Origin of the sequence: Nocardia crassostreae (assembly GCF_001613405.1) — a bacterium.
GTDB lineage: Bacteria > Actinomycetota > Actinomycetes > Mycobacteriales > Mycobacteriaceae > Nocardia > Nocardia crassostreae.
Genome location: NZ_BDCH01000037.1, coordinates 1 through 57,465 on the forward strand (window position 1 = coordinate 1; position 57,465 = coordinate 57,465).

Here is a 57,465-nt window from a genome sequence, read left to right on the forward strand (position 1 = left end):
CCCGACGAGCAGCAGGAAGAGCGCGCCGGAGAGCAGCTTGATCAGCGCGAAGATCGACACCATGATCGCGCTCTCGGGCAGCAGCTTGGCGACCTGCTCGGTGAAGAAGTCGGACCAGGTGGCGGAGTGGTGATAGGTCGCGATCTTCCCGGCCTTCACGAAGATCATGCCCAGGCCCTCGACCAGGACGATGCTCTCGATCAGATAGGCGGGGCCGAACTTCGAACCGCTGAAGCGGGAAAGGCGTTCCGGCACACGGGGATGGTTCAGCTGGCGGATCGCGATCAGCGTCACGATGCCGACCACCGTTCCGATGCCGAGGATCTCGTCCATGAGGTGGTAGATGCCCCAGGAACCGATGATGGGCCAGCGGAATTCGGGGTCGAAGACCTGGCCGTACGCCTCGAACCAGAGGATGAATCCGGCGAGGAAGCCGATCATGACGAGCCAGTGCGCCCAGCCCACGGTGCGGAATTTGTTCATCCGCGTGTGCGCCAGGAATTCGATGAGCATCGTCTTCAGGCGGGGGAAGAACGGCCGCCAGCGGTCGGGGGCGGACTGACCGACCATGATGGTGCGCACGATCGTTCGTACGCCACCGATGAGCGATGCCCAGCAAAAGATTGTGAGCACTGCTCCAATCGTGCCCAGCGTCACTGTCAGGGCATTCATGTCGCGACCTTTCCTACGAGTTTCCGAGGACGTCCTGGTACGCCCGGTTGGCTCGTATCCTAACTAACAGTAAGTTACCTGCCGGTAACTTGTCTGTCCAGGGTGTACCGACACCGTAAATCCCGGCAATTCCGGATCCCAACAAAGGTCAGGCTTACTTTGAAAGTCACTGGGTTACCGACAAGTTCAGGGTGGAAGGAATGTCGCATCTAGCGGAGTGTTCGACTAAGCTCACGCTGTCCGATTGCTGTGCGCATCTTCACATGCCCGGGGAGGTTTCGTTTCGCGCGCGACTAGTCCTGAGGGACGCCTGGGTCTCGCGTGTCGGAGATGCGGACTGCGACTCTACCTGATGACGGATTGGAAAAAACCGAATGAAGTTTCGCAGCACCACCGCGGCGGCTGCTTTGGTCATCGGCGCAATGACCATGGGTACCACCATTTCCCACGCCGATGCCGAGCCTGCGCAGCCCGCGCAGCCGGGGGATATCTCCTACTCGACCAAGCTCGTCGATCAGAAGGTCGGCGACAAGGACGTCAAGACCGTCGTCTCCACGCTGAAGGACGGGACGTTCGAGCTTTCCGAGCAGGAGGGTGCGACTCCTGAGGACCCGAAGACGACGCTGGTCAACGTGAAGGACAAGGATGGCGCCACCGTCATCACCTTCCCGCTGCAGTTCGTCAACGCGGGCGTCGAGATCCCGACCACCGCGGAGATCAAGGAAGACGGCAAGGTGCTCGAGGTCGTCCCGGAGAAGCCGGCCGACTTCAAGCCGAGCGCCGAGCCGGTCGCCGCGCGGCCGATCATCGCCACCGAGATTGCCTCGCCGGTGGAGAACCAGCGCGCCATGAGCCAGTTCTCCAGCCAGCTCGGCATCGCCACCGCCATCGGCGGCTTCGTCGGCACCGTCGTCGGCGCCATCATCGGCTGCATCGTGACGCTCCCCGTGGGCTGCATTCCGGGTCTGGTCGCGGGCGCTGACATCGGCGGCATCCTCGGCACCATCGCCGTGGGCGGCCCGACGCTGATCGCCGCGGGCCTGGAGCTGATCCAGGTGTTCCAGGCGCCGGACGGCACCACCAAGTGGGCCAACTGATCCAGTTGCGAAACCGGCTCGTCCCCCTCGTTGGGGCGGGCCGGTTTTGTGTTTGCGGGGGGCTAGGCGGGGAGGTCGAGATGTCCGGTCAGGGTGACCGTGCCCCTGCGGCGGCCGAAGCGGGCGAAGGTGCGCTCGGTCATCTCGAAGGTTCCGTCCTCGCGCACCAGTAGGACCGTGCTGCAACGGGTGCCGTAGACGGGGTGGCTGATGAACCGCGCCGACGAGGCGCGCTCGGCGTAGCGGCCGATGCCGGTATCGGGGAGTTCAGCGTCGGCGGCGCGCGTGCGATCGGCCAGAACCTCCAGGTAGGACGCCACATTCGCCGGATCGTTCGCAATCACGGAGCGCAGGGCGCGCACCCCGTCGCGGACCTTGGGCCAGGCCGGGATGTCGGTTCCGGTGGTCACGGCGCCGTCGGGATCCAGGGTTCCGACCAGGTAGCCATTGGATACGCCGTGGAATCCGGGGGGCAGCTCGCGCGGGGCGAGTGCGCTCCGATTGCTGTGCCACCACAGCGTTTCCAGATCCGAGACCAATAGGTTGAATCCGTTGTATTCGTCGTCGGCCGCCGCGATACCGCGCACGAATTTCTCCGGACCGGTGTCCCCGCGCAGGTAATCGAGCAGCAATGCGCCACGGGAGCGGGCATCCGTGCGCTCCGCGCCGCGGCCACGCACATTGGTGACCGTCGCCAGTCGACGCGGTTCCGGTGACAGACCCAGCCACGTGCCCGGGATTTCGCCGCCCGCGCCCAGATCGCGCCCGGCTAGCAGGCCGGGGACATCCGGCCACCGGCGCAGCGATTCGGTTGGCCGCCCGAAGGATTTATCGCGATTCGCGGCAATGATGAGCCGATACTCCGGATGCGCCCGCCACCCGGCCAACACCAAACACATCCCTCAAGCATGCCGGATCGCCCGCCGCTCTGGACAGGCCCGGCAATGCCCGCCCAATGCCCCTGTGTCGCCCGAACACCGCCGTTGCGAGGGTTGCCCTCCTATCGCTGCCCGTGGACGGCAAAAGGCCGGTAGCCCCTCGTGCGGGACTACCGGCCTTTGCGGCTCTTGCCGTTTCGTACTAGGTGCGCACCCGCAGGCCCGGGTTGTCGGAGAGCACCACGCTCACCGGCTGGGCGAACAGCTGCGGCGCGTTGCCGGTCAGCAGGCCGATCAGGTTGGGGATCTCGCAGATCGGGTAGTCGGCCACCGAGGAGGCGCTGGAGATGCCCAGGGCCAGGGTGCCGGTCACGATCGGGCCGCCGGAGTCGCCGGGCAGGGCGCAGATATTGGCGGAGAAGGACTGGGTCAGCAGGCGGTCGCCGACCTGGACGGTCTGGTCGATGGCATTCACCACGCCGCAGCTGAAGCCGGTGCGGGAGCCCGACTTGCAGACCGGGGCGCCGACCACCGGGATGGCCACGCCGGTGACGGCGATCGGACCGGCGTTCGGGACGCGAACCAGGTTGTTGGAGAACGCATCCCGGTAATTGTCATTGACCGACACGATGGAGTAGTCCTGGTTGCCCAGCACCGACTTCTGGAAGCTGCCGATCTGCGGGCCGACCTTGTCACCGGCCAGGATCTCGTGCACCGACGGCGAATTCGCGCCACCGGTGGCCGGGATGTTCGGATTGCAGTGTCCGGCAGTGATGTTCACGACATTTCCGGCGCCGTCGGTGCCGTTGAAGCCGAGCGAGCAGCGCAGCGACATGCGGCCCGCCACCGAGGCGTAGCCGTCGCCCGCGGCCTTGACGCCGGGGGCCTCACCGGCGATCGCGGCGGCCTGCTGGATGTCGAGCTCCTCGCTGCCGGTCGGCGGGACCGGCATGACGATGACGCGGGCCGGATCGACGAAACCGGGCAGTGGCAGGCCGGGCTCGGCCGCGCGCACCGCGATGGTGTTGTTCATGGTGTCGATGGCGACGCCGAGGACGGCCTTCGACACATCGGCGGGCTGATCCTCCAGCCACTTCTGGAAGGCGTTCTTCTCGCTGCGCAGGACCGATTCGCTCTTGCTCACGTCCTTGACGGAGAAGCCCGCGTCCTGCGCGGCCTTGCGCGCGTCGTCCAGGCCGGTGCCGGGGGCCAGGCCGATGACGGCCTTACCGGTCTCGTCGAGCCAGGCGCCCGCGAACACCTGCGGGTACTGCCGCTGCGCGGTGGCGGCGAAGGCGGCCTCCTGCTGGGCGAGATCGGCGCGCTGCAGGTAGTCCTGCGGCGAGATCTTCAGATCGCGGGTGATGGCGGTGATCAGTTCCGCGGGCAGATCGGGGGTCGTGGGCTCCGCGTGTGCGCTCGCCGCCAATGTTCCGGTGATCAGCAATGCGGAGGCCGCGATGGTTGTTCTACGGACAAGGGAGCGTGGGCCGGTGCCCACGGCAGGCGAGGAAAAGCGCATACGTGGCAGGAGCATGAGCCGACTATATGGTGTCGGGCCCGTTATGCCTACTTATTGCCCGGTGACGATTCGGTATTCGCAGGGCAAACGAACGGCGTGTCGGAAACAAGATCGAGGCGTGTCGCCCGTCCGCCGGACTCGGCCCGGATCGGGCCGAGTCGCTCGACCCGCGGTGGGCCGTCGCCTAGCCCGCGTGGGGCTTGGTCCGCACCTGAATTCCATTGCCGAGTCCACCACCGGAATTGGCCTCGATATCGGCCAGGATGGCGCGGATCGGAATACCCAGGGTCGCGGTACCACCGTACTGCGCCATGGCCGCATTGGCCTCGTTGCAGTTCGGCGCGTCGGCCGCATTCGATCCGCTGGTAATGCCGAGCGCGAGGGTTCCGGACACGATGGCGCCGCCGCTGTCACCGCCCAGGGTGCATGCGCTGGAGGCGAAACCGCGAACCGTCTTGGACTGGCCCTCGGCGGTGTAGAGCTGCGTCTCCACCCGGTCGGCAATGACGAAACCGCAAGTGAACGTGGAGTACTGGCCCGACTTGCAGACCGGCGCGCCGGTGATCGGATCGGCAATGCCGGTAATGGAGAGCGTGGTGCCGTTGGCGCCGCGCACATTCGGCTGATCCATACCGGCGGCCACCGCATCGGAATTCAGTTCGATGACCGAGTAGTCCAGGGCCGCGCCGCCGCCCACCTGCGAGTGCACGAAGGTGCCCAGCTGCGGGCTGGCGGTCAGATTCCGGACATTGGGCAGATAGACGGCGGCCCGGTCATTGGCCTTGCCCAGATTCGGATTGCAATGCCCGGCGCTGATATTCAAGGCATTGCCCGCGGCATCGGTGGCATTGAAGCCGAAGGAGCACACGTCCACGCTCTGCAGCGAGGAATCGCCGAGTGCGGTGGGCGCGCTGATGTAGGTGTCGCCGCCCATGGGCCGGCGTTCGATCGGGCCGCCCGCGTCGGGGGACAGGATCACCTTGATATTCGCGATCAGGGTGGGCAGGTTCAGCAGATGCCCGGCCGGGGTGTTCGCGACATTGACGATCAGCTGGCTGTTGAGGAAATCGACGGCGACCGAATTGATGGCGCCGGAGATTTCGCGCGGCAGGCTGCTGACCCACTGATTGAACTGATCGAGGGAACCCTCGAGGCCGTCGGCATTGATGGGGGCCAGGCGGGTCTGGTAACCGTCCTCGGCCACCACGCGCGCGGCGTCGAGCGAGGTCACGGCGAGCACCGGCTTACCGTCGACGCCGATCCAGGCGCCCGCGAACTCCTCGGGGCGCTCGGTGCGGAATTCCTTTGCGTAGTCCCGCAATTGCTGGGCCTTGGCGGCGCGGTCCAGGTACTCCGCGGGCGTCATGCGCAGATCGCGCTCGATCGCCTGCACCAGTTCGGGCGGAAGCTTGTCGGCCGCAAGCTGATTCGGTGACTCCGCGGTCACCGGGGCCGCGAATAAGGGACCGGCGAGGACGGCCGCAGCGAACCCGATGACCGTGGCGCGGCGCGCCATGAACTTGCGCATGGAGTCCCTTCGTAGTGCACCCAGCAGACCGACGATCCGGTTACTTCGCGGAACATCGGTCAGAGCATCACTTTAGGGCACAAACCACCGAAGGTCGCAGCGAACTATTGCGGATTCTGCGCCCAGGGATCCTCCCACCCGGGCGGCATCGGCAAGTCGAAGGTGGGTACCGGCGGGTAACGGTAGATGGGCGGCACCGGACGCGTCGTGGTGGTCGAACTCGGTGGCGGCGTCGTGGAGGGCGGGGTGGTGACGGTGGTGGTCTCGCTCGTGGTGGCCGGCGGTTCCGTGGTCGGCTCCACCTCCAGCTGTTCGGCGATCGGCGGGACCGGCGCGGGCTCCTCGGAACTCGTCGGCGGCGGTAGCAGCGGCGGCACCGCACCGGCGGTCGCCGGATCGGACACGACCTCGCCGCGCGGCGGACCGGGCTTCTCCTCGTCGCCGCGCAACACCGTCGCCACTCCGAGGCCACCCAGGAGCAAACCGATCACCGCGGCGGCCGCGGCGATCATGTAGGCGCCGCGGCCCGAGCGCGGTTTCACGATTTCGGACTCGGCGGTGTCGGTCTGCACGACGGGTTCGGCGGTGGTGGAGACCGGCAGCGCGGCGGAGTACGCGTGGGCCACCGGCTCCGGGAACTTCAGCGCGGGCAGCACCTCGGTGACCTCGGCGGCATTCTCGGCGCCCGCGGTGGGATCGGGCGGGGTGAGACCCGCCGGGGTGGAGAGCACCGCGGCCAGCGCCGCGCGGGCGGCGTTGTAGGCGAGCGACTTTCCGGTCTCGCCCTCGGGCTGGGGTAGGTCGCGTTCGCTGACCAGCACCACCGATTTCAGGCCCAGATAGTCCAGCGCCTCGCGCAGGGCCTGGACGTGCGCCTCGGTCCAGCCGGTCGGATGGGTGGCGTAGAACTCGGCGGGGCCGTTCAGATGATCGGCCGCCAGCTGGATGAGGCAGAAGGCGGCGGTGGCCATCAGATCCTCGGCGCGGTACGCCTCGCCGTCGTCGACGGGTATGCCCGCCGGATCGCCGACGGCCTTGACGAAACCGCTGATGGAATGCGTATGCCCGTCCGGTCGCGGTCCGCCCAGCGCGGCGTCGCCGTCATCGGACATGTGCAGGACCGATTCGCGTGCGATGTAGTGGACCGGGAGTGTGGCGTCGTCACCGATGACGACGGCCACGACGCATTCGTCGTCCGCGATCCGCAGGCCCACCCCTGTGGCCATCCTCGTTACCTCACTCGGTGCGTCCGGGTCCTCCCCGCGCCGTGATCATACGAGGAGTGATCCGTGACCCATGGCGCGGAGCATCGACAATAACTCCGATCGGCTGCTCGCACCGATCCGACGCCGGATCCGGGCCACGTGATGCTCCACCGTTTTCGCGGAGATATAGAGGCGAGCGCCTATCTCACGATAGGTCAAGCCCAGTAGCACCAGTTCGGCGACCTCCCGCTCGCGATCGCTGAGCACCGTGTCGGAGACCGGTTGCGGGCGCGGCGCGAGCGCCGCCGGGGCCCCGGCCTGCACCGGAGCCTCGGGCGGATGGGATTGGGCGCGGATGGTGCGGGCCAGCTTGAGCAGTGCGGTCGCGGTGGTCGCGTCCTCGGCGGCCAGCGCCGCCTCACTGGCCAGCCGGGCCGCATCCCAGCTCGCGCCCAGTCCGGCGAGTCGCCGTACCGCCGCCTCCACGGCCTCGCGCTCCACCCGGCCGCGCAGCACCAGCACCCAGGTGCGTCCGGCGTCCGCCAGCGCGGCCGCCTGCGGATCGCCCGCCGCGGCCGCCGCCTTCAGCCGATGCGCGTGCGGCAGCAGATCGGCCGGGCTCTCGTGCGCGATGGCGGCCTGGATCGCGTACCAGTGGAAGGCGTTCGCCCACGCGGGCGGATCGCCCAGGCGCCGCAGCAGTTCCAGCGCCGTATCCACCAGCGGCAGCACCCGCCTCTCGTCACGCAGCCGGACACCCGCCAGCCACAGCTCGCCGATCGGCAAGAGCGCCAGCAGATCCGCGCTCACCTCGTCGAACAGCGGATACGCGGCCCGCCACGCCACGGTCAGCGCGGTGTGATCACCGCTGCGCCGCGCCAGCCCCACCAGCGCCCCGTGGGCGAGTAGCCGATCCCGTGGATCCAGTGCCGCGAGGTCGACCTCGGCGAGCGCATCCGCCGCCGATTGCTCGTTCCCCCCGAGCATGGCGACCCACGCGGCCAGCACCCGCTGTTGCGGATCCCGCACGCCACCCCGCAGGGCGTCCGCCGCCCGTCGCGGATCACCCATGCTCAGGCACAACAATGCCGCGATCGACACCGCCGAACACGGCAGAAACCGATCTCCGCCATTGTCGCCGGGCGCGACCGCCGAATGCGCGGCATGGATGAGGGCCGAAGCCGCCGCCAGCGCCGCCGCGCGCCCGCCGGGCGCGGATCCCGGACGCGGCGCGCCCGAATCGGCTCCGGCAGGCTGCGCGGCGAGGTCGGAGGCTTCCGAAACCGGCGGTACCGGCGTCGCCGTGCCCACTGCGGGAGAGACAGCGGTGTCCGACTCGGCCGGGGATCGCGTCGGCGAATCGGTGGCGCGGGTCGAACCGGCCAGGGCGTCGGCGATCAGGCCCGCGCGGGCGCTGGCTTCCGTCGGCGGCCAGTGGGCGGAGAATGCGGTCAGGGCGCGGGCGCCCTCGGCGTCGCCGACGAGGGAGAGCACAGTTGCGCCTACGGCCCAGTCCGCGCCGATGCGGTGTGCGCCGAGCCAGCTGTAGAGCTGGGCGGCGCGGGCGGCCAGGCCCCGGCGGGTCCAGACACCGGCGCAGACACGGACGGCGGCGGCGAGTTCGGGCGGAGTCGCGTCCGGTCGGCCGAGGGCCGGTTCGGCCAGGCGCAGGGCGGTGTCGTGGTCGCCGGTTCGGGCGGCGGCGTCGGCCCAGCGGACGGCAATGGCGTCGGGGTCGGCACCGGCCGCGGCCGCGGCCGCATAGTGGCGGACGGCCTCGTCTCCGGCCTTCTCGGCTGTGGTGTAGAGGAATTCGGCCAGGTGCGGGTCGCGCACGCCGGACTCGGCGAGCAGCAGGGCGGTGTGCTCGCGCAGCAGTCCGGCGTCGAGCCGGGCCCTCAGGAGGCGGCGTTGGATCGACAGGTAGCGGCGGTCGCCGACCAGGGTGCGGAGGGCGGCGACCGCGGGCTCGAGCAGCAGATCGGCATCGGTGATCAGGGCGCTGCCCCGGGCGCTGTCCACCAGATCCTGTGCTGCTGTGAGCGATACGTCGAGCACCTCGCTGATCTCGGCGGTGTCCAGGCCCGCGCCGATGGCGGCCACCACGAAGGTGTCGAGCAGTCCCGGATCGGCGTCGTCGAGGCGGGTGCGCGCCCAGGTGGCCACGGCATCGTCCACGGCGGCCACACCGGCGTCCAGGCGCGTGGCGCAGGCGGCGGTCAGCGCCGCCACCACGCCGCCGTGGATACCGGCCGTGCGGGCGTGAATGTGCTGTGCCAGACCGCGCGGCACCATCATGCCGAGTTCCCGTGCGAACGGGGCGATTTCGGCCACCCCGAGCGCACGGAGATCCAGCACCCGGCCGCGGCGGGCCACCAGTTCCGCCAGAGCGCGCAGCGAAGTGTCGTGCGGGCGCGGGCGCATGGTGACTATCACCGGGCGGCCACCGAACTCGGCCGCGGCGCACAGGGCCTCGATCGTGGCGGGTTCGAGACGGTGCGCGTCGTCCACCACCAGGGCGATATCCGGTGCGGCCGTGGGGATCACATCGTGCGGATTGTCGGTGAGGGTCAGACCGCGGTGGCGGAGTCTCGTGCGGGCGGCGGCCAGCAGGGTGGATTTACCGGTGCCGGAGCGGCCGCGGATGAGGTAGAGCGGAGGAGCCGGATCGCCGGAGTCCAGCTCCCGCAGGAGTTCTCGCGCGCAGGGGAGGGAGTCGAGCGCGACCGGGGGATTGCCTATCAACTGGGACCAACTCTCAGCCGCCGGATTGCGGAAGGATCTGGCTCGGGACCGGGGGGACCGCGCTGCCGAGCTGATCGACGGCATCGGTGAGGGCCCCGGTGGGGAGCGATGGAATGGACGGTGCCTGCACATCGGGCTGTGGTTGCGCCGGTAGCTGGGCGGGGGCGGCCGGATCCTGTTGCGGTGACGAGGGACCCGGGGCGGCGGGCTGGGTGGACGGGTCGGTGGTGGGCTGGCCGGGAGTGGGGCCGGTGGCGGCGGCCGGGGCCGAACCCGGGGCGGTGACGCCCGGCGGCGCGGCCGTGACGACCGGGTTGCCGATGGGGGCGGCCTGACCGGAGGACTGCGGGGTTTCGGCATTGTCCAGCGCCGCGACCGTGGTCGACGCGGGTTGCGGGGCGGTGGGTTCCGAGGTGGCGGGCTGTGCGCCGGTGCCCATGGCCAGGGTGCCGGTGGCGAGCGCGGCCACGGCTATGGCGGCCGCGCCGATGACGGCCGCGCGCCGCCAGTGCGTGAAGCCGCTCGGCCGGGCGGCCTCGCTCGGCAGCGCCGGGAGCGGGCGGTCCGCGGCCTCGTCCGCATCGGTCTCGTTCGTATCGCGGTCGATCCGCGCGAGCGTGTTCGGGGTGGCGTTCGGACGTTCGGGATGGCGGGCGCGGGTGGCTGGCAGCGCGGAGAGCGCCGCGTGCGGTTCGGTGGGGGTGGTGTCGGCCAGCAGATCGGCGGCCAACAGGGCGGCGCCGTGGGTGCTGAGGTGGGCCGGATCGGCGGCGGTCGCGACGGGGATGCCGAATTCGGTGGAGAGCAGCTCGGTGACCAGCGGAATCGCCGAGCCGCCGCCGGTGAGCAGGATGCCGTCGAGGTCGCCGCTGGCCAGTCCGGCGCGGCGGATGGCCTCGCGCACCAGGTCGAGGGAGGCGACCAGACGGGAGCGGTAGAGGTCCTCCACCTCGTCGCGGACCAAGCGGACGTCCATGCCGAGGGCGGGCAAACGGACGGGAACCATGGTCGCCGTCTTTTTGGAGAGAGTTTCTTTCGCAATTCTGCAGCGGCCGCGCAGGGCCGACAATTCTTGCTCCAGCAAAGGATCGAACGGGTCGAAATCCTTTTCGCCCACCGCGAATGCGAGAACGTGGCGCATGGTCAGCAGATCGAATTCCGCGCCCGCCACCGTGGTGGTACGTACCAGTTCACCGAGCAAACCGGACATGCTGCCGGTGCGGGCCACGGAAACCGTCAAACCGGTCGCCCCCAGGTCGTACACCGCCATGGCGCCGTCGTGACTGGATTCGTGCACTTCCTGTAGCCAGCGCATGGCCGCCGCGGCCTCCGGGACGAGCGCCACGCCGTCCAGCCCGGCGGCGTCGAGGGCGGCCCGCTGCACCTCCACCGTGTGCTGCGGCCACCAGGACGGATAGCAGGCCACCGTGGCCGCGGCCGGACCGGTGGCGGTCATGGCGCGGCCGATGGCGCGCGCTACGAGATCCGCTGCGCGAACAGCGGATCCGTCTCTGGTCCGGAGGTCCACCGGGTCCCCCACCCGGGACAGAAAGCTCTCCGGAAGTTCCGACTCGCCGCCGAGCGCGTCCGGCAGCGGTTGTACGGTGCGCCGTCCCCCCGAAGTCGTCACGGCGACCGTATTCGACGACCCGACGGTGATGCCGAGCGCCAGACCCTGACTCATTCGAGTTCCCCTGTCCCATTTCCAGACACGCGTCGGGTGAATCGCGTGCGGCTCGAAAGCTCTTCGGTCCGATAAGTATGAAAACTGTGGGTAGGCCGGGCGGCCCATGGAACCTGTCGGTTGCTGGGGGATCGTCGTTACTGTTCACCCCCCAACAGTGGGGAAATTCCCCTAATGCCCACCAACCCCCCAATCCGGACCAACCGGAAACCTGGGGGTTTCACCCCGTTTCGGCGTAACGCGCCGCCTTCCTAGCGTGAAAGGCAATTCGAGCAGCGCGGGTCAACCGGACCCGCCCATCCAGGAGACGATTGACCATGAGCCCCAACGCAATTCTCGAGTTCATCCTCAACCTGCTGCGGGATCAGGACGCGGCCGCCGCCTATTGCACCGCCCCCGGCGAAGCCCTCGCCGCCGCCGGACTGGACGCCGTCACCCCCGAAGATATTGCCGCCGTTGCCCCCATGGTCGCGGAATCCGCCCTGGTAGCCGGAGGTTCGCAGCTGTCCGCCATCATTGCCGCGGGCACCGGCGCGGCCGCCGAAGCCGGTGCGGCCGCGGGCCTCAATGGCGCTCTCGGCGTGAACGGCGCGACGGGAGTGAATATCGGCACGGTCGCCGCGGGGACGACCGGAGCCGCCGTGAATATCGGCGCCACCACCGCCACCGACGCCAACCTCGGCGTAAACCTCGGCACGGGCCTCGACCTCGGCCTGGCCACCGGTCTGAACGGCGTCATCGGCGCGGCCACCACCATCGGCGCCGACTTGTCGACCGGCCTCGGCGCCGCCGTCGACGCCGCCACCGGCCTGGAAGCCGACCTCGGCCTCGACCTCGGCGCAGGAGCCCAGGTGGGCGCGGGCCTGGAAACCGGCCTGTCCGGCGTCGTGAACGCCGCCACCGGTCTGGGCGCACAACTCGGAACCGACATCAATACCGGTCTGTCCACTGGCCTCAACGGCGCGATCAACGCCGGTACCCAATTCGGCGCAGATCTGGAAGCGGGTCTGTCCACAGGCCTCGGCGCGGCACTGAATGCCGGAGCGCAAGCGGGCGCCGGACTCGAAACCGCCCTGAACACAGGTATCGGCGCGGGCCTGGAAACCGGCATTGGCGGAAGCATCGACGCAGCAACGGGTTTGGGTGCTCAGCTCGGTGCGGGTGTGGAAACCGGCCTGTCCACTGGTCTCGGCGCGGCTGTGGATGCAGGTGCCGGGCTCGAAACGGCGCTGAACACCGGTATCGGTGCGGGTCTCGAGGCCGGAGCGGGGCTTGGAACCGGGCTGGAGGCCGGGATTGGCGGAAGTGTCGATGCTGCAACCGGTTTGGGCGCGGGGATCGGTGCGGGGTTGTCCACAGCTGTCGATGGAGCTGTGAATGCCGGTGGGCAGGTCGGCGCCGGGCTCGAGACGGGCCTGAGCGGGGTCGGTGATGCGGCAATCGGTGCGGGTGCACAGCTCGGAAGTGGTTTGGAGACAGGGCTTTCCGGTGCGGTGGATGCCGGGACGCAGGTCGGGGCCGGATTGGAGACGGGCCTTTCCGGCGCGGTCGACACGACGGTCGGTGCCGGATCGCAGCTGGGGGCGGGGCTCGATGCCGGAATCGGCGGGGGTCTCGATGCGGCCGCGAATGCGGGTGGGGCGTTGGGTACGGGACTCGATGCCGGGCTGTCGGGTGCCGCCGGGGCGGGGGCGGAGTTCGGAAGTGGTGTGGAGACCGGACTTGCCGGGGTGGGGAATGCTGTTGCGGGGGTGGATAGCTCGGTGGGGAACGGGGTCGAGGTCGGGGTCGGTGGCGGGGGTGCGGTGGAGGCCGGGGTTTCGGTGGGGGCGAATCCTTGGGCGGGGGTGGATGTTTCGCAGGCCTTCGGGGGCGAGGTGCAGGGTGGGGAGTTGGATGCCGGGTTGTTCGGGAACGGCGGGGTGGAGTTCGAGAGTGGGGCGGGCGGGGATGTCATCGGCGACATGTTGCATTCGTGAGTTTCGCTGAGGCTGTTGGAGGATAGGTGGGTATCGCGGTGTCGGGGACTGTGGCGGCGCATCCGCTGCTGGCGGTGTTGTCGGAAACCATTGCGGTGGCGCGGGATGCGCGGCGCGGGGATCTGGTCGGACGGCTGGAGACGCTGGCCGGGCGGATTCGCGATCCGCGGCGGCGGATCGTGGTGGCTGGGCTGGGGAATCAGGGCCGCAGCCAGTTCGTGAACGCGCTGCTCAACCTGGAGATCTGCCCGGTCGGGGATGACACCGTCACGACGGTCACAGCGGTGCTGTCACACGGGCGGCAGGCGCGGGCGGAGCTGGTGCTCGCCGGTAATGAGGGCGGCGAGACCACCCGGGCGGCGGTGCCGATCGAGCAGATCGGCGCCGTCACCGCCCGCGCACCGCAGGCGCAGGGACGGCCGGTGCTGCGGCTCGAGATCGAGACCCCGAATCGGCTGCTGGCCGACGGGATCGTGGTCGTCGACACCCCGGGGCTGGGTACGCACGGCGGCGGCGGGGCGGGCACGGTGCTCGGCCAGGCCCCGGCGGCGGATGCGGTGCTGGTGCTCACCGATGCCTCCACCGAACTCACCGATCCGGAGATGGATTTCCTGCGGCAGGTGCGGGAGCTGTGCCCGGCGGTCGCGGTGCTGCTCACCAAGATCGACCTCTATCCGCACTGGCGGCAGGTGTTCGAGGCCAATGAGAAGCATTTGCGCACAGCGGGTATCGAGGTGCCGATGCTGCCCGTATCGGCCGTGCTGCGCACCCACGCGCTGCGCCTGCAGGACGAGCAGCTGGGCCGGGAATCCGGATTCGGCCCGGTCTTCCAGTTCCTGCGCGACCAGGTCGTGGCCCGCGATCAGGCCGCCGTGCAGCGCACCGTCGCCCTCGACATAGGTTCCGCCGCGGAACATCTGGCGCTGGCGCTGGGCAGTGAACTCGTGGCGCTGCGCGATCCGGAACGCGGCGCCGCCGCCGTCCGCGAATTGCAGTCCGCGAAATCCACCGCCGAGCAACTACACCGCCGCACCGCGGCCTGGCAGCAGACCCTGGCCGACGGCATTACCGACCTGGCCGGGGATATCGATCACGACCTGCGCAATCGCCTCCGGAATATCGCCCGCGCCGCCGAGGACTGGATCGACGACCACGACCCGGGCAGGCACTGGGACAGCATGGACGACTGGCTGACCACCACGGTCGGCACCGCCGTCGGTGACAATCTGCTGTGGACCGGCACCCGCACCGTCCGCCTCGCCGAACAGGTGGCCACCCACTTCACCGAACTGGGCGCCGTCGATCTCCCCGACGTCCGGGAAAAGCTGGAGGACAACGCATCCCGCGCCGGATCCTGCACCCTCGCGGACCTGGAACCCGACCTCGGCTTCACCCACAAGGTGCTGGTGGGCGTCAAAGGCTCCTACGGCGGCGTGGTCATGGTCGGCCTCGTCGGCACGCTGGCGGGCATGGCCCTCATCAACCCGCTGTCCCTCGGCGCGGGAGCCATCCTCGGCGGCAAGGCCTTCCGCGACGACAAACAGGCCCGCCTGGCCAAACGCCGCAATGACGCCAAGATCGCGGTCCGCCGCTACCTCGACGATGTCGCCTTCCACACCGCCAAGGAGACCAAGGACCGCCTGCACCGCATCCACCGCCTGCTCCGCGATCATTTCACCGCCATCGCCGACCGCACCCTGCGCTCCCTCGACGAATCCCTGCGCGCCGCCCAGCAAGCCGCATCCGTCGAATCCACCCGCCGCACCGAACGCATCACCGATCTGGAACGCCGCCTGCACATGGTAGCCGAACTCCGCCGCCACTCCACCGCCCTCCTCACCCCCGCGCCCCCCGCCCTACCCGAGGGCCGCACGGTGTGAAACATCGTCGACCGGGAACTTGTGGCGGCGGCCTCTCGCGATTTGCCGCCACCAGTTCCCGGTCATCGCCATTTCAGATTGGCGGTTGCTAACGCGGGGCGGGGTGGCGGCGAATGAGGGGCGATGCGTGGAGGTGAAGCGTGCTTCGGAATCGGGAGCCGATGAGGGACGATGCGGGGGCCGGGTTCGGGCTGGGGCCTGAGACTCGCGGGCTCGTGGCGGCGGCGCGGCGGGCGTTCGCGCAGCAGCCGGGCGTGCGAGCCCAGCTGGAGGAATGCGCGCGCAGGCTGGACCAGCCCTTGCGGGTGGCGCTGGCCGGGCAGCTCAAGGCGGGTAAGTCGACACTGCTGAATGCCCTGGTGGGGCAGGACATCGCGTCCACCGACGCGACCGAGTGCACCCGTCTGGTCACCTGGTACCGCCATGGCGCGGCGCCTCGGGTCAGCGCGTACTCGATGGACGGGGCCCGCGCCGATGTGGTGGTCCGGCGCGGCCGCGGGGCCGGGGGCCTGCCGGGGGCGCACGGGCTCACCTTCGATCTGTCGGCGCTGCGCTGGAATTCCGCGCGCCCACGCGAGGTGGATCACCTCGCGGTGGAATGGCCGTCCGCCGAGCTGGAACAGACCACCATTATCGACACCCCCGGTATCTCCTCACTGTCGCGGGACGTCTCGGCCCGCACGTCGCGACTGCTCACCCCGGGCGCGGGTGCGGCGCTACCCAGCGCGGACGCGGTCCTCTACCTGCTGCGCCGCCTCGATGCCGCCGATGTGGACTTCCTCGAGCAGATCGGCGCCGGACCCGGCGCGTCGCGGGAACGGCCGAGCACGGTGGGAACCGATATGTCGCGCAGTCGGCAGGGTGCTGTGGAAACAGGGGCGGCGCACGGATTCCCGGGTATCGCGGGAAGCGGGGCGGCGCATGGGTTCGCGGGTGCTGGAGCCGCGGGTCCGCTGGGCGTGATCGGCGTGGTGTCGCGGGCCGACGAAATCGGCGCAGGCCGGATCGACGCCCTGCATTCCGCGCGCGATGTGGCCGCGCGCTTCGCCGGTGAACTGGAGCGAACCGGGCTGTGCCAGTCGGTGATTCCGGTCGCGGGCCTGCTGGCCTTCGCGGCCGCCACGCTGCGCCAGCGCGAGTTCGCCGCCTTCGCGGAGCTGGCCACCCTGCCCGTCGACGAGCTGAGCGCGGCGCTGCTGTCCGCCGACCGGTTCGCCCGCCCGGATCTGCCGCTGCCGGTCCCGCCGGAGCTACGCGCCCACTTGGCGGCCCGCTTCGGATTGTTCGGTATCCGCTTGGCCGTCACGCTCGTTCGCCTGGGGGTGCGCGATTCCCACACATTGGCGGCCGAGCTCACCGCCCGCTCCGGGCTGGACGAACTACGCACTGTCCTGGACGTGCAATTCGCCCAGCGTGCCGAGGAATTGAAGGCGCATTCCGCCCTGACCGCCCTGGCCCGGATACTCGCGATCAATCCGGGCACGCCTGCCGACGCGCTGCTGCCGCGCGTGCGGACCCTGCTCGCCGATGTGCACGGCTTCGCCGAACTCCGGCTGCTCGGGCATCTGCGCGTCGGCGAGCTGCCGCTTCCCGCGGCGGATCTGGCCGAAATGCACCGGCTCATTGGCGGAGCGGGCGTCGCACTGCATCTGCGTCTGGGCCTGCACGCGCACACCGATCTGGCCACCCAGCGCGAGGAAGCCCTTGCCGCCGTGCACAAGTGGCGCGGCCGCGCCCGGCACCCGCTGGCGGATCAGGCCATGGCGACCGCCTGTCTGACCGCCGCCCGCAGTGCGGAGGGCCTCCTCGATATCCTGCACGAACTCCCGACCACGCCCTTTCCGAGCCTGCGTCCCCGGCGGTGAACGGGAGCTCGGGCGGGTTCAGGGGACCGTGACCTCGCTGCGGGGATCGATGAGGATCTTGGCGTGGTGCTCGGGCGAGGCCAGGGCGGAGTAGGCGGCGTCCACGCCGTCGAGGCCGACGGTCCCGGTGATCAGCGGCGACGGGTCGACCTTGCCGTCGGCGAGCATATGCAGGGTGTCGCGGAATTCGCCCGGGTCGTAGCCGAAGACGAAGCGGAGTTCGATCTCCTTGTTGATGGCCAGGGCTGGACGGAAGGTGTCCGGCTGCATGCACACGCCCACCACGATCACGCGTGACATGGGCGGGGCGGCGGCCAGGATCTGGTCGATGATGCCGGGGACGCCCACGCATTCGAAAATGGCCGGGCCGGAAGGCCCTTGATTGAAGGCGTGAGCCGCCCGGAAGAGATACCACCAGGGGATGCCGGGCAAGCGGCGCAACCGTTCCATGGCGTCGAAGCCGAGGTTGAGCACATCGGTGGCGCCATTGATACGGGACTTCTTCGGAGCCGCGGTCCACGGTGAATCGGTGACCGGGTCCACCACCACGTCGGCGCCGCACCGCGCCGCCAGTTCCCGGCGGCGGGGCGAGAGGTCGCTGGCGATGACGGTGCGGACGCCGGACGCCTTCAGCATGGCGACGACCGCCAGACCGATGGGGCCGCAACCGATGACGAAGGCGGGCCGGTTCCTGTCGACCCGCGCCTTGCGAATCGCATGCCAGGCCACCGCCATGGGCTCGGTCAGCGCGGCGTGATCGGTGGCGAGGCCGTTGGGGACGGCGAAGGCCATGGACTCCTGCACCAGGACCTGTTCGGCATAGCCGCCGGAGGCCGCCGCGGACAATCCGGTCAGGTGCGGCTGACGGCCGGTGCGGACGATGGGCAGCGCCACCAGCTGGGTGCCGGAGGTCCAGCGGCGGCGCGTGCTCGGCCCGTAATCGACCACCTCGCCGACGAATTCGTGGCCCATGACCACGCTCTGATCCGAGCGCATGAAGTGGTCGTAGCCGGTGGCGGCGGCCAGGTCGGCGAGTTCGTCGCAGTGGCGGCGGGCATGCAGATCGGATCCGCAGATACCGCAGCGCAGCACGTTGACCAGCACTTGGCCCGGGCCCGGGGTGAGGGCCGGCAGCTCCTCCACCTGGAATTCGCCCTTGGTACACGTGACTGCGCGCATGACTCGCTCCTGTCGAAAGACGGTGTCGAGACTGGATTCTGCCGGAGTCAGACCAGCTGGGACTCCGCATCGGCGAGTTCGGCCTCGTGCGGTTCGAAGCGGGCGTCCCGGGGCAGCGCGAGGAAGCCCAGGCACGTGAGCGCCATCAGGGCGATGCCCCACTTCAGCGTGAAATCGAAGGTGTGCGCGAAGTTCACGGCATTGGCCGCCACGCCCGCATCGGAGAGCGTGCGGGCGAGGGCCGGATCGCCGCCGCCGGTTTCGCAGCTCGCGGGAACCACCGACGGATCCACCTCGGCGGACCGATCTCGCACGCAGGCACGGAAGTTGGCGAGAATCTCGTCCTGCACCGGCGCGGGCAGCCCGGCCGCCGCCAGCTCGGCCCGCGTCTGCGCGGCCACCGAGTCCACGCCGCGCCCGGAATCCTGATCGAGCTGCGTGAAGAACACGATGCCGACCAGGGCCACGCCGAGCGCCATGCCCAGTTGCTGCCCGGTATTGAGCAGCCCGGACGCCGCCCCGGCCTCGCGTTCCGGAATCTGGCCGAGCAGCATGTCGATGGTCGGCGCCACAATGAATCCGAAGCCGATACCGGTCACGATGAGCGGCACGACCATCTGCCAAGAGCTGAGCTCGGATTTGTAGCGCGCCGCCAGCCAGCCGTACAGCCCGAAACCGGCCATGGTCACCAGTCCGCCGCCCAGCAGTACCCGGCGGCCGAACTTCGGGGGCGAGCACACTCACCGAGACTCCGGCGCCGATGCCCGCGCCGACCGCGAAAAGCACCGAGGTCAATCCGGCGCGCATGGGTGTCCAGCCCAGGCCCGCCTGCATGAACAGGCTCCAGACCAGGAAGAACCCGCCGAAGCCGATCCAGAACAGCAGCCAGCTCGCCAAGCCCACGGTGAAGGGCCGGGAACAGAACAGATCGATATCGACCAGCGGGGAGCCGATGGTGCGGGCCCGCCACCGCTCGTACACCCCGAAGACCGCGAAGACCGCCAGCGAGGCCGCGATCATGACGAAAGTCCAGACGGGCCAATCCAATCGGCGACCCTCGGTGAGCGGGTACACCAGCAGCAGCACCGCGGAGACGGCCAGCGCCATACCGATGATGTCCAGTCGCGGCGGATTCGGGGACCGCGAATCCCGCATCACCACGGCCGCGGCGACGAGCCCGAGAATGCCGACCGGGATATTCACCAGGAAGATCGGCCGCCAGCCCAGATCGAACAGATCCCACTGCACCAGCAGCCCGCCCAGCGCCAGGCCGACCGCGGAGGCGGAGCCGCCGACACCGCTGTAGATGGCGATTGCCTTGGCGCGCTCGGTTTTCGGGAAGGTGACCCGGATGATGGCGAGAATCTGCGGCACCATGAGCCCGGCCATGGCGCCCTGCGCGAAGCGGGCGGCGATGAGCACGGCTGGATCGGTGCTCAGCCCACAGGCGGCGGACGCCAGGGTGAATCCGGCCATGCCGAGCAGGAACAACCGCTTGCGGCCGTAGATGTCGCCGAGGCGGCCGCCGGTGATCAGAACCGCCGCGAAGGCCAGGACATAGGCGGCGATGATCCATTCGATCTGCGAATACTCGGCTTTCAGATCGTTCTGAATGCTCGGTATCGCCACATTGACGATGGTGACGTCGAGCAGGTCCATGAACCCGGCGGCCAGGACGACGGCGAAGGCGATCCAGCGGCGGGGGTCGAGTGTGGTGGGTTCGGTGTCGGTGTCCACGGCGATCTCTCTTCGATTCGGTGCGGGTGGGCGACGAATCAAACTATGCACATGAAGTGATTATCATGCAATAGGGAAATCATGAATGGTGCCTTCAGATAGGCTGCGGGGGTGACCGATGCCGCCGCCAGTCATCCGCCGCTCTTCCAACACGCCGCATTCCTGTTCGGGCAGTTGGGAAGTCATACGGTCTACCGCTTCACCGACCTGCTGTCGCCGCTGGGCATCAAGCCGCCGCAGTTCGGTGCGCTGCGGATTCTCAAGGCGAACGACGGGCTGTCCCAGCAGCAGTTGTGCGAGGCGCTCGGCATCCATCGCAATGTGATGGTCGGGCTGGTGGACGACCTGGAGAAGCGCGGACTCGTCGAGCGGCGCAAGCATCCGACCGACCGCCGCGCGCACGCCGTGCACCTGCTGCCCGCCGCCGACGAGGTCCTCGATCGGGCGGAGGAACTTGTCACCGGGCTGGACGCGGAACTGCTCGCGCCGCTCGAACCGGCCGAACGAGCGCAACTGGTCGAGCTGCTGCAGCGGGCCGCCGTCGGCAACGGGCTCACGCCGGGCATTCATCCCGGCCTGACCGCCGAACGGCAGGGCCCGCCGCCATGTGACGAGCGTCACTGAACAGCCGAGTCACAGCTAGGGATTCGGTGTGTCCAACCAGGTGTAAGCAAGTCACCCGGAAGGACGGACACCATGCCCACCATCGAGATCCTCGACTCGTTCATCAACTACTCCGACACCGGCAGCGGCGATATCCCCGTCGTCTTCCTGCACGGCAACCCCACCTCGTCCTACATCTGGCGCAATGTGATTCCGCATGTCAGCGGTGAAACCCGGGTGCTGGCACCGGATCTCATCGGTATGGGTGACTCGGGTAAGCCGGACGGCGACTACCGCTTCGTCGATCACGCCCGCTACCTCGACGCCTGGTTCGACGCCCTCGGCCTGGATCGGGTGATCATCGTCGGCCACGACTGGGGCGGGGCGCTCGGCATGCACTGGGCGGCACGGCATCCCGAGCGGGTGCGCGGCATCGCGATCGTCGAGACCTTCCTGCGGCCGCTGGAATGGTCGGATATGCCGCCGCAGGGCGCGGAACTGTTCCGGCGCTTCCGTTCCCCCGAGGGCGAGGAGATGGTGCTGGAGAAGAACATGTTCATCGAGTTCAACCTCCCCGCCTCCACGCGCAGCCTGTCGCTGGAAGCGCTCGACGCCTACCGCAAGCCGTACCCCACGCCGGAATCCCGCAAGCCCATGCTGGTGTGGCCGCGCGAATTCCCGCTCGGCGGCGAACCGGCTGATGTGGTCGCCATTGTCGAGAACTACGGGCGCTGGATGGCCGAGTCGCCGCGGATCCCCAAGCTGCTCATGGCCGTCGAGCACGGCGTCGGGCTCGGCTCCCCGGAGGTGATCGACTGGGCCGCACGGACCTTCGCCGCCACCGAGGTCGTGAATATCGGACCGGCCGGGCACCACAGCCCCGAGGACCAGCCCGATGCCATCGGCTCCGCCGTCGCGGAGTGGATGCGCGCGCACGCGCTCACCGCCGCGGGCGCGGTAGCCTGAAATCGCCGTGGCAGGGCCGATCGCGGGGTGAGACACCTGTTTCGCCCCGCGATCCCTTTTTCACGGGTGCACTCGAATTCAGGGCTTGCGAGGCGAGCCCGCCGCATCGAGGCTGGCGAAATGGAGATCGAAGCGGACGACGACCGCGGCCCGGACAGCGCCGAACGGGAACTGGTCGCGCGAGCCGTCGCCGGGGATTCCGCCGCCGTCGGCGAAATCGTGCGGCAGCTGCAGGATCCCATCTACCGGCTGTCCCTGCGCATGGTGTGGCGGCCCGCCGACGCCGAGGATGCCACCCAGGAGATCCTGCTGCGCGCGGTCGGCAAGCTCGATACCTGGCGGGGTGAGGCGAAGCTGCTCACCTGGGCGTACCGGATCGGCGTCAACTACCTCATCAACCTGAACCGGCGGACCCCGCAGGAGTCGCGGCAGCTCAGTCTGGACGAATTCAGCGAGGGTTTGAAAGACGGTCTGGTGGAAGCGGACTACCGCGGGCCCGAATCCACGCTGCTCACCCACGAGGTGCGGCTCAACTGCAGCCAGGCCATGCTGCAATGCCTGGCGCGCGAGGAACGCGTGGCCTTCGTGCTCTCCGATGTGTTCGAACTCAGCTCCACCGAGGCGGCGTGGATCGCCGATGTCACCCTGGCCGCCTATCGAAAGCGCTTGGAGCGCGGTAAGAAACGCCTCGGGAACTTCCTGACCAAGACCTGCGGCCTGGCCGATCCGCAGGCGTTCTGCAAATGCTCGCGCCGGGTGGAGAAGGCCGTCGAACTCGGCCGGGTGGACCCGCGCCGCCCGGCCTTCGCCGGTCATCCGGTGACCTCGGGCGGACGCAGCGTCGAAGCGGCCGAACGCCAGATGGTCCGCCTGCACGATGCGGCCGCCGTCATCGGCGCGCATCCCGACTACGCCGCGCCTCGAGCGAAAATGGAGGCCATAGCGGGTCTCATTCGATCCGGCAGGTTTCCGCTGCTGGAATGAACCCCCGGCAGGTGCACCATGCATTCACCAGATATCGTCCGCGCGCTGCTCGACCGAGCCGGAACCAGTTACGCCCGGGAAGCCGGTATCAAACTGGCCGACAAACCCGCCCCCCTGTACCAGCTGCTCATCCTCGCCCAGCTGCTCAGCACCCGGATCTCCGCCGATATCGCGGTGGCCGCCGCCCGGGAGCTGATCGGCAGCGGTTACAACACCACCCACCGGGTCGCCGATGCCGAATGGCAGGAACTGGTCGATGTCCTGGACCGTGCCCGCTACCGCCGCTACGACGAATCCACCGCCACCCGCCTGGGCGCCAATGTCGCCTTCCTCCTGGACGAATACCACGGTGACCTGCGTCGATTGGCGGCCGCGGCGGACCGGCGACCCAGCCGCCTGGCCCGGCTGCTCCAGGAATTCCAGGGCATCGGCCCGGTGGGCGCCGATATCTTCCTGCGCGAGGTCCAGGACACCTGGACCTGGATCCGCCCGCACTTCGACGAACGCGCCCTGCAAGGGGCCGCCGAGCTGAACCTCCCCACCGATCCACAGGCTCTGGCCGCCCTGGCTCCGGAAGGTCACACCGCCGACCTCGCCGCCGCCCTGGTGCGCGTCACCCTGGACCACGACCTCGCCGCGGAGGTGCTGGCGGCTGCCCATTGAGCGATCCCCCGCACCGGGAAGATCCAGTTGCCGCAGATGTCGGATTTCGCCGGGCGGCCGCGGCGGTGCGGATCTACGATTCGGGCGTGAGTGCGAGTTCGGCCGGGGGGGTCGGGGGAGGCGCGCGCGGCCGGACGGGTGCGGGCGCGGGATATCGATCGGGTCAATGTGCGCGGGCGTCTCGATGCCGCCTATGAGGAGGGGCAGCTCACCGCCGACGAATATCACCAGCGGTCGGAGGCGGCCGGGCGGGCGCAGACCCTGGGGGAGCTGCGCGAGTTGGTGGGGGATCTGCAGCAGTCGGCGGGGACGGCGGATCTGCGGCTGCCGGATGCGAAACGCGCGCGGGTACGGCGGAGCGCGGGCGCGTACCCGGGGCATGTGCGGGCCCGGGACAAGGATCGGGCCGCAACCTGCGCGGCATTGGACGCGGCGCACGGCGATGGACAGTTGTCGGCCGACGACCATCGGGCAATGGTCGAATTGGCCGAAGGCACACGGACTTTGGGGGAACTGGCCGAGCTGACGGCGGATCTGCAACGCGCGGCGGACGCACCCGAAGCGCCGCAGCCGCCGCGGGTGCGCAAGCGGCCGTGGTTCGCGGCGGCGGTCGGCATGTTCGTGTGGGTGGACCGGCCCGCGGCGCGACCGGCGGGTGCGCCCGTGGTCGACCTCGGCGTGGTCGAACCACTGGTGGTGCCGACGCCGAACTTGCTGACGGCGGAAGGGATTACACATTTCCGCGAGGTGTATCGGGCCAAGTTCTGCGACACGCTGGTCGATGCGCTGGATCTGTTCGACGAGCATGCGAGCCTGACCCGCGCGGTGTCCGGTCAGCCCAATCGGAAGGTGGAGTACCGGTATCGGGGCGGATTCGAGCAGTCGAACTCGATCGCCACGCGGGAAACGACCACCGCCGCCTTCGATCTCGCCGCCGTGGATGTGGCCGCCCTGGGCAGACTGCTCGCCGAGGCGCCCACGCTGTTGCGGGTGGACGGCGGCGAGATCAGCCATCTCAGCTTCGAACCGGACCCGGTTTTCGCGGACGAGGGTTCCGGTCCGCTCGTCTCGGTATACGTGAGCAACAAGTTTCAGGAATACGGTCACCTCTATGCCACCCCGGCGGGCGTCGTCGTGCGCAGTTGGCCGTTCGAGGGTTAGGCGCGGGTATGGCCGAGAATCGACGCCACGGTAAGTTGCGAGCCCGCGATGCCGATCGCGTGGACGCCTGCGCACTGCTCGACGCTGCCAGGTCCGAGGGCGAGCTGACGGACTCCGAGCATGCGCAGCGGACGGTGAAGGCCATGCGCGCCAAGACCTTCGGCGATATCGATCGGCTGATCCACGATCTGCAGATCCCCGCCAATCTGGCCGACGCACCGGTGGTGCGGGTGGACAAGCGCAAGCCGTCGTGGCGCTGGCAGGCCGCCGGGGCATTGATCACCGTGGCCGCGCTGCTCGGGGCGCTGGGCGGCTGTGTGGCCCGCACGACCGCCGCGGAGCCGCCGCTGCCCGATCCCACCACCGGCGCGGGCCTGGCGAGTTTCCTTGCGGCCTACCGGGATCGGTACGGGGATCTGATGGCCGACGAGGTGAGCCTGTACCCGGACGATGTGCTGGCCGAGCGCCCCACCGCCGATCCCGGGCGGGCCGAGGACATCTACTACAACGCCAAGGGTTTCCGGATCGACAGCACCTCCCGCGACGATTCCGCGACCCCGCTCGATCTGGGGGCCATCGATATCGCGAAGCTGTCGCGCCTCATTGCCGGAGCGCTGCGGACACTGCGTCTGCCGGACGGCGAGATCACCCACATCATCATCGATCGCGCGCCGGGCGCGAATATCGCCGATCCCAATTCGTCGGTCACCGATCCGACGGTCACCATCTACGCCCACGCCGCCGACGACGGCCGCCGCTACGGCCATCTGGAGACGACCCTCGCGGGCGAGCCGCTGACGGTCCACCCCGCCGCGGAGTGACCCCCGCCGATTCTTGCGTCGGGTCGGCTCGAGAAAATTTTCGAGCGCCTGGGGAATAGGCGACGTGCATCGCCCGTTGGAGCTGATCAGACAAGGTTGAGCGAGTTCGACTCAAGTTCAGGTTGCACTCCGGGCGAACCGGAGGCAGGATTGAGCCGACCACGCTCAGTTGTTAGTTGCTGAGGACTGTGTAAGTACGTCAACCAGGAGGAATCACCATGGCTCGTGCGGTCGGTATCGACCTCGGGACCACGAACTCGGTCATCGCTGTTCTCGAAGGCGGTGAGCCGGTCGTCGTCGCCAACTCGGAAGGATCGCGCACCACGCCATCCGTTGTCGCATTCGCGAAGAACGGTGAGGTGCTCGTCGGTCAGCCCGCCAAGAACCAGGCCGTCACCAATGTCGACCGCACCATTCGGTCCGTCAAGCGCCATATGGGCGAGGACTGGTCGGTCGAGATCGACGGCAAGAAGTACACCCCGCAGGAGATCTCCGCGCGCACGCTCATGAAGCTGAAGCGCGATGCCGAGGCCTACCTGGGTGAAGAGATCACCGACGCCGTGATTACCGTCCCCGCCTACTTCGAGGACGCGCAGCGCCAGGCCACCAAGGAGGCCGGGCAGATCGCGGGCCTGAACGTGCTCCGCATCGTCAACGAGCCCACCGCGGCCGCGCTGGCCTACGGCCTGGACAAGGGTGACAAGGAACAGACCATCCTGGTCTTCGACCTCGGCGGCGGCACCTTCGACGTCTCGCTGCTGGAGATCGGCGAGGGCGTCGTCGAGGTTCGCGCCACCTCCGGTGACAACCACCTCGGTGGCGACGACTGGGACGAGCGCATCGTGCAGTGGCTGGTCGACAAGTTCAAGGGCACCTCGGGCATCGACCTGACCAAGGACAAGATGGCCATGCAGCGCCTGCGCGAGGCCGCCGAGAAGGCCAAGATCGAACTGTCGTCCTCGCAGTCGACCTCGATCAACCTGCCCTACATCACCGTCGACGCGGACAAGAACCCGCTGTTCCTCGACGAGCAGCTGACCCGCGCCGAGTTCCAGAAGATCACCTCCGATCTGCTGGACCGCACCCGCAAGCCGTTCCAGTCCGTCATCAAGGACGCGGGCATCTCGGTCGGCGATATCGACCACGTGGTGCTCGTCGGCGGCTCCACCCGTATGCCCGCCGTCTCCGACCTGGTCAAGGAACTGACCGGCGGCAAGGAGCCCAACAAGGGCGTGAACCCGGACGAGGTCGTCGCCATCGGCGCCGCCCTGCAGGCCGGTGTGCTCAAGGGTGAGGTCAAGGACGTCCTGCTGCTCGATGTCACCCCGCTGTCGCTGGGCATCGAGACCAAGGGCGGCGTGATGACCAAGCTCATCGAGCGCAACACCACCATTCCGACCAAGCGCTCGGAGACCTTCACCACGGCCGACGACAACCAGCCGTCCGTGCAGATCCAGGTCTACCAGGGCGAGCGCGAGATCGCCTCGCACAACAAGCTGCTCGGCTCCTTCGAGCTGACCGGCATCCCGCCGGCCCCGCGCGGCGTGCCGCAGATCGAGGTCACCTTCGACATCGACGCCAATGGCATCGTGCACGTCACCGCCAAGGACAAGGGCACCGGCAAGGAGAACACGATCAAGATCCAGGACGGCTCCGGCCTGTCCAAGGAGGAGATCGACCGCATGGTGAAGGACGCCGAGGCGCACGCGGCCGAGGACAAGGCGCGGCGCGAGGAGGCGGAGACCCGCAACCAGGCCGAATCGCTGGCGCATCAGACCGAGAAGTTCATCAAGGACAACGAGGACAAGGTCCCGGCCGAGGTCAAGACCAAGGTCGAGGCGGCCATCGCGGAGGCCAACGAGGCGCTCAAGGGCACCGATATCGCGGTCATCAAGACCGCGGTGGAGAAGCTCGCGACCGAATCGCAGGCGCTGGGCCAGGCCATCTACGAGGCCGCGGGCGCGGAGTCGGCTGCGCAGGGCAATGGCGCTGCCGCACCGGATTCCGATGACACCGTGGTCGACGCCGAGGTCGTCGAGGAGCCGGAGAAGAAGTGACGAACCCGAACCCGAACGAAGAGCCGGTCATCATCGACGATGTCGTTGATCCGCTCGCGGGTCAGGTTGGCGAGGCCGCGGCGGAGCAGTCTGCCGCGGCTTCGGCCGCGGATGACAGTGCCGTGAGCGAGGATTCGCTCGCCGACGCCATCAGCGCCGAACTCGCCGAGCGCACGTCCGACCTGCAGCGGCTGACCGCCGAATACGCCAACTACCGCCGCCGCGTCGAGCGCGACCGCCAGGCCACCATCGAGACGGCCAAGGCGTCGGTGGTCACCGAATTGCTCGGTGTCCTCGACGATCTCTACCGCGCCCGCGCGCACGGCGACCTGGAGACCGGACCGCTCAAGTCGGTCGCGGACAAGCTGGTCACCGCCCTGCAGAAGCAGGGCCTCGTGGAATTCGGCACGGAGGGCGAGCCTTTCGACCCGACCCTGCACGAGGCCGTACAGCACGAGGGCTCCGGACACGATCCGGTGATCGGCATGGTCATGCGCAAGGGCTACAAGTTCGGTGACCGCGTCCTACGCCACGCGCTGGTCGGCGTCACCGATGGGGTAGCGGATCTGAACGGCACCGCATCGGATACGACGAACGCCGCCACCGATGCCGCTGGTAACGAGTAACACCCCGCCGGTCCCCGACGGGACCGCGGCGCTGCGGAATTCGAGAGGAGGAGATGCCCGGTGAATCGGGAGTGGCTCGAGAAGGACTTCTACAAGGAGCTGGGCATTGCCTCCAGCGCCACCCAGGACGAGGTCAAGAAGGCCTACCGCAAGCTCGCCCGGGATCTGCATCCGGACAAGAATCCGGGGGATGCCAAGGCGGAGGAGCGATTCAAGGCCGTCAGCGAGGCGCACGCCGTGCTGTCGGATCCGGAGAAGCGCAAGGAGTACGACGAGGCCCGCCGCCTGTTCGCGAGCGGCGGCTTCGGCCGCGGCGGCTTCTCGCCGGGCGGCGGCTACGGCCAGCCCGGCGGCTTCTCCGGTGAATTCAACCTGGGCGACATCTTCGGCGGCGCCACCACGACCGCCGGGGACGGCGGTCTCGGCGATATTCTCGGCGGCCTGTTCAATCGCGGCGGCACCCGCACCTCGTCGCGCCCGCGGCGGGGCAGCGATGTGGAGACCGAGACCACCTTGGGCTTCCGCGAGGCTGCCCAGGGCGTGACGGTCCCGCTGCGCATGACCAGCCCGGCGGCCTGCACCACCTGCCACGGCAGTGGCGCCAAGCCGGGCACCAGTCCGCGAGTCTGCCCGCACTGCAATGGTTCCGGCGTGATCAGCCGCAATCAGGGCGCGTTCGGATTCAGCGAGCCGTGCGACGACTGCCGGGGCACCGGATCCATTATCGACGATCCGTGCACCGACTGCCGCGGCACCGGCATCCAGAATCGGACCCGGACCATTACCGTCCGCATTCCCCCGGGGGTGCGCGACGGGCAGCGGATCCGGTTGGCCGGGCAGGGCGAGGCGGGCCTGCGCGGCGCGCCGCCGGGCGATCTGTTCGTCACCGTTCATGTCAGCCAGGACAAGGTGTTCGGCTGCAATGGCGACGACCTGACCCTGGTGCTGCCGGTCAGCTACAGCGAATTGGTGCTGGGCACAACGGTTTTGGTGCCCACGCTGGACGGCCGCGTCGGCGTCAAGGTGCCCCCGGGCACCGCGGACGGTCGGACGCTGCGGGTGCGCGGGCGCGGTGTGCCCAAGCGCGGCGGCGGCGGTGCGGGCGATCTGCTCGTCACGGTGAAGGTCGCGATTCCGCAGAAGCTGGACGACAATGCCACCGAGACGCTGCGGCGTTATGCGGAGGCGGAGAAGGAAAGTGGCTTCGATCCGCGTGCTGGATGGGCAGGTGCGTGATGAGTTCCGATCCGAAAAAGACCGAGGCGCAGTACTTCCTGATCTCGGTGGCCGCGCAGCTGGCGGGCATGCACGCCCAGACGCTGCGCACCTATGACCGCCTGGACCTGGTCTCGCCGCAGCGTACGTCCGGCGGCGGGCGGCGCTACTCGGACCGGGATGTGGAACTGCTCCGCGAGGTGCAGCGGCTGTCCCAGGACGAGGGCGTCAATCTGGCGGGCATCAAACGGATCATCGAACTCACCAATCAGGTCGAGGAACTGCAGCACCGAGTCGCGGAGTTGACCGCCGAGGTGGAAAGACTCCGGTCGGGGTACCGCCCCGACCTGACTCCCGCCCCGCGTAGCACCGCACTGGTGGTGTGGCAGCCGCGCCATCGGCGGAACCCGCAGTAGGACTGGCGATAACGGGAAGGGTGCGGGGACAAGGTCCCCGCACCTTTTCTTTTCGGGTTAGGGTGGGGCGGAAATAAATACAGACCGGATGGTTGGGGAAATATTCCATTTGTCCTTGTGTGCCAGGGTAATTGGATCGCATGCGAAGTTGCGGTGAGGTCGCTGAGTTTCTGAGTCTTGCAAAACGGATCTCGCAAGATCGGCGAGTGAAAACCCGTGTCCGCCGGTGTGTTACAGGTGAACGGTCTGTTTTCAGGTGAAGAATCCTGCATCGTCCTCAATTTAAGGGAATTACAGGCGTGTTGTTGAAACGCCCCGTTCCGTTGCTGGCAAACCTCACCTACACTTGCTTGGCAACGGCTGCTGTCGAGTGTCCCGCAGCACGCACTCGCCGGTTCCGCCCGTGTTCGAGTGCGAAATGGGGTTGTGACACAAATGGATTCGCGGACCGTCGCATTGATAAGAACGACGTTCAAGGCGGTTGCTGCGGAGGAAGGCGGCCCGGAAAAACTCGCGCGCTCGTTCTACGCCATCCTCTTCACCGATTACCCGCAAGTACGGGACTTCTTCCCCGCCGCGCTCGATGCCCAGCGCGACCGCCTCGTGAAGGCCATCGCCTATGTGGTCGACCGGCTGGAGGAGCCGGACAAGCTGCTGCCGTTCCTCGCCCAGCTGGGCCGCGATCACCGCAAATACGGTGTGGTCGCCGAACACTATGCCGCCGTGGGGAAATCGCTGAAATCCGCCATGCAGGCCTACGCCGGGACCGAGATGTGGACCGACGAGGTCGACCGCGCCTGGGACGAGGGCCTCGGCGTCATCGCCTCCACCATGATCAGCGCCGCCGAACAGGAGGGCACCCCGCCGGTCTGGACCGGCACCGTCATCGAACACCGCGAGGTGCTGCGCAATCTCGCCATCGTGCGGCTACAGCTGGATCAGCCCATGCAGTACGCGGCCGGACAGTACATGAGCGTGCAGATCCCGTCCCGTCCGCGCATGTGGCGGTATCTCTCCCCGGCCATCCCGGCCAATGCCAGCGGCGAACTGGAATTCCATATTCGCGGCGTCACCGGCGGCTGGGTCAGCCCGGCCATGGTCGGGCACACCAGGGTCGGCGAGAAATGGCTCATCGGCTCACCGCTGGGCGGGCTGGGCGTCCCGCGCGATACCCGCCGCAAGATGCTCATGATCGGCTGCGGTACCGGTATCGCACCGCTGCGCGCCCAGCTCATGGCCATGACGGCGCGGCGCTCCAATCCCAAGGTGGATCTGTTCGTGGGCGGGCACTACCCGTGCGATCTCTACGATCTGGAAATCCTGAGCCAGCTGGCGCGCGCCAATAAATGGCTCACGGTCAATCCGGTCACCGAGAGCAATGAGAACCCCTGGTGGCATTTCGCGGATTCCGAAGAGCCCGGCGAACTTCCGGGACTACAGCCGCGCCGGGTGGGTCAGATCGGCAAGATCGTGGTCGGTTTCGGGCCGTGGGCGGATCTTGACGTGCAGATCGTCGGATCGCCCTCGATGGTGCAGACCACCAAGTTCCGGCTCATGGCCGCGGGCACCCCGACCCAGAACATCCGCCACGACCCGCTGTTCTAGCACCCTGCTGTTCTAAAACCCTTCGTAGCGTAGGTTTTCCCGCGGTGTACCCGTCGCGAGGAGCCGGTCCACGACGGCCTGCACCGGGCCGGAATTGCCGCACACCAGAATCTGCTGGTGATCGAAGGGCGCGAAGCGGCCGACCACCTCGGCGAGCGTACCCGGCAGCATCTCCTCCGGCTGGAACCCGACATTCACCTTGCACGCCTCGTACCAGGCGTCGGTGCGGACCGGATCCTGTTCGTCCGCCACCACCGGAAGCACGGTGAGCCAAGGGAATTGCTCGGTGAGCAGATACAGCATGTCCGCGGCGTACAGATCACGCGGATAGCGCCCGCCCAGGAACAGCGTGAGATTCGGCGGCGTGGCGCGCCGCGACAGATCCAGCAGCAGCGCGCGCAGCGGGGCCAGGCCGATGCCGTCGGCGATCATGACCACCTCGGTGGCGTCCTCGTCCACCGTCAGCCAGCCGCCCGGATTGCCGATCCGCCATTCGTCCCCGGCGCGGGTGTCCTCCACCAGCGATCCGCTGCAGAAGCCGCCCGGCACCGTGCGCACATGGAATTCCAGCTTGCCGTCCAGAGAGGGCGGCAGCGCGGAATACAAGCGCCGCACGATATTCGGATGCTGCGGCGTGCGCACCTCCATGGACTGCCCGGCCGAGAACGGCACGAACTCGCCGATCAGCCGGATCACCGCGAGATCCTCGCGCAGCCGGTGCGCGCCCACCACCGTCGCCGACCATTCCCCCTCGGCGGCGGACGGCCCGAACGGCGAGTTCGACCGGGCGGCCGGGACGCCGTCCGGCGGGGGCGTGTCCGGGGTGACGATGGGCAGCTCGTCGGTATCGGCGTAGGACGGCACCGCCTTGATGATCGGGAATTCGTCGGTATCGTCCGGGCCGCGCGTCAAAGCCAACTCCTGATCATCGAAATTCTCTGTGCCACAACGAAAGCTAGACCGGATCGGACATGATGTTCCGCTCCGGGGTGCCCACCGCGAGCAGTGCCCGCTTGGTATCGGCGATCATGCGCGCCGACCCGGCGATCTGGATCTGCCGGTCCGCCCAGGCGCCGAAACTGGCCACCACCGCGCCCAGGTTACCGATGAGCCGCCGACGCATGCCGAAGGGCGTCTCGGCGGGCGGGTACGGATGCCACCACGGGTTGGTTTCGTTCTCGCACACCGGAATCACCGTCAGCCACGGATTGCTCTGCGAGAGCTGCCACATGTTCTCCACATCGTAGAGATCGCAGGGATAGCGCCCGCCTATGAACAGGTGCACGCGCGGATTGATGCCGCGCCGCCCCATCTCGATCAGCTGGGCGCGAATCGGCGCGATGCCGGTGCCCGAGCTGATCATGAGCACATCCTTGCGGCTGCTCAGATCCACGTGCAGACCGCCCAGCGGGGCGGCGATCATCCACCGGTCGCCCACCTTGGTCTCGTTCACGATGGCCGGGCTCACCCAGCCGGTGCGCACCTTGCGCACATGGAACTCGATCTCCCCGTAGGGATTGGTGGGGATGGCCGGGGACAGATACCGCCACATCTTGGGCCGCTGCGGAATGGCGATGGGCACGTACTGCCCGGCCCCGTACGGAATGGGCGTGTCCGATTGCAGCCGGACAATGGCCAGATCGTCCACCACCCGCCGGTGCCCGACCACCGTCGCCTCCCAATACGGTTGCGACTTGTCGGAATTGGCGCCGATGGCCATGGACGCCGAGATGAGGATGGTGACATCGCGCCATCCGGCCTCCAATTGCCGGTTCCAGTGCCCGACCCCGTTGTAACTGCGGAATGCCGAGAGCAGCGCACGACCCGCGATGTCGTAGTGCGCCGCCTCCACGCCGTACTTGCGGTGATCACGCGCCAGCTGTTCCAGGAAGCGCTGCGCGCGATCCCAGTCCTCCAGATTGTCCAGGACGAACTGGATGGCGGTAACCAGGCGTTTCGCCTGCATGTCCATGGCGGAGGGGAACAGCTCCCGCAGGGCGGGAATCTCCGCGAAAAGGTGACCGTAGAACGCGCTGATCAGTCGTTCGGGCCCGTGCGGGGCCTCGACGACTGTCCGAAAGTTTGCGCGGACCAGCGCTGCCGAACGCGCATCCACGACGTCGAGCTTTCCTTCCTCTGCAACTACCCCGGACGGGCCTGGTTCCAGGCCGCCCTCCGCGTCAAGTATCCCTGAAAAAACCGTGGTCGCACGGATATAGCCAAGCTGGAGCCATTCATGTAACCAGAGGTTCAGATGACCAGCACGGTCTTGCCTCGCCCACCGGACGCGCCGATAACTTGCGGGGCGTCCGCGAGCGGCGAGGTGGCGTCGATGGGGACCACCAGATCGCCATTGCCGACATCGCGCAGCAGCTCCCGCAATTCGGCCGCACCGCCGTGGGATTCGAAGTTGCCGCCGGTTATCCCGCGCCGCGTCAGCTCGTCCTCGTCGGCCGACCACACGGTCGTGTAGGCCTTGCCGCCGTCCTTGACCAGGGTCAGGTTCTCGGCGAAGACCGGCGGCGGGCTGACCAGATCGAACAGCACGTCCACCCCGCCCGGCACGGTGATCCGCACCGAGTCCGCGACCGACAGCTCGGTGCTCTGCTGCCCGGTCAGCGCATCCCCGACCGGAATCCGCCCGTAGTTCACCACCTCGGCCGCGCCCAGCCGGAGCATGCGGTCGGTGGCATCGGGCCGCGCGGTGGCGATGACGTGCCCGCCCGCCAGCGTGGCCAGCTGCACCAGATACGACCCGACCCCGCCGGTCGCGCCGATCACCAGCACCGTCTGCCCGGAACCCACCCCGGCCGCATGCACCAGATCCAGCGCCGTGATCCCCGCGACCGGCAGCGCCGCCGCCTGGATGGCGGTGATCTCGTCGGGGACCTTGGCGATGGTGGTGTCGCGCGGCACCACGATGTACTCGGCGTAGGTGCCGTGCCCGATGGGCGGGGTGAGGAACTTGCCGACCACGCGCTGGCCGATATCGAAGTCGTTCACCCCGGAACCCACCGCCGAGACCGTGCCCGCGCCGTCGGTGCCGGGTATGAGCGGAAAGTCGTGCGGCAACTTGCCGTCCAGGATGCCGTCGATGATGCGTTTGTCGAACGGGTTGACCCCGGCCGCTTCGAGCTGGATCTGGATCTGCCCCGGCCCGGGTTCCGGGATCGGCATATCCGCCGATTCGGGCGTGCCGCCGAATTCTCGTACCACGATCGCGTGCATGAGGGCTCCGTTCTGTCCGGGAATCTGCAACTGATTTCGTAAGGTCCGGGTAACTCGTCGGGTACGTCCAAAATTGTTTTGGCGCTCAACCGCAGGCACGCGTGCAGGACCGTTAACGGCTCCCAGGCCGGGCGCTGAAGGCGCGGGGAGGCGGGACAGTGATGCGTCGACGAACTGGTCCCAGCGTAGCGTTGTCTGTGACCTTCGTCCCTCTGGTGCCGATGTCGAAAACTCGTCAGAATTGAGCGGAACAGACTCAACTATCGCCGCGTTGGACCGAGTAAACGACTAGTAGGAAAGGTGACAGTGGACTCGTTCAATCCCACCACCAAGACCCAGGCGGCCCTGACCGCCGCACTGCAGGCGGCCTCGGCGGCCGGGAATCCGGAGATCCGTCCGGCGCACTTGCTGGTGGCGTTGCTGGATCAGACCGACGGCATCGCCGCCCCGCTGTTGAAGGCCGTCGCGGTCGATCCGGCGACGGTCCGGCGCGAGGCCCAGGACATCGTTGACCGGCTGCCCCGCGCCAGTGGCGCGACCGCCACCCCGCAACTCGGGCGCGAGGCCCTGGCCGCCGTCACCGCGGCGCAGCGGCTCGCCACCGAGATGGGCGACGAATATGTCTCCACCGAGCACCTCATGGTCGGCCTGGCCGCCGGGGACTCGGATATTTCGCAGCTGCTGCTGAAATACGGCGCCACCGCGGACAATCTGCGCGAGGCGTTCACCGCCGTGCGCGGCAATACCCGCGTCACCACCGCCGATCCCGAGGGCAGCTATCAGGCCCTGGAGAAGTACTCCATCGATCTCACCGCCGCCGCCCGCGACGGCAAGCTGGATCCGGTCATCGGGCGCGACACCGAGATCCGGCGCGTGGTGCAGGTGCTGTCGCGGCGCACCAAGAACAATCCGGTGCTCATCGGCGAACCCGGCGTGGGCAAGACCGCCATCGTGGAGGGCCTCGCGCAGCGAATCATCGCGGGCGATGTCCCGGAATCGCTGCGCGGCAAGCGACTGGTCTCGCTCGATCTGGGCGCCATGGTCGCGGGCGCGAAGTACCGCGGCGAATTCGAGGAGCGGCTCAAGGCCGTGCTGGAGGAGATCAAATCCAGTGCGGGACAGATCATCACCTTCATCGACGAACTGCACACCATTGTCGGCGCGGGCGCGACCGGCGAATCCGCCATGGACGCCGGGAACATGATCAAGCCCATGCTGGCCCGCGGCGAGCTGCGCCTGGTCGGCGCGACCACGCTCGACGAATACCGCCAGCACATCGAGAAGGATCCGGCCCTGGAGCGCCGGTTCCAGCAGGTGCTGGTGGGCGAACCGTCGGTCGAGGACACCGTCGGCATCCTGCGCGGGCTCAAGGAGCGCTACGAGGTGCACCACGGCGTGCGCATCACCGACTCCGCGCTGGTCGCCGCGGCCACCCTGTCGGATCGCTACATCACCTCGCGATTCCTGCCGGACAAGGCCATCGACCTGGTCGACGAGTCGGCCTCGCGGCTGCGCATGGAAATCGATTCCCGCCCGGTCGAAATCGATCAGGTGGAACGCGCCGTGCGGCGGCTGGAGATCGAGGAGATGGCCCTCGCGAAGGAGACCGACGACGCCTCCAAGACGCGTCTGGAGAAGCTGCGCTCCGAACTCGCCGACGACCGCGAGAAGCTCAATCAGCTGATGACCCGCTGGCAGAACGAGAAGGCGGCCATCGATTCGGTGCGCGTGGTCAAGGAGGAGCTGGAGACGCTCAAGGGCGAATCCGATCGCGCCGAGCGCGATGGCGATCTGGGCAAGGCCGCCGAACTCCGGTACGGGCGAATCCCCAAGCTGGAGAAGGAACTCGCCGAAGCCGAGGCCAAGGCCAAGGGCGCGGCCGACGGCGACGTCATGCTCAAGGAGGAGGTCGGGCCCGACGATATCGCCGAGGTGGTGTCGGCCTGGACCGGCGTCCCCGTGGGCAAGATGATGGAGGGCGAGACCCAGAAACTGCTCCGCATGGAGGAGGAACTGGGCAAGCGCGTGGTCGGACAGGCCGAAGCGGTGCAGGCGGTTTCGGATGCGGTGCGCCGCGCCCGCGCCGGTGTCGCCGATCCGAACCGGCCGACCGGGTCGTTCATGTTCGTGGGCCCCACCGGCGTCGGCAAGACCGAGCTGGCGAAGGCCTTGGCGGACTTCCTGTTCGACGACGAGCGCGCCATGGTCCGCATCGATATGAGCGAGTACAGCGAGAAGCATTCGGTGGCTCGCCTGGTCGGTGCGCCCCCGGGCTACGTCGGCTACGACCAGGGCGGTCAGCTCACCGAGGCGGTGCGGCGGCGGCCGTACACGGTGGTGCTCTTCGACGAGATCGAGAAGGCCCACCCGGACGTCTTCGACATCCTGCTGCAGGTGCTCGACGAGGGACGGCTCACCGACAGTCAGGGCCGCACCGTCGATTTCCGCAACACCATCCTCATCCTGACCTCCAATCTGGGTGCGGGCGGCGACAAGGATTTCGTCATGAACTCGGTGCGCGCCGCGTTCAAGCCGGAATTCCTCAACCGCCTCGACGACGTGGTCATGTTCCACGCCCTGGACGAGGAGCAGCTGGAGACCATCGTCGACATCCAGCTGGACCAGCTCCAGAAGCGCCTCTCCCAGCGCCGCCTGAAGCTGGACGTCTCCGACTCGGCCCGCTTCTGGCTGGCCGTGCGTGGTTACGACCCGGCCTACGGCGCCCGCCCCCTGCGCCGCCTCATCCAGCAGTCCATCGGCGACACCCTCGCCAAGGAACTGCTGGCGGGCGAGGTCCAGGACGGCGACACGGTGAAGGTCAACGTCAGCTCCGACGGCGACCACCTCATCGTCGGCCGCTGAACCCGGCGAATCGCACACCGCGCGGTCGAGTTCTGCGCCGCGCGGTGTGGGGCCGCCTACCCTGGAGGCCATGACCAACCCCAGCGATCCATGGTCGCGGCGGCCCGACCCCCATCCGGTGGACGGGCCGACCGAGAAGGTCGACCGGGTCGGCGAGCCGGGTGGGCACACCTCCGAGCCCGGTGAGGCGTACGGGCCCACCGAGTACTACTCGGCGCCCACCGATTACTTCGCCCAGCCGCCCGGGCCCGATGCCACCCGCGTGATGCCGCCGCCCGACGCCGGGTGGGGCGCTTACGAGAGCGGCGGCGGGTACGCGCAGACGAGCAGCTACGAAACCCAGTACGCGCAGCCCGGCGCCTATGCACCGCCCGGTGCGGCCGGATATCCGGGGGCGCCCGGCTATCCGGGCGGGCCCGGTGGGCCGGGTGGCTATCAGCCCGGCTATCCGCCGCCGTCCGGTCCGCAGCCGCCGAAGCGCAACAAGAGCATGTGGGTCGTGGTCGGCGTGGCCGCGTTCGTGCTCGTCGCGCTGGGCGGCGTGATCGCGGGAGTGCTGCTGGCGAACAAGGATTCGTCGTCCGACACCGCCTCCTCGGGCCGGACCAGCACCACCAATCCCTTGCTGGTGCCCTCGCTGCCGGGGACCACCGGCGGCCAACTACCCAGCGGCATACCGCAGATTCCCGGCTTCGGCGATATCGAGGGCCTCGGCGCGGATATGGGCACCATCGCCAGCAATGACGGCAAGACGCTCACCATGACCACCCTGGCGGGCGATACCGTGACCGTGAAAACCGATGCGGACACCCAGGTGATCTCGCTGACCACCACCACGGTGGCCGATCTGAAGGTCGGCGAGATGGTGATGGTGTAGGGGGACAAGGCGGCCGACGGATCCATTCAGGCCAAGATCATCATCAGCACCTCGCTGCCGAGCGCGCCCCGATGAGCGATCCGGCGGCGGCTCGCGCACGACAACGTGCAGGCGTACCGGGCATTTCAACGTCCGGCTGGATAGGGTAGGCGGCGATGGCGGCTATATGGTTCGGGTTGGCGGCGATCGCGCTCGTGGGCGCGATCGTGCTGCTCTATTTCGATCGGCTGCAACGGCAGCGCACGGGACATGTGCGGCAGGTCTGGGCGAAATCCCAGGGCTACACCTATGTTTCGGTGGAACCGGCGCTCGCCTCCACCTGGCGGCGCGGTGCGCTGGCCAAGCTCGGCTATCTGTCGGCGGTGGATGTGGTGTCCGGCAATCGCAAGGGCGAGAAGTTCGTGCTCTTCGATCTGGAGGACGCCGCCACCCTGGTCGCGGTGCGTCGGCAGATCGGTTCGGATATCGATATCGATCTGCGCCTGAAGACGGCCGCACCGCCCAAGGACCACGATCTGGAACTGCTCGGCGCCATCGGCGATCGGGTGGTCTTCGCCACCAATCCGGATATCGCCCGGCACGCGGTGGATCAGCGCATGGTGGCCTTCATCGAATCGCTGCCCGATACCGTGCAGCAGCTGTGGAGCGAGGGCAACTGGACCCTGGGCATGCTGCCCGTCGGCTCCACCTCCAAGGACTGGGAGACCGCCATCGACGCGGTGCTGCGACTGTCCGGTCTGCTGCACGTGCTGCCGCCGGTCATCAGCTCCGAGCGCGCCCGCGACGATCTGCCCGAACCCGGCCGCTCCCATCCGGTTCCGAAGGACGACGACTACGACGGCTACGACGAGGACGGCGACTACGAGGCCGAGCGCCCCACCGCCCGCACCCAGCCCGCCCGTCGCCCCGAGCCGGACGACGAGGACGACTACAGCCCGCTGGTCAATGACATCGCGGGCGACGAATCCGAGTCCGAGCCCGAATCCTGGCGTCCCGCACTGAAAGTCGTGCCCGATCCGCGCAATCGCCCGCGCCGCAACTGGCCGCCCGCCCCGGAAGAGGAAGAGGACTGGGCCGCCGAGGACGCGCGCCGCGCCGCCGAACATCCGGACGACGACTATGCCGAACCCGAGGACTGGCCGGACGAGGAACCCGAGGACGATCGCGAACCCGAGGAGGGCTGGCGCAAGGATCAGGGCCGCAGCGCCCCGCCCGGCGGTCCGTTCCACCCCGGCTTCCGCCCGTACCAGGGTCCGGCCCCGCGGTAATCGGTCCCACTCCCGGATCCGGTCCGGACTGGTCCGATTCCATCGCGCGTAATTCCCCCGGAGCAGCGCCTCGAGGGACCAGAATGGTGCGCAGTCACGGTCACCGGCGACCGTGCCCTTGTCTTGTCGAGCGATGGGTAGTCGATGACCGAGAGCTCTCCCGTTTCGCGCCTGCCCGGCGCCCACCGGCCGGTGGCCGTGGTCACCGGGCCGACGTCGGGGATCGGCAAGGCATACGCCATCCGGCTCGCCTCGCTCGGCTACGACCTGGTGCTGGTGGCGCGCGACGAGCAGCGGCTCGCCGCGCTGGCGCACGATTGCGAGGTGCGTTTCGGGGCGCGGGCGGAGATCGTGCCCGCGGACCTGTCGCGCACCGCGGACCGTGACCGGGTCGCGTCGCGGCTCGCCGAGGGCGTCGAATTCCTGGTCAACAATGCGGGATTCGGAAACTCGGGCGAGTTCTGGACCGTGGATCCGGAGCTGCTGCAACGGCAGCTGGATGTGAATGTCACCGCCGTCGTCCGACTGACCCGGGCGGCGGTGCCGCCCATGGTGGCCGCCGCCAAGGGCACGGTGGTGAATGTGGCCAGTATGGCGGGCCTGATACCCGGGAGGGGTTCGACCTATTCGGCCTCCAAGGCGTACGTCGTATCCTTTCCGCAAGGGCTGGCGGGCGGGCTGGCCGGGACCGGCGTTCGGGTGCAGGCATTGTGCCCGGGGCTCGTCCACACCGAATTCCATGAGCGAGCCGGATTGGATCCGGGTTCGCTGCCGCGACAGTTGTGGCTGAGCGTGGACGAGGTGGTGGCCGGGTCGCTGGCTGATCTGGAGAAGAACCGGGTGATCAGCGTGCCCGGAATGCAGTACAAAGCGATCGCTGCGGTCGCCGGACTGATCCCCCGGTCGCTGGTGACCCGCCTGAATCGGGGCCTGTTCAACGCACGCGGAAGGACATAGACACAGAAATGCAGGTAACGACGACCGACCGGGACAGACTGGCGGGGCTGGTGCGCGAGCTCGCAGTCGTGCACGGCAAGGTCACATTGTCCTCGGGCAAGGAAGCCGACTACTACGTGGACCTGCGCCGCGCCACCCTGCATCACGAGGCGGCGCCGCTGATCGGCAAGCTATTGCGCGAGCTGGTCGCGGACTGGGATTTCGATTCGGTCGGTGGGCTCGCCATGGGCGCGGATCCGGTGGCGGCCGCGGTCATGCACGCGCCGGGCCGCCCCATCGACGCCTTCGTGGTGCGCAAGGCGGCCAAGTCGCACGGTATGCAGCGGCAGATCGAGGGCCCGGACATCGTGGGCAAGCGGGTGCTGGTGGTGGAGGACACCACGACCACCGGCAACTCGCCGCTGACCGCGGTGCGCGCGCTGCGCGACGCCGGAGCAATCGTGGTGGGCGTGGCCACGGTGGTGGACCGGGAGACCGGGGCCGACGGTGTGATCGCGGCCGAGGGGCTGGAATATCGTTCCATTCTCGGACTCAAAGATCTTGCTCTGGGTTAACCATTTGTTCTGAGTTAGCCTGGTCCTGGACTTATGTCCGACAACGAAGTCGACATGCTGTTGTGAAGGGTTGAGTCACCTGTGGTGAGCATTGCGGTCAACAAGGGTCATCAGAATGTCGCGATGCTCGGCATCGGGGCATACCGCCCCCAGCGTCTCGTCAGCAATGCCGAGGTGTGCGAGGTGCTCGACTCCACTCCCGAGTGGATCTTCGATCGCACCGGCATTCTCAACCGGCGCTGGATCAGTGGCGACGAGACGCTGCGCACCATGGCGGTGGCGGCGGGCGATCGCGCGCTGAAGAACACCGGCCTCGATCGCTCCAAGATCGGCGCGCTGATCCTGTGCACCTCCAGTTGGCTCAAGCTCACCCCACACGGCGCACCCACCATTGCCTCGGATCTCGGCATCAATGGCATTCCGGCCTTCGATCTGACCTCCGGCTGCGGCGGGTTCGGCTACGGCCTCGGGGTCGCGTCGGACATGATCCGTTCCGGCTCGGCCGAATACATCCTGGTCATCGGCGCCGAGACCATGACCGTGGGGCTCGACCCGACCGATCGCGGCACCGCCATGATCTTCGGTGACGGCGCCGGCGCGGTCGTGGTCGGACCGGCCGAGGAGAACGGCATCTCCCCGACCGTATGGGGCAGCGACGGCGAGAACGCCGAGGCCATCGCGCAGGATGTCGACTTCCTGGAATTCATGAACAAGGCGCAGCGGTTGCAGGGCACCGATCCGGCGGTCGAGCCCGTGGGCCGCATGTCGCTGCACATGGAGGGCCCCAAGGTCTTCCGCTGGGCCGCGGTCACCCTGCCGCGCGCCCTGTCCAGCGCCATCGAGATGTCGGGCGTGGCCAAGGAGGACATCGAGGTGTTCATCCCGCATCAGGCCAATGCCCGCATCAACGAGCTCATGAAGAAGAATCTGGGCCTGGCCGACGAGATCCCCATGGCCAACGATATCGAGAACACCGGCAATACCTCGGCGGCCTCGATTCCATTGTCCATGGAGGAGATGCTGGTCTCGGGCAAGGCCAAGGGCGGTCAGCTGGCGCTGCTGCTCGGCTTCGGCGCCGGACTGTCCTATGCCGGTCAGGTCGCGGTGCTGCCCCCGGCTCCGGCGGAGCCCAGCTTCTAGTCATGGCCAGACCTTTTCGCGCCGCGTTCGTCGGCGCCGCGGCGGTGACGGTGTTCGGCGCCGTCACCGGTCGCGACACATTGCAGTGGATTGCCAAACCGCTCATGATGCCCCTGCTGGCGGCGGATGTGGCGGTCAACGGATCCGACCTGGATCCCGCCGACCGGGCCGTGCTGCTCGGCTCGCTCGCCGCCGCGACCGTCGGCGACGTGCTGCTCATCGAGCCGGACAATGACCGCCGATTGATTGCGGGCGCAACGTCTTTCGCCGTCATGCAGTCCGGATACTCCTGGCTGTGGTGGCGGCGCGGTGCCCGGCCCCGGCCGCAGATCGCGGGTCAGCGGTTGGGGGCCTGGCTGGGCGCGGCCGAGCTCCTGCGGGCCAAGGCGCCCGCGGTCGCCGTCCCGCTCACCGCCTATGGCGCGACGCTGGGGACGGCCGCGACGCTGGCTTCCGATCCTGCGCTCGCGCCCGGCGCGAAAAACATTGCAGGGCTGAATGTCCCGAACTCCGATGCGCGCAGTCGCCTCGGCGTGGGCGCTCTGTTGTTCACGCTCTCTGACGGGCTCGTAGTGCTGCGCAAGATCTTCGCCCGCGGCGAGCGGTCGCGCCGTGTCACCGAGGGCGTCATTCTCGGCACCTACGCGGCGGCGCAGTATCTGCTGACCGACCCCCGCGCGCACCGCTGAGAGCGCAGCTCAGCGGGCGCGCAGCGCGGACAGCAGGGCGTCGCCGTCGGCGCTCGCCCACCATTCGGTGTGGCCGAGAAAGTAGTTCCGGTAGGCGATTTCGGCATTGTCCGGATTTCCGCCGGGGACCACGCTGAGGAAGTAGTCGATCTCGGAGAGCTCGTACTCGGCGTGCACCAGGGGGACGAGTTCGGGCAGGGCGAGGGATTCGATGACGCTCAGCGCCCGGACCGATTCGTAGCCGTCCAGGAAGGCGTCCACCTGCTCGAACCGCACATGCGCCGGACCGCCGTCGCGCAGCGAGATCCAGTCCACGGCGCAGCGCTCGATGGCGATGGCGATATCGTGCACGGCGGTGGTGCGGTCGCAGAGGCCGAAATCGATGACGGTGGAAGGGGTTTCGCCGGTCCACAGCAGGTTGGTGCCGTGCCAGTCGTTGTGCGTCCACAGCGGTTCGAGTTCGTCGAGCCACGGGTAGAGGCGGGCGTGGAAGGGCAGGTGCAGGTGCTCGACCTCCGCGCGCCAGCGCTGTGAGGTCAGGAAGATGCCGAGATCGGGGCGGGTGGCGGCGAGCCGTTCGATGGCCCCGATCGGATCCAGGGAGGCGAAGACGGTGAAGCTCGCCAGCAGCGGGCGCGGCGGGCGCGGGGGAGCGTCGTAACCGGTTGCGGCCACGTGCAACTGGGCCAGGGCGCGACCGGCGGCCGCGGCCTGCGCGCGGGACAGGTACGGCGACCAGGAGAACGCGCCGCGGTACAGATCCTCGCCGACGCCGAGTTCCTGGACCTCGTAGACGAATTTGCCGTGCTCCCGGGTGTGCAGCACCGCCGGAACCGGAATCCCGTGCTCGCGCAGGTGATTCATGAAGCCGTGCTCCTCGCCGAGAGCGGCGGCGTCCCGCAGCGTCTGCGGCAGGCGCTTCACGATCACCGGATCGCCCTCGCCGGTCCGCACCCGCGCTGTCGCGGAAAGCGGCCGGGGACTGCGCCATTCGATGACTGCCTCGGGGCCGAGCAGGTCTTCCACCTCCGCCGGGGTGAGCGGCGGCCAGTCCGGATCGACCAGCGGATCCGAGCCCATCCCGAAAACGCGGTCACCGGTCATTCCATCAAGCCTTCCGGCGCTCGACGAGCACGATGATCCCTGTGACCGCCGCGGCCACTAGGAAGGAGAACAGCGAAGCCGACGTCCACCACTGCGCGTGAATCCCGGTGGCATCCTGCACCTTTGTCCAGAAGCTCGCCCACCAGCTGATGGAGCCCGGGTTCAGCAGCTGATACGTCACGAACCCACAGGCCCACGGCAGCAGCATGAGCGGGCGCGCGGGCGCGTCCTGGGTGAGGTTCCAGCCGTGCCGTCCGCTGCCGAAGAAGTAGTCCACAATGAGCACCGCGCACAACGGTACGAACACCGAGCCGATCAGGTACAGGAAGTTGGCGTATCCGCTGAAATCGCGCACCGGCAGCGCCAGCAGCGTGACGAGCGTGCCGACGCCCAAGGCCAGCACACGGCGGTCGATGCGCGGTAGCAGGTTCTGGATGGACATCACCGTCGAATACACATTGGCGAAGGACGGATCCGCCTCGCGCAGCACCAGCACCGCGAAGAACGCCCAGCCCGCGGTGACGCCGAGGAAGGTGTCGAAGATCTTGGTGGCATCCCCGTCCGCTTGCAGAATGGCGAGAATGCCCAGGAAATAGCACCAGATCTGGGCCGTGGAATAGCCGATGACGGTGGCTCCGGCGGCGGTGCGCGCCCGCAGCGAGTGCCGGGTGTAGTCGGCGGCCAGCGGCACGAACGACACCGCGACCGCGAGCGTGGTGTCCACGGCGGGGAAGAACCCGCTCCAGTCGGTATCGGTCGGTGTCGGAATCGGCTGGCGCAGTAGCTGAATCGAGAAGTAGACGAGTGCGACGCCGACGGCGGCGGTGATGTACTTGCGCAGGATGTGCAGCACCCGCAGCGGCCAGATGGCCATGGCGGTGGAGAGCACACCGGCGGCCACGATCACCAGCGCGTGCGGCACCTTGTCGTGGGACAGCGCCGAGACGCCCAGTGCGATGACGGTCAGTTCGTACACGCCCCAGCCGATGCACTGCACGATATTGGCCACCGTCGGCAGGTACGAGAGCTTGGTGCCGAACAGCCCGCGCAGCACGGCCATGGCCGGTGCGCCTGTGCGCGTGCCGACCATGCCGGTGCCCGCGACCATGGCCGTGCCGACCACGGTGCCGAGCAGGGTGGCCAGCAGCGCCCCGGCAATCGGCAGCGGCGGATGGCCGGTCGGGAAGAGCACATAGGCCGCACCACTGAAGCCGATGAGGCTGACGCCCAGGTTGAACCAGAAGGCCGCCTGATCGGCGAAGCTGAGCGTGCGCGGCGGCTCGGTGTCGAGCAGCAGCGGCGCTTCCTGGTCCGCGTCCCTACGGCTCTCGGGCGTAGCGGTGGTCATGGCCTGTGATGCTACGGGCCTGGACGGGCAAAACGGGCAGCTAGCCGACGTGCCTACAGGCAGATCATGATCCGGTCGCGATTGCGCGGATCCACCCGGATCGAGATCGTGCCGCCGACAGTGATTTTCGGCCGCGCCACCGGTTCCACATCGAAGACCACGGTGCCGTGATAGGTCTCCGAGCCCGGCACCACCAGTTCCAGATCGAGTTCGGTGAGTTCGGTGCAGTGATCGGTGGGCAGCAGCGGATGCACGCCCTCGATGGTGGCCCAGCCCTCCAGCCCGTGGCGCAGCAACCGCCGATCCGCGCGGGAGGGTCGCTGCGCGAGCAGCATGCCGATGCCGAGGAAGGATCCGAACAGGCCGACCAATGTGATCACCTGGACGGGCAGCGTGCCGGGCGGGGTAAGCGGCATCAGCCAGCCGAGCCAGACCGCGAGTGCGATGACATACGCAACGGTCACGCCGAGCACTGTGCGGAGCATACGCGCGTGGTCCATGACGACCTCCAAACCACGGCTTCCGGAATTCCAGGATAGTCCGGTATACCCCGCTCGGCAGCGGATCACACGAGGTCAGGCGGGCGAACGCAGGGCGATGAGAGCATCCAGATCGAGCGGGAGGCCGACTCCGTCGAGGTCGAGGGTCACCTGTCCGGAGTATTGCCCGGTCATCTCGTAGCGGGTGCCCTGCAGCCGGTGCGCGGTCAGCCGCACCGAACCCTGGATGTCCAGCAGCCAGTAGTGCGGAATGCCGCATTCGGCGTACTCGGCGAACTTCATGATTCGATCCACCCGCCGCGAACCGGGCGACAGGATCTCGATGGCCGCCAGCACGTCCGCGGGCCGCACCCGCCCGGCGTGCGCCGCCCCGGCCGCACCGCCCACGATCAGCACATCCGGCACCCGCACCGTCGGCGGCGTGCCCTCGTCCACCACCAGTTCGATGCGCGCCAGGGCCGCGACGCGCCGCGGCAGCGCCCGCTCCAACTGGGCCGCCAGCCGCCAGACCGCCAGCTGATGCCGCGGCGGCTGCGGGGCCAGGACCAGCACTCCGTCCACCAGTTCGCGGGCCTGCCCGCGCTGGAGTTCCGGCAGCGCCGACCACTCCGCGAGGGTCAATAGGTGATCGGGCCAGTACGCAACGGCTTTCAGCAATTCCGCGGAGCTAGACCGGGTCATCGTGTCAGTCTTCCACGCTCCGCAACCGCGCAGCGACGTTTCACCCCTTCAACCGAAGAACCGCCAGCACGCGCCGATGATGCAGATCCGACGGCGGCAGTTCCAGTTTGGTGAAGATGTTGCCAATGTGTTTTTCGACCGCTCGTTCGGTTACCGTGAGCGCCTTCGCAATGGCGGCATTGGACAGGCCCTGCGCCATGAGTTCGAGCACCTCGCGCTCGCGCGGAGTGAGGCGGGCGAGCGAATCCTGTTGCCGGGCAGCGCCCATGAGCTGGCTCACCACTTCCGGATCGAGGGCGGTGCCGCCGGTGGCGACACGGTGCAGGGCATCGGTGAAATCGCCGATATCGGCCACCCGGTCCTTGAGCAGATAGCCGACCCCGCCCGCCCCGGCGGCCAGAAGTTCGGTGGCGTACCGGGTTTCGATCCATTGCGAAAAGACCAGTACGCCTGTTTCGGGGTGGCTGCGCCGCAACTCCAGGGCCGCCAACAGGCCCTCGTCGGTGAAACTGGGCGGCATGCGCACATCCACCACCGCCACATCGGGTTGATGTTCGGCGACCGCCGCGCGTAGCGCCGCGGCATCGCCCACCGCGGCCTGCACCTGATAACCGCGCTCGGCCAGCAGCGCTGTCAGCCCGTCGCGGAGGATGGCATTGTCCTCCGCGACGACAACCCGCAGCGGGGCGTTCATTGCGGTCCCGCCAGGGGGAGGGTCATGGTGACCACGGTAGGCCCGCCGATCGGACTGTCCACCAGCAGATAGCCGTCGACCGCGCGGGCGCGCGCGGCCAGCCCCGAAAGACCGCCGCCGACAGCGCGTTCCGCGGTGCTCTCCAGGGGTTGCAGGGCGCCGCCGGTGCCGTTGTCGCGCACGCTCACCGCGATCATGTCGTTCCCGGTGGGCAGCACCGATACCCAGATGCGGTTGGCGCCCGCGTGTTTCACCACATTGGTGAGCAGCTCCGCCACCGAGAAGTAGGCGATGGCCTCCACGGCCGGACTGGGCCGCTGCGGCAGCAGGACGCGCAGTTCCACCGGGATGGCGCAGCGGGCGGCCAGGGTCTGGAGCGCGGGCTCGAGCCCGAGGTCCAGGGCGGGCGGATGGATGCCGCGCACCAGTTCCCGCAATTCGGTCAGGGCCTCCTTGGAACCGGCGCGGGCGTCGGCAATGAGCTGCTCGGCATCCCCGCCGGTGGCCAGGCGCTCCTCGGCGCGGGCCAGGGTCATGGCAATGGTGACCAGGCGCGCCTGCGTGCCGTCGTGCAGATCGCGTTCCAGTCGGCGCAGCGTGGCGGCGGCGTCGTCGACGGCGGCGCGACGGCTCTCCTGCAGTTCCGTGATGCGCCGATCGCGGGCGGTGGAGCCCAGCAGCGCCACGGTCATCCACCGCTGCACCCAGCACACGGCCCGGATCACCCACGGCAGCAGGAAGCAGAGCGCGACACCGACCGCCGCGACGCCGAGGACCTGCGGCCAGGTTTCGATATAGGTGTCGTTGAACTGGAACAGCGAATGGTGTTCCACGCTGTTGTCGTCGACATTGATCGGATGCACGATCGCCCATGGGATGGGTGAGATGGCCGTGAACACCGCCATGGCGATGGCGACGAGGACGAAGTAGCCGAGCAGCACGCCGACCACGGCCTGGGTGAGCAGGAAGGCCAGCGCCCGCCAACTGGTGCGATCGGTGAACACGCCCTTGAGCCAGCCGAAGAATCCGGGCCGTGGGCGGAAATCCGCCGGTGCGGACACCGCGGTGTCGAGCAAGCCCGCGGCGAGTGCGCGGTAGATCGCGCCCCAGACCCGGCCGCCCAGGATCATCGCCGCCAGGATCGGTACGCCGAGCACGAAGATGGACAGGTAGAGCCCGCCCCCGATGCCGAAGAACAGGTAGCAGACCGCGATACAGCCGAGGACGAAAGTGACCAGCAGATAAGCGAACTCCTTCCAGGTGCGGGCCTGGAAGGGCGCCGTCAGAAAGGCGCGCAGCGGGGTGGCCGGTCCGCCGCGCACGGTGGTCTCGGGTGCGGGTTCGGACAGGTCGAGCACCATGGTGGGCTGGTCGGCGGGTTCGCTCATATCTCCATCGTTGTGTTCCGGGATCGAGGGTGCGAGGGAGCAGACTCGGAAATCACCGGTGGTGCTACCACCACCACCTAGCATCATGCCTATGACGTATGACTCTCCGCCGCCGGGCTACAACGTGCCGCCGCCCGGCTATTACGGTATGCCGCCGCAGGATCATCCCCAGGCGACCATCATTCTGGTGCTCGGCATTCTGAGCCTGGTGCTGTGCAGTTTCCTCGGTCCCGTCGCCTGGACGATGGGGCGGCGCGCGCTCACCGAGATCGATGCCGCGCACGGCGCGATCGGTGGCCGCGGCCAGGTGCAGGCGGGCATGATCTGCGGCATCGTCGCCACCTGCCTGCTGGTATTGCTGCTGCTGTTCTTCGTGTTCGCCATTGTGGTCGGCGCGCTCGGTAGCACGTCCGCGTAGAGCGCGGCCGCCGTATCGAAATACGATGCGGCGGTGAGTTATCCCGAATACCAGTACGACCCGTACCAGGGGCAGCCCTATCCGGGTTTTCCACCGGCGCCGCCGGACCATCCCCAGGCCACCACCATTCTGGTGCTGGGCATTCTCAGCCTGACCTGCTGCCAGTTGCTCGGTCCGGTGGCTTGGTTCATGGGTCACAGGGCGCGCAAAGAGATCGACTATTCCGGCGGCATGCTGGGCGGGCGCGGCAGTGTGACGGCCGGGTACGTCTGTGGCATCGTCGGCACCTGCCTGCTGCTGGCGCTGGGCCTGTTCTACGGCGTGGCCATCCTGATCGCCATCCTGGACAGCAGCTCGAGCAGCTACTGACAGCCCATTAGGCTGTCCGGGTGAGTCCAGTCCCGACCTCCGACGAATCGCTCGCCCCCGGTCCCACCGAATGGGGTGACCATCCGCACGGTGTCGGGCCGTGGCGGGCGGAGTTCGGCACCGAACCGCCCGCGGACGTGCGGCTGGATCCCGAACTGCTGGAGCACGGCGACCGGCGCAATGTGGTGGACGCCTATCGCTATTGGACCCGCGAGGCGATCGTCGCCGATATCGACAGTCGCCGCCATCCGTTCCACGTGGCCATCGAGAACTTCGGCCATGACGCCAATATCGGCACGGTGGTCCGGACCGCGAATGCCTTCGCCGCGGCGGCCGTCCACATCGTGGGGCGCAAACGCTGGAATCGGCGCGGCGCCATGGTCACCGACCGCTATCAGCACCTGCGCCACCACTCGGATATCGCTGAGCTGCTGCGCTTCGCGGCGGAGGCGGGGCTCGCGGTCGTCGCCGTGGACAATGTGCCGGGCTCGGTGCCGTTGGAAACCGCCCGGTTGCCTCGCAATGGCCTTCTGCTCTTCGGCCAGGAGGGGCCCGGCGTCACCGATGCGGCGAAGGGTGCGGCCGTGCAGACGGTCTCCATCGCGCAATTCGGCTCTACCCGCAGTATCAATGTGGGCGTGGCCGCCGGAATCGCGATGCATGCCTGGATTCGCCAGCATGCGGACCTGACTACTGCCTGGTAACCAAGTGACATGGGCCTCAGGTAACAAATCAGCCACGGGGCGGCGCGCCCGACTGGCACCATATGTCCTATGACATCGCGGACCGGGCGTAATACCGAGCCGACCGCCGCGCTCTGGGCGGAGCGTGCCGATCTGGCGGAGTCCGCGATCGTCTCCCGGCATCTGAGATCGCTATGGGGCGTTCCGGGCACGGCGCTCGGGGTGGTCGGCTGGCCGCCGACCAAGCGGGACCGGACCTTTGTCTCCTGGCACTACTGGTGGCAGGCCCATCTCATCGACTGCGCGGTTGACGCCGCCAATCGGCACGTCACCCCGGTCCGGCAACGCCGTATCGCGGCGATCGCGAAGGGTATGCGGCTGCGCAATATCCGGGGCTGGACCAACAACTACTACGACGATATGGCCTGGCTGGCAATCTCTTTGGAGCGGGCCGAGCGCACCCAGGGCATCGACGAGGTGCGCGGCGGACTGCTCGCGCTGGAGAAGGAGCTCTGCAGCGGTTTCGATCCGCAGTTCGGTGCGGTGCCGTGGCGCAAGGGATCCGACTTCTTCAATGCCCCGGCCAACGGTCCGGTCGGCATTGCCATGGCGCGGCTCGGCCACTACGGCCGCGCTCAGGAAATTTCCGACTGGATCGACAACACCTTGCGGGACAAGGAGACCGGTCTTATCTTCGACGGCGTCCACCTGCCCTCCGGCGAGGTCGAGACGCCCGTGTACAGCTACTGCCAGGGCGTGGTGCTGGGCCTGGACACCGAATTGGCCGTGCACACCGGCGAACCCAGGCATACCGAGCGCGCGCTGCGGCTGCTGTCCGCCATCGAGGAGCGTCTGGTGTCCGGCGGCGTGGTGGTCGGCGGCGGGGGCGGGGACGGCGGCCTGTTCAATGGGATTCTCATTCGCTATCTGGCGCTGGCGGCGGTCATGCTGCCCGGTGAGGAACCCGAGCACGTCGATGCCCGCAAGGCGGCCGCGGCCATTGTCCGCAAATCCGCCGAGGCCGCGTGGGAGAACCGGCTCGAGGTGGAGGGCGATCCGCTGTTCGGCCACGATTGGCGCGAGCCCGCACGGCTGCCGGGCGTGCTCGGCGCGGGGCACAGCACCCCGGGCGGATCGGTGAAGTCCTCGCGCAATCCGGAACGCGATCTGTCGGTGCAGCTTTCCGGGTGAAAGCTCATGGAGGCGGCGCACACGGTCACGGCCGCCGGGCTCTGCTGAGCGATTCGGGCTCGTTCGGGCCGGTTCAGGCGTTGTGCCGGTGCACCTTGGGTAGGGGCACGGTCTCGGTGTCGAGGTCGAAATCCTCGGCGGGACGCGCCATTTCCAGGCGGTACTGCCGGATCCCGATAATGGTGCCCAGCACCAGTCCGACCACGAGCGTGCCGATGACCGCGGGCATGAGCCAGGACATGTCCTCGATGAAACTGCCCGCGTAGTACCCGATGAGCAGCAGCACCGGCGCCCAGATGATGGCGCCGACGGTGGAGGCGACGGTGTACTTGCGGTGATCCATGCCCGCGGCGCCCGCCACCAGCGGGCACAGCGTGCGCACCCACGGAATCCAGCGCGCCACCAGCACCGCCAGGAAACCGTGCCGGTGCAACAGATCCGCGACCCGCGTGAGATTCGCGGTATTGATGTATCTGCCGTTCTTGCGCGCCACCAGGTGGTGCCCGGTGCGCTGGCCGATCACGTACCCGACCTGATTGCCCGCGATGGCGGCGATCATGGCGCCGACCGAGAGCGCCCACACCTGCGCCTCGCCGGTGGCGTGCGCGGCCAGCACCACGCCCGCGGTAATGAGCATGGAGTCACCGGGCAGGAACAGGCCGATGATGAGCGCGCACTCCAGGAAGACGAAGGTCAGTACCACCGTCCAGACGAGCGCGGGTCCGGCCGTATCGAGCGGGTTGAAACCGCCCATCGCGAGGTTCAGCGGGGTGGCGGTCAATTTCTCAGTGGGTGTGTTCGTTGGAGCGTGCGGGTGATTCGGCGGCATCCGCGGTTTCCGCGGCCGAGCGACGGCCCAGCAATGCCTTCGCCACGGAGCCGACCATCGGTAGCACCGAGACGAACACGATGACGAGGAAGATGGCCTCGACATTGTCGCGAATGAAGCTCACATTGCCCAGGAAGTAGCCGAGCACGGTGACGCCGCCACCCCACAGGATGGCGCCGACAATGTCGAAGGCCACGTACTTGCGGTAGCTCATGGCCGAGACGCCCGCCAGCACCGGTACGAAAGTACGGGCGATCGGGACGAATCGGGCCAGAATAATGGCGGCGGGGCCCCACTTCTCGAAGAACTCGTGCGCCTCGGTGATGTACTTCTTCTTCAGGAAACGCCCGTCCTCACGGTGATAGAGGGCGGGTCCGAAACCCTTGCGGCCGATCCAGTACGCGCACTGGTCGCCGAGGAAGGCCGTCAGCGCCACGGCGGGCGCCAGGATCCAGATGGAGACCGGGGGGTTCGGCTGCGCCGCGAGCAGACCGCCGGTGAACAAGAGCGAGTCGCCCGGCAGTAGCGGGAACAGCAGCCCCGTCTCGATGAAAACGATCACCAAAATGGCCGGCAGTACCGCGTTCTTCAACCACGACTCCGTGAGGAGATACATGGGGTCGAGAATCTGGGGCGTCGCCAGAGTGGTCGTCACGGTCTCGGAAGCGGCCAGCAAGGTCACGGCCGCCACACTACCGGTGATCCGCACATCACACCGAACCCTGAACCAACCTCACAAACTTGTCGGGTATTCCGAGGCCATTGCCGGTGGAAAACCGGACTGCCCTATGGTGTGGCCTGACAGAATTTGTTGTACGCAGCACACACATCGGAGGTCATTGTGCCCATCGCGACTCCGGAGATCTACGCCGAGATGATTGCTCGGGCCAAGGAGAACTCCTTCGCGTTCCCCGCGATCAACTGCACCTCGTCCGAGACGATCAACGCGGCCATCAAGGGCTTCGCGGATGCGGGCAGCGACGGCATCATCCAGTTCTCCACCGGCGGCGCCGAATTCGGCTCCGGCCTGGGTGTGAAGGATATGGTCACCGGCTCGGTCGCACTGGCCGAGTTCGCGCACGTCGTCGCCGCCAAGTACGACATCACCATCGCGCTGCACACCGATCACTGCCCCAAGGACAAGCTGGACGGTTTCGTCCGCCCGCTGCTGGCCATCTCGGCCGAGCGCGTGAAGTCGGGCCTGAACCCGCTGTTCCAGTCGCACATGTGGGACGGCTCCGCCATTCCGATCGACGAGAACCTGGAAATCGCCAAGGAACTGCTCAAGCAGGCGCACGCGGCGAACATCATCCTCGAGGTCGAGATCGGCGTCGTCGGCGGTGAAGAGGACGGCGTCGAGAACGCCATCAACGACAAGCTCTACACCTCCTCCGAGGACTTCGAGAAGACCATCGACGCCCTGGGCGCCGGTGAGAACGGCAAGTACCTGCTGGCCGCCACCTTCGGCAATGTGCACGGCGTCTACAAGCCGGGCAATGTGAAGCTCAAGCCCGAGGTGCTGGCCGAGGGCCAGCGCGTGGCCGCCGCCAAGCTCGGCCTGGGTGCGGACGCGCAGCCGTTCGACTTCGTCTTCCACGGCGGTTCCGGCTCGCTGAAGTCCGAGATCGAGGATTCGCTGCGCTACGGCGTGGTGAAGATGAACGTCGACACCGACACCCAGTACGCCTTTACCCGGCCGGTCGCCGCGCACATGTTCGCCAACTACGACGGTGTGCTCAAGGTGGACGGCGAGGTCGGCAACAAGAAGGTCTACGACCCGCGCTCCTACCTCAAGAAGGCGGAGACGTCCATGGCGGCCCGCGTCGTCGAAGCTTGCAACGACCTGAAGTCGGCTGGTCGTTCCATCAGCGCCAAGTAAGCTCGTGCAGTCGGGATTTCGCCGCCGCGCGCGGTGGGATCCCGCATGCAATGAGTGAGGTGGCAATGACTGTGGATGTGCGGGTCCTCGGCCCCGTGCAGTTGCTGGTCGCCGGACGGCCCGTGGCCGTCGGCGGCCCGAAGCCGCGCGCCCTGCTCGCCGCGCTCACCGTCAACCGGCGACGGGCGGTGTCCTCGTAGGCGCTCGCGGATATCGTCTGGAACGACGACCCGCCGGACTCGTATCAGGCCAGTCTGCAGGTGTTCGTGTCGAACATTCGCAAGACGCTGCGTACGGCCGGGGTGGATCCGGCGGCCCTGCTGCGCACCGAATCCGCCGGGTACCGGCTGGAAATCGAGGACGGCCAATGCGATCTGGGGCGGTTCGAGGCCGTCCGCCGCTCCGGTCGCGATGCCGCGGCGGCCGGTGATCACGAGAGCGCCGCCCAGCTGTACGGCTCGGCGCTGGCCGAGTGGAGCGGGCGCGCCCTCGACGATCTGTCCGGGCTCTCCTTCGCCGAGAGCTTCGCCACCGCCATGGACGAGGAGCGGCTGCTGGTCGCCTCCGCCCGGATCGACGCCGAAATCGCTTGCGGGCGCGCCTCGTCGGTGGTGGGCGAGCTGGTCACCATGACCAATGCCCATCCGCTGCGGGAACCGCTGTGGCGCAGCTGATCACGGCGCTGTATCTCTCGGGTCGCCAGGCCGATGCGCTGGAGGCGTGTCGGCGGGTGCGCACGGTGCTCGACGACGAACTGGGCATCGATCCCGGTCCCGCGCTCATCGATCTGGAACAGCGGGTGCTGCGCCAGGAATCCCTGGCCACCGGGCAGCTGGCCGAGGTCGACCGGATCGCCAAGGCCATGACCGAGACCGTCACCGAGATGCCGCGCGCGGTGCGGCGCGGACAGCTGCGGCTGCCCGACGGACGGGTGGTGGCCATCGGCGTGGGCGGGATGAAGATCGGCCGCATGACCGACAACGATCTGGTGCTCGACGATCCCAAGACCAGCCGCTATCACGCGCACATCACCCCCAGCCGGGCCGGTCTGCTCATCAAGGATCTGCATTCGGCCAATGGGGTGTTCATCGACGAGGAGCCCATCGAAACAGCCGCGGTGCTGGCCGATCGGGTCGAGATCCGGATCGGGGCGACGGTGCTGATCTTCGAGGCGCTCGAGTAGCACGTGTATTAGGCTGCTGCCCTTGTGAATTCGGTTCGCAACGAGGTTGCCGTCGTTTGCCAGGTCTCGATTCGGTCGATCTTGGGCGAGTGCGGGTAGTTCGCCGCGTGCCGAGGGTAGGGTCCTGGGCCGGATGTGTCCGGAGTGACCTGAATGTCGAGAGGTTGAATGCATGGCCAAGCGGTTCGTGGCCGCTGTGGGAGCGGTCGTGTTCGGGGCAGGCATGCTGGTGTCCGCGAACCGGCCGATCGCGACGGCGTCACCGGCAGAATCCGATGCGACAGTGCAACTTCCGGGTGTCGGCCCGTGTAAGTCCGATCCGGCGCCGGTGCACGAGTCGATCGTGCCCAGGACGCTCGAGATGCCGATCAACTATCCGGTCGTGACCGTGGACCCCGGCCCGCCGCCGGAGAACCGCACGCGGGTGAAGATGGAACTGCCGTCGGACCCCTGCGTCAATCCCTGCCCGGATCTCACCGACGGCCCGCCGCGCCCGCCGAGCGTCTTCGAACAGCTGGGCATTCCGCAGCTCATCCTGCGTCCGCAGCCCTTCCACTTCGCCTTCCCGAATCCGAACGAGCCCGAGAAGCCGCCCGCTCCGGAGCCCGCCGACCCGCCCGTCGAGGCCGCGCCGCAGGCCCCGGCCCGGCCGCTGCCGCAGGCCCCGGCCCGGCCGCTGCCGCAGGCCCCGGCCCGGCCGCTGCCGCAGGTCTCGCAGGTGCGCGAGGTGGCCAAGCTGACCGGGGCCAACTCCATCAACCGCACCGATAAGCGGTGGCAGGTGATGGGCACCGACCTCGGCATCTTCTGGGAGAGCAAACCCGGCGAGGTGGCCATTGCCTTCGGCGACACTGTGGGCGCCAACTTCCATCCGCCGGGCGGGTTCGGCGACGACTGGCGCAGCAATCTGCTCGCCTTCAGCACCGATACCGACCTCACCGACGGCGTCACCTTCGACCGCATGGTGACCGACAGCCGCTGCCATGCCGTGGAGCTGCTGACCAGCAAGAAGCTGGACAATATCGAGATCACCACCATCCCCACCTCCGGGTTCGCCATCGGTGACCGGCAGTACATGAGCTATATGTCCATCCGCACCTGGAACAGCATTCCGGGCACCTGGTTCACCAACTACGGCGGCATCGCCTACTCCGACGACCACGGCGAAACCTGGACCAAGGATCCGCACGCCCAGTGGGACAATATCTTCGGCGTGGCCAACTTCCAGGTCACCTCCATGGTCCCGCAAGGCGATCACGTCTACATGTTCGGTACCGCCAATACCCGCCTCGGTTCCGTGGGCCTGGCCCGCGTCCCGAAGGACCAGGTGCTCAACAAGACAGCCTACCAGTACTGGGTGGACGGCGACTGGACCCCCGTCGGCGGCCAGCACGTGGCCAGCGCCATCGCCGAAGCGCCCGCCGCCGAACTCTCGGTCCGCTACGACGAGACCCGCGACATCTGGCAGGTGAGCTACCTCGACACCGCCAAGGCGGGCCTCGTAGTCCGCGAATCGGATTCACCCCAGGGCATCTGGTCCCCCAGCGCCCTCACGGTGAGCGCCCTCCAATTCCCGGAACTCTACGGCGGTTTCATCCACCCCTGGTCCACCGGCAACGACCTGTACTTCACCATGTCCACCTGGAGCGACTACAACGTCTACCTGATGCACGCCAACCTGAACTAGCGCCCCGACCGGGTTCACACCCACTGTGGCCGGTTCACACCCCTTATCACCGTCCATACCGGGTGTGTACCGACCACAACAGGTGTGAACTGCGACAGCCCTAACGCGGGCTCGGAGCGGAATCAATTGGGGGGTTGAATTCTCCGTCAGTGACACCCGTTGTGAAGGCGCTCCACTCGCCGGGCGTGAAGATCAGCGCCGGGCCGGTCGGGTTCTTGGAGTCGCGAACGCCGATAGTGCCACCATCGAGGAATGCGACCTCGACGCATTCGCCGCCACTCTGGCTGTAGCTGCTCTTGAACCAGTGCGCGCCGGACAGGTCAATGTCCACTCTCGTACTCCCTTGCTAACTGCCTGAGCAACTGTCGACTGTTCGAACTGTCGAGCGATGCGCTCCTGATCCGATCGTACGATCGCAAGAAGCTCGCCACGTCGTCCGCGTCCTCAATGTACGATGCCCTCCAGGAACACCACAGGGGGCTCTACGGGCTCTCCAGGTGCGGATTCCCCGTATTGCAGCACGACGAACGGCGGCATCGAGATGCCGCCTGGAAAGCCTGCGGCGGATCGAAGTACCCGCAGCTCAACGTTGTCCACGGCGGACCGATCGGCCAGGTGCCGGAGTTGGGCGGCCATGATGCTTCGGCTGCCCGCGACGCGGCGTAACGCCGCCTCACCGACCACGACGTCCAGCACCACAGGCTGCGTCTTGCGGGTGATGATCTTCTGGCGCTGCATCTTCAACTGCAAGCGCCGCGCTCGCTCCTCGTCGGTGTCGTCCGGCCAACGCTCGGCCAGTACCTGGTCATAGTCCGCGATCTGGAGCAGGCCGGGAACCAGATCAGGTT

At 68.1% G+C, this 57,465-nt stretch carries 51 protein-coding genes and 3 pseudogenes (1 of these 54 only partly in view); 31 read left to right on the forward strand and 23 right to left on the reverse strand.

Features of this window, described 5'->3' with window-relative positions:
- A pseudogene (locus tag NC4_RS33265) lies at positions 1–672 on the reverse strand (Fe-S oxidoreductase); the annotation flags it as partial.
- 374 nt (positions 673–1,046) lie between these two features.
- Here NC4_RS33265 and NC4_RS33270 point away from each other — a divergent pair.
- Positions 1,047–1,769 (forward strand): DUF8020 domain-containing protein, encoded by a 723-nt coding sequence (locus NC4_RS33270; RefSeq protein ID WP_067546678.1) that lies wholly within the window; start codon positions 1,047–1,049, stop codon positions 1,767–1,769.
- Between the two features lie 62 nt (positions 1,770–1,831).
- Here the strand turns inward: NC4_RS33270 and NC4_RS33275 are convergent, their stop codons facing one another.
- The 6 genes from NC4_RS33275 to NC4_RS33300 all read right to left on the reverse strand — a co-directional run bounded on the left by NC4_RS33275 (position 1,832) and on the right by NC4_RS33300 (position 11,331).
- A complete protein-coding gene (locus NC4_RS33275; RefSeq protein WP_067546681.1) occupies positions 1,832–2,668 on the reverse strand; it encodes an NRDE family protein in 837 nt (278 codons plus the stop codon).
- 181 nt (positions 2,669–2,849) lie between these two features.
- Positions 2,850–4,184 carry a S1 family peptidase gene (locus NC4_RS33280; RefSeq protein ID WP_245722104.1) on the reverse strand — a complete coding sequence of 445 codons (1,335 nt, stop codon included), beginning with the start codon at positions 4,182–4,184 and terminating at the stop codon, positions 2,850–2,852.
- A gap of 169 nt (positions 4,185–4,353) precedes the next feature.
- Complete coding sequence (locus NC4_RS33285; protein WP_067546687.1) at positions 4,354–5,697, reverse strand: S1 family peptidase; 1,344 nt, start codon at positions 5,695–5,697, stop codon at positions 4,354–4,356.
- Between the two features lie 104 nt (positions 5,698–5,801).
- Positions 5,802–6,923, reverse strand: coding sequence for a hypothetical protein (locus NC4_RS33290; protein ID WP_067546690.1), 1,122 nt, complete (start codon positions 6,921–6,923; stop codon positions 5,802–5,804).
- A 45-nt stretch (positions 6,924–6,968) separates the two neighbouring features.
- On the reverse strand, positions 6,969–9,647 hold the full coding sequence (locus tag NC4_RS33295; protein WP_245722105.1) for a LuxR C-terminal-related transcriptional regulator: 2,679 nt from the start codon (positions 9,645–9,647) through the stop codon (positions 6,969–6,971).
- Between the two features lie 13 nt (positions 9,648–9,660).
- Positions 9,661–11,331 carry an Hsp70 family protein gene (locus tag NC4_RS33300; protein ID WP_067546693.1) on the reverse strand — a complete coding sequence of 557 codons (1,671 nt, stop codon included), beginning with the start codon at positions 11,329–11,331 and terminating at the stop codon, positions 9,661–9,663.
- A 317-nt stretch (positions 11,332–11,648) separates the two neighbouring features.
- Here NC4_RS33300 and NC4_RS33305 point away from each other — a divergent pair, with 317 nt between their 5' ends.
- The 3 genes from NC4_RS33305 (at position 11,649) to NC4_RS33315 (ending at position 17,055) form a co-directional block, all read left to right on the forward strand.
- The gene (locus NC4_RS33305) at positions 11,649–13,310 is read left to right on the forward strand and encodes an IniB N-terminal domain-containing protein (protein WP_157555385.1); all 1,662 of its coding nucleotides are present in this window, start codon (positions 11,649–11,651) and stop codon (positions 13,308–13,310) included.
- A gap of 26 nt (positions 13,311–13,336) precedes the next feature.
- A complete protein-coding gene (locus NC4_RS33310) occupies positions 13,337–15,190 on the forward strand; it encodes a dynamin family protein (protein WP_067546699.1) in 1,854 nt (617 codons plus the stop codon).
- A 161-nt stretch (positions 15,191–15,351) separates the two neighbouring features.
- Positions 15,352–17,055 (forward strand): dynamin family protein, encoded by a 1,704-nt coding sequence (locus NC4_RS33315; RefSeq protein WP_067546702.1) that lies wholly within the window; start codon positions 15,352–15,354, stop codon positions 17,053–17,055.
- Between the two features lie 18 nt (positions 17,056–17,073).
- On the opposite strand, the gene NC4_RS33320 is transcribed toward NC4_RS33315, so the two are convergent.
- From NC4_RS33320 to NC4_RS43555, 3 genes and pseudogenes are all read right to left on the reverse strand, one after another.
- The gene (locus NC4_RS33320) at positions 17,074–18,234 is read right to left on the reverse strand and encodes a zinc-binding dehydrogenase (RefSeq protein WP_067546705.1); all 1,161 of its coding nucleotides are present in this window, start codon (positions 18,232–18,234) and stop codon (positions 17,074–17,076) included.
- A 47-nt stretch (positions 18,235–18,281) separates the two neighbouring features.
- Positions 18,282–18,917: an MFS transporter gene (locus NC4_RS43550; protein WP_245722110.1), complete on the reverse strand. Its 636-nt coding sequence runs from the start codon at positions 18,915–18,917 to the stop codon at positions 18,282–18,284.
- 124 nt (positions 18,918–19,041) lie between these two features.
- A pseudogene (locus NC4_RS43555) lies at positions 19,042–19,893 on the reverse strand (MFS transporter); the annotation flags it as partial.
- Positions 19,894–20,082: 189 nt separating this feature from the next.
- Here NC4_RS43555 and NC4_RS33330 point away from each other — a divergent pair.
- The 11 genes from NC4_RS33330 to NC4_RS33380 all read left to right on the forward strand — a co-directional run bounded on the left by NC4_RS33330 (position 20,083) and on the right by NC4_RS33380 (position 31,088).
- Positions 20,083–20,595: a MarR family winged helix-turn-helix transcriptional regulator gene (locus tag NC4_RS33330; RefSeq protein WP_067546708.1), complete on the forward strand. Its 513-nt coding sequence runs from the start codon at positions 20,083–20,085 to the stop codon at positions 20,593–20,595.
- A gap of 72 nt (positions 20,596–20,667) precedes the next feature.
- Entirely contained in the window at positions 20,668–21,540 is an 873-nt protein-coding gene (locus NC4_RS33335; RefSeq protein ID WP_067546711.1) for a haloalkane dehalogenase, read from the forward strand.
- Positions 21,541–21,660: 120 nt separating this feature from the next.
- Positions 21,661–22,524, forward strand: coding sequence for an RNA polymerase sigma factor (locus tag NC4_RS33340; RefSeq protein WP_067546714.1), 864 nt, complete (start codon positions 21,661–21,663; stop codon positions 22,522–22,524).
- Between the two features lie 18 nt (positions 22,525–22,542).
- On the forward strand, positions 22,543–23,187 hold the full coding sequence (locus tag NC4_RS33345) for an endonuclease (RefSeq protein WP_067546717.1): 645 nt from the start codon (positions 22,543–22,545) through the stop codon (positions 23,185–23,187).
- A 90-nt stretch (positions 23,188–23,277) separates the two neighbouring features.
- Entirely contained in the window at positions 23,278–24,348 is a 1,071-nt protein-coding gene (locus NC4_RS41240) for a DUF1707 domain-containing protein (protein WP_084530015.1), read from the forward strand.
- Between the two features lie 8 nt (positions 24,349–24,356).
- Complete coding sequence (locus NC4_RS33355) at positions 24,357–25,169, forward strand: DUF1707 SHOCT-like domain-containing protein (RefSeq protein ID WP_067546721.1); 813 nt, start codon at positions 24,357–24,359, stop codon at positions 25,167–25,169.
- Positions 25,170–25,387: 218 nt separating this feature from the next.
- Entirely contained in the window at positions 25,388–27,226 is a 1,839-nt protein-coding gene (dnaK, locus tag NC4_RS33360) for a molecular chaperone DnaK (protein WP_067546724.1), read from the forward strand.
- A complete protein-coding gene (grpE, locus tag NC4_RS33365; RefSeq protein ID WP_084530016.1) occupies positions 27,223–27,852 on the forward strand; it encodes a nucleotide exchange factor GrpE in 630 nt (209 codons plus the stop codon). The genes dnaK and grpE overlap by 4 nt, the downstream gene beginning before the upstream one ends.
- 60 nt (positions 27,853–27,912) lie before the next feature.
- Positions 27,913–29,088: a molecular chaperone DnaJ gene (dnaJ, locus tag NC4_RS33370; RefSeq protein WP_067546727.1), complete on the forward strand. Its 1,176-nt coding sequence runs from the start codon at positions 27,913–27,915 to the stop codon at positions 29,086–29,088.
- The gene (locus tag NC4_RS33375) at positions 29,088–29,483 is read left to right on the forward strand and encodes a heat shock protein transcriptional repressor HspR (protein WP_067546730.1); all 396 of its coding nucleotides are present in this window, start codon (positions 29,088–29,090) and stop codon (positions 29,481–29,483) included. The genes dnaJ and NC4_RS33375 overlap by 1 nt, the downstream gene beginning before the upstream one ends.
- A gap of 435 nt (positions 29,484–29,918) precedes the next feature.
- Positions 29,919–31,088: a globin domain-containing protein gene (locus tag NC4_RS33380; protein WP_067546733.1), complete on the forward strand. Its 1,170-nt coding sequence runs from the start codon at positions 29,919–29,921 to the stop codon at positions 31,086–31,088.
- Positions 31,089–31,100: 12 nt separating this feature from the next.
- On the opposite strand, the gene NC4_RS33385 is transcribed toward NC4_RS33380, so the two are convergent.
- From NC4_RS33385 to NC4_RS33395, 3 genes are all read right to left on the reverse strand, one after another.
- Positions 31,101–31,820 carry an FAD-binding oxidoreductase gene (locus NC4_RS33385; protein WP_067546873.1) on the reverse strand — a complete coding sequence of 240 codons (720 nt, stop codon included), beginning with the start codon at positions 31,818–31,820 and terminating at the stop codon, positions 31,101–31,103.
- A gap of 223 nt (positions 31,821–32,043) precedes the next feature.
- Positions 32,044–33,204: a globin domain-containing protein gene (locus NC4_RS33390; RefSeq protein ID WP_067546736.1), complete on the reverse strand. Its 1,161-nt coding sequence runs from the start codon at positions 33,202–33,204 to the stop codon at positions 32,044–32,046.
- Positions 33,205–33,338: 134 nt separating this feature from the next.
- Positions 33,339–34,316: an NADP-dependent oxidoreductase gene (locus NC4_RS33395; RefSeq protein ID WP_067546876.1), complete on the reverse strand. Its 978-nt coding sequence runs from the start codon at positions 34,314–34,316 to the stop codon at positions 33,339–33,341.
- 306 nt (positions 34,317–34,622) lie between these two features.
- On the opposite strand from NC4_RS33395, the gene clpB reads away from it, so the two are divergent.
- From clpB to NC4_RS33430, 7 genes are all read left to right on the forward strand, one after another.
- Positions 34,623–37,178, forward strand: coding sequence for an ATP-dependent chaperone ClpB (gene clpB / locus NC4_RS33400; RefSeq protein ID WP_067546739.1), 2,556 nt, complete (start codon positions 34,623–34,625; stop codon positions 37,176–37,178).
- Between the two features lie 70 nt (positions 37,179–37,248).
- A complete protein-coding gene (locus tag NC4_RS33405) occupies positions 37,249–38,055 on the forward strand; it encodes a hypothetical protein (RefSeq protein WP_245722106.1) in 807 nt (268 codons plus the stop codon).
- 155 nt (positions 38,056–38,210) lie between these two features.
- Complete coding sequence (locus tag NC4_RS33410; RefSeq protein WP_174566914.1) at positions 38,211–39,323, forward strand: TtfA family protein; 1,113 nt, start codon at positions 38,211–38,213, stop codon at positions 39,321–39,323.
- A gap of 144 nt (positions 39,324–39,467) precedes the next feature.
- Entirely contained in the window at positions 39,468–40,280 is an 813-nt protein-coding gene (locus NC4_RS33415; RefSeq protein ID WP_067546742.1) for an SDR family NAD(P)-dependent oxidoreductase, read from the forward strand.
- Between the two features lie 8 nt (positions 40,281–40,288).
- On the forward strand, positions 40,289–40,834 hold the full coding sequence (gene pyrE, locus NC4_RS33420; RefSeq protein WP_067546745.1) for an orotate phosphoribosyltransferase: 546 nt from the start codon (positions 40,289–40,291) through the stop codon (positions 40,832–40,834).
- An 81-nt stretch (positions 40,835–40,915) separates the two neighbouring features.
- Entirely contained in the window at positions 40,916–41,974 is a 1,059-nt protein-coding gene (locus NC4_RS33425) for a beta-ketoacyl-ACP synthase 3 (protein ID WP_067546747.1), read from the forward strand.
- A 2-nt stretch (positions 41,975–41,976) separates the two neighbouring features.
- A complete protein-coding gene (locus NC4_RS33430; RefSeq protein ID WP_067546750.1) occupies positions 41,977–42,663 on the forward strand; it encodes a lysoplasmalogenase family protein in 687 nt (228 codons plus the stop codon).
- A gap of 9 nt (positions 42,664–42,672) precedes the next feature.
- Here the strand turns inward: NC4_RS33430 and NC4_RS33435 are convergent, their stop codons facing one another.
- From NC4_RS33435 to NC4_RS33460, 6 genes are all read right to left on the reverse strand, one after another.
- A complete protein-coding gene (locus NC4_RS33435) occupies positions 42,673–43,767 on the reverse strand; it encodes a phosphotransferase enzyme family protein (protein ID WP_067546753.1) in 1,095 nt (364 codons plus the stop codon).
- Positions 43,768–43,771: 4 nt separating this feature from the next.
- Entirely contained in the window at positions 43,772–45,115 is a 1,344-nt protein-coding gene (locus NC4_RS33440) for a purine-cytosine permease family protein (protein ID WP_067546756.1), read from the reverse strand.
- Positions 45,116–45,168: 53 nt separating this feature from the next.
- A complete protein-coding gene (locus NC4_RS33445) occupies positions 45,169–45,615 on the reverse strand; it encodes a hypothetical protein (protein ID WP_067546882.1) in 447 nt (148 codons plus the stop codon).
- Positions 45,616–45,690: 75 nt separating this feature from the next.
- Positions 45,691–46,296: a Uma2 family endonuclease gene (locus NC4_RS33450; RefSeq protein ID WP_067546759.1), complete on the reverse strand. Its 606-nt coding sequence runs from the start codon at positions 46,294–46,296 to the stop codon at positions 45,691–45,693.
- 40 nt (positions 46,297–46,336) lie between these two features.
- Positions 46,337–46,990, reverse strand: a complete 654-nt coding sequence (locus NC4_RS33455) for a LuxR C-terminal-related transcriptional regulator (protein ID WP_174566915.1) — start codon at positions 46,988–46,990, stop codon at positions 46,337–46,339.
- Positions 46,987–48,378, reverse strand: coding sequence for a sensor histidine kinase (locus tag NC4_RS33460; RefSeq protein WP_084530017.1), 1,392 nt, complete (start codon positions 48,376–48,378; stop codon positions 46,987–46,989). Before NC4_RS33460 ends, NC4_RS33455 begins: the two co-directional genes overlap by 4 nt.
- 91 nt (positions 48,379–48,469) lie before the next feature.
- Between NC4_RS33460 and NC4_RS33465 the strand changes: the two genes are divergently transcribed.
- The 4 genes from NC4_RS33465 (at position 48,470) to NC4_RS33480 (ending at position 51,039) form a co-directional block, all read left to right on the forward strand.
- A complete protein-coding gene (locus tag NC4_RS33465; RefSeq protein WP_084530018.1) occupies positions 48,470–48,796 on the forward strand; it encodes a hypothetical protein in 327 nt (108 codons plus the stop codon).
- Positions 48,797–48,829: 33 nt separating this feature from the next.
- Positions 48,830–49,165, forward strand: coding sequence for a DUF4190 domain-containing protein (locus NC4_RS33470; protein ID WP_067546762.1), 336 nt, complete (start codon positions 48,830–48,832; stop codon positions 49,163–49,165).
- 20 nt (positions 49,166–49,185) lie between these two features.
- Positions 49,186–49,869: a TrmH family RNA methyltransferase gene (locus NC4_RS33475; RefSeq protein WP_067546765.1), complete on the forward strand. Its 684-nt coding sequence runs from the start codon at positions 49,186–49,188 to the stop codon at positions 49,867–49,869.
- A 69-nt stretch (positions 49,870–49,938) separates the two neighbouring features.
- Positions 49,939–51,039: a glycoside hydrolase family 76 protein gene (locus tag NC4_RS33480; RefSeq protein ID WP_067546768.1), complete on the forward strand. Its 1,101-nt coding sequence runs from the start codon at positions 49,939–49,941 to the stop codon at positions 51,037–51,039.
- 73 nt (positions 51,040–51,112) lie between these two features.
- Here NC4_RS33480 and NC4_RS33485 read toward each other — a convergent pair whose 3' ends face one another.
- Positions 51,113–51,793, reverse strand: coding sequence for a DedA family protein (locus NC4_RS33485; protein WP_157555387.1), 681 nt, complete (start codon positions 51,791–51,793; stop codon positions 51,113–51,115).
- Between the two features lie 31 nt (positions 51,794–51,824).
- Positions 51,825–52,484: a DedA family protein gene (locus tag NC4_RS33490; protein WP_067546895.1), complete on the reverse strand. Its 660-nt coding sequence runs from the start codon at positions 52,482–52,484 to the stop codon at positions 51,825–51,827.
- A 225-nt stretch (positions 52,485–52,709) separates the two neighbouring features.
- On the opposite strand from NC4_RS33490, the gene fbaA reads away from it, so the two are divergent.
- From fbaA to NC4_RS33505, 5 genes and pseudogenes are all read left to right on the forward strand, one after another.
- Complete coding sequence (fbaA, locus tag NC4_RS33495; protein WP_067546771.1) at positions 52,710–53,747, forward strand: class II fructose-bisphosphate aldolase; 1,038 nt, start codon at positions 52,710–52,712, stop codon at positions 53,745–53,747.
- Positions 53,748–53,806: 59 nt separating this feature from the next.
- Positions 53,807–53,947 (forward strand): hypothetical protein, encoded by a 141-nt coding sequence (locus NC4_RS44900; RefSeq protein WP_369690814.1) that lies wholly within the window; start codon positions 53,807–53,809, stop codon positions 53,945–53,947.
- A 102-nt stretch (positions 53,948–54,049) separates the two neighbouring features.
- Positions 54,050–54,492 (forward strand): annotated as a pseudogene (locus tag NC4_RS44905) (AfsR/SARP family transcriptional regulator); the annotation flags it as partial.
- Between the two features lie 225 nt (positions 54,493–54,717).
- Positions 54,718–54,930, forward strand: a complete 213-nt coding sequence (locus NC4_RS44910) for an FHA domain-containing protein (protein WP_369690815.1) — start codon at positions 54,718–54,720, stop codon at positions 54,928–54,930.
- Positions 54,931–55,102: 172 nt separating this feature from the next.
- Entirely contained in the window at positions 55,103–56,617 is a 1,515-nt protein-coding gene (locus NC4_RS33505) for a glycoside hydrolase family 183 protein (protein WP_067546774.1), read from the forward strand.
- A 100-nt stretch (positions 56,618–56,717) separates the two neighbouring features.
- Here the strand turns inward: NC4_RS33505 and NC4_RS33510 are convergent, their stop codons facing one another.
- Together NC4_RS33510 and NC4_RS33515 are read right to left on the reverse strand one after the other, a co-directional pair.
- Positions 56,718–56,948 carry a DUF397 domain-containing protein gene (locus NC4_RS33510; RefSeq protein WP_067546777.1) on the reverse strand — a complete coding sequence of 77 codons (231 nt, stop codon included), beginning with the start codon at positions 56,946–56,948 and terminating at the stop codon, positions 56,718–56,720.
- Between the two features lie 113 nt (positions 56,949–57,061).
- A protein-coding gene (locus tag NC4_RS33515; protein ID WP_245722107.1) for a helix-turn-helix domain-containing protein crosses the window boundary here: on the reverse strand, positions 57,062–57,465 show its 3' portion. 340 nt of this gene lie beyond the right edge of the window; the window shows 404 of its 744 coding nt (coding positions 341–744); the start codon falls outside the window, past its right edge; it ends in the stop codon at positions 57,062–57,064.

Excerpts from the sequence above, each read along its gene's own strand:
- NC4_RS33505 (WP_067546774.1), top strand. The coding sequence starts at position 55,103 with ATGGCCAAGCGGTTCGTGGCCGCTGTGGGAGCGGTCGTGTTCGGGGCA.
- NC4_RS33380 (WP_067546733.1), top strand. The coding sequence starts at position 29,919 with ATGGATTCGCGGACCGTCGCATTGATAAGAACGACGTTCAAGGCGGTT.
- NC4_RS33450 (WP_067546759.1), bottom strand. The coding sequence starts at position 46,296 with ATGACCCGGTCTAGCTCCGCGGAATTGCTGAAAGCCGTTGCGTACTGG.
- NC4_RS33270 (WP_067546678.1), top strand. The coding sequence starts at position 1,047 with ATGAAGTTTCGCAGCACCACCGCGGCGGCTGCTTTGGTCATCGGCGCA.
- NC4_RS33395 (WP_067546876.1), bottom strand. The coding sequence starts at position 34,316 with ATGCACGCGATCGTGGTACGAGAATTCGGCGGCACGCCCGAATCGGCG.
- NC4_RS33485 (WP_157555387.1), bottom strand. The coding sequence starts at position 51,793 with ATGGGCGGTTTCAACCCGCTCGATACGGCCGGACCCGCGCTCGTCTGG.
- NC4_RS33440 (WP_067546756.1), bottom strand. The coding sequence starts at position 45,115 with ATGACCACCGCTACGCCCGAGAGCCGTAGGGACGCGGACCAGGAAGCG.
- NC4_RS33280 (WP_245722104.1), bottom strand. The coding sequence starts at position 4,184 with ATGCTCCTGCCACGTATGCGCTTTTCCTCGCCTGCCGTGGGCACCGGC.
- NC4_RS33405 (WP_245722106.1), top strand. The coding sequence starts at position 37,249 with ATGACCAACCCCAGCGATCCATGGTCGCGGCGGCCCGACCCCCATCCG.
- NC4_RS33455 (WP_174566915.1), bottom strand. The coding sequence starts at position 46,990 with ATGAACGCCCCGCTGCGGGTTGTCGTCGCGGAGGACAATGCCATCCTC.
- NC4_RS33315 (WP_067546702.1), top strand. The coding sequence starts at position 15,352 with ATGAGGGACGATGCGGGGGCCGGGTTCGGGCTGGGGCCTGAGACTCGC.
- NC4_RS33435 (WP_067546753.1), bottom strand. The coding sequence starts at position 43,767 with ATGACCGGTGACCGCGTTTTCGGGATGGGCTCGGATCCGCTGGTCGAT.
- NC4_RS33345 (WP_067546717.1), top strand. The coding sequence starts at position 22,543 with ATGCATTCACCAGATATCGTCCGCGCGCTGCTCGACCGAGCCGGAACC.
- NC4_RS33355 (WP_067546721.1), top strand. The coding sequence starts at position 24,357 with ATGGCCGAGAATCGACGCCACGGTAAGTTGCGAGCCCGCGATGCCGAT.
- NC4_RS33480 (WP_067546768.1), top strand. The coding sequence starts at position 49,939 with ATGACATCGCGGACCGGGCGTAATACCGAGCCGACCGCCGCGCTCTGG.
- dnaK (WP_067546724.1), top strand. The coding sequence starts at position 25,388 with ATGGCTCGTGCGGTCGGTATCGACCTCGGGACCACGAACTCGGTCATC.
- NC4_RS33290 (WP_067546690.1), bottom strand. The coding sequence starts at position 6,923 with ATGGCCACAGGGGTGGGCCTGCGGATCGCGGACGACGAATGCGTCGTG.
- NC4_RS33285 (WP_067546687.1), bottom strand. The coding sequence starts at position 5,697 with ATGCGCAAGTTCATGGCGCGCCGCGCCACGGTCATCGGGTTCGCTGCG.
- NC4_RS33275 (WP_067546681.1), bottom strand. The coding sequence starts at position 2,668 with ATGTGTTTGGTGTTGGCCGGGTGGCGGGCGCATCCGGAGTATCGGCTC.
- NC4_RS33340 (WP_067546714.1), top strand. The coding sequence starts at position 21,661 with ATGGAGATCGAAGCGGACGACGACCGCGGCCCGGACAGCGCCGAACGG.
- NC4_RS43550 (WP_245722110.1), bottom strand. The coding sequence starts at position 18,917 with ATGGCCGGTTTCGGGCTGTACGGCTGGCTGGCGGCGCGCTACAAATCC.
- NC4_RS33410 (WP_174566914.1), top strand. The coding sequence starts at position 38,211 with ATGGCGGCTATATGGTTCGGGTTGGCGGCGATCGCGCTCGTGGGCGCG.
- NC4_RS33460 (WP_084530017.1), bottom strand. The coding sequence starts at position 48,378 with ATGAGCGAACCCGCCGACCAGCCCACCATGGTGCTCGACCTGTCCGAA.
- NC4_RS33305 (WP_157555385.1), top strand. The coding sequence starts at position 11,649 with ATGAGCCCCAACGCAATTCTCGAGTTCATCCTCAACCTGCTGCGGGAT.
- pyrE (WP_067546745.1), top strand. The coding sequence starts at position 40,289 with ATGCAGGTAACGACGACCGACCGGGACAGACTGGCGGGGCTGGTGCGC.
- NC4_RS33415 (WP_067546742.1), top strand. The coding sequence starts at position 39,468 with ATGACCGAGAGCTCTCCCGTTTCGCGCCTGCCCGGCGCCCACCGGCCG.
- NC4_RS44910 (WP_369690815.1), top strand. The coding sequence starts at position 54,718 with ATGACCGACAACGATCTGGTGCTCGACGATCCCAAGACCAGCCGCTAT.
- NC4_RS33335 (WP_067546711.1), top strand. The coding sequence starts at position 20,668 with ATGCCCACCATCGAGATCCTCGACTCGTTCATCAACTACTCCGACACC.
- NC4_RS33300 (WP_067546693.1), bottom strand. The coding sequence starts at position 11,331 with ATGAGTCAGGGTCTGGCGCTCGGCATCACCGTCGGGTCGTCGAATACG.
- NC4_RS33445 (WP_067546882.1), bottom strand. The coding sequence starts at position 45,615 with ATGGACCACGCGCGTATGCTCCGCACAGTGCTCGGCGTGACCGTTGCG.
- NC4_RS33430 (WP_067546750.1), top strand. The coding sequence starts at position 41,977 with ATGGCCAGACCTTTTCGCGCCGCGTTCGTCGGCGCCGCGGCGGTGACG.
- NC4_RS33490 (WP_067546895.1), bottom strand. The coding sequence starts at position 52,484 with ATGTATCTCCTCACGGAGTCGTGGTTGAAGAACGCGGTACTGCCGGCC.
- NC4_RS33375 (WP_067546730.1), top strand. The coding sequence starts at position 29,088 with ATGAGTTCCGATCCGAAAAAGACCGAGGCGCAGTACTTCCTGATCTCG.
- NC4_RS33320 (WP_067546705.1), bottom strand. The coding sequence starts at position 18,234 with ATGCGCGCAGTCACGTGTACCAAGGGCGAATTCCAGGTGGAGGAGCTG.
- NC4_RS33465 (WP_084530018.1), top strand. The coding sequence starts at position 48,470 with ATGACGTATGACTCTCCGCCGCCGGGCTACAACGTGCCGCCGCCCGGC.